A 57,671-nucleotide genomic window follows, 5' to 3' on the forward strand; every position below is an offset into this window, starting at 1 on the left:
CGCCCCGTCGATCACCCGCTACGCCGACGCCCCGATCCTGAGCCGCGACGACGTGCTCTACCTCAACGCGCTGGCCGACGCGGGGCAGGGCGTGCCCGACAGCCCCTACCGCATCCCGGCCTACGCGGCCGACCTGTCCGGCCTGCCCCCGGCGATCGTGGTGACGGGGGAGTGCGACCCGATCCGCGACTGGGGCGAGCGCTACGCCGCGCGCCTGCGCGAGGCGCGCGTGCAGACCACGCTCACCCGCTACCCCGGAGTCCCGCACGGCTTCGTGCTCCAGGCCGACCACCTGGCGCGCGGCCGGCTCGCCGTCGCCGAGACCGGCGCGCTGCTGCGGGCCAAGTTCGCCCACCCGCTCCCGTTCTGAGCGCAAAACTTGACCAAACTCATCCTTGGAGAAACCGTGTCCGACGTCGATCCCCTGGCCGACGCGCGCGAGGTCGTCCCGCGCGAGCTGTCGCGCGGCTACACCTGGGCGGAGTGCCCGCGCTGGCACGACGGTGCGCTGTGGTTCAGCGACATGTACGCCCACCGGCTCGTCCGCCTCGACGCCGCCGGAGCCCCGGAAACCGTCCTCGACCTGTCCGACCGCACCCCGGTCAACGGCGTCGAGGTGATCCCGGGCGGCTTCGGCTGGCTGCCCGACGGCCGGCTGATCGTCACCTCGATGCACGAGCGCCTGGTCCTGGCGTTCGACGGCGAGCGGGTCACCGTGCACGCCGACCTGCGGGCACTGGCCACCGGGCCGGTCAACGACATGGTCGTGGACGCCGACGGCCGCGCCTACGTCACCCAGCTGGGCTTCGAGCTGTTCGCGGGCGAGGAACCGCGCGACTCGGCGCTGCTCGTGGTCGAACCGGACGGCGCCGCCCGCGCCCTGACCGAACTGGGCGGTTTCGGCGGCGCGAACGGCATCGCCGTCAGCTCCGACGGCACGCGGGTGGTGACCGCCGAGGCGTTCGCGAACCGCATCACCGTGCTCGACCGCGACGCCGACGGCCGGTTGGGCGGTCGGCGCGTGTTCGCCGCCACCTCCTCGCTGCCCGACGGCATCTGCCTGGACGAGGAGGGCGGCGTGTGGACGGGCCTGCCCTCGGCGCCCGCCGTGGCCCGCATCGTCGAAGGCGGGGCCGTCACCGACGTCGTGCGCTTCGACCCGCAGGCGGCGCTGCCCCCCGCGTGCGTGCTCGGCGGCGAGGACCGCCGCACCCTCTACATCTGCGCCGGCTTGGACGTCCTGGACTGGGAGGAGTCCCGCAGCCGGCGCCGCGGCTCGGTCTGGGCCGCCGACGTCGCGGTCGGCGGCGGCGCCAACCGCCCCTGACCGACCCGCCTCACTTTACTTGACCAAACTCATGTATTCGGTAGCGTTGGTGGCCTGCCCGGGTGCGGCAGCGAGCGCGCCGAGCAGAAGGGGACACCCGTGGACACCCTGTCCTTCACCGACCGCGCCGTGGTCGTGACCGGGGCCGGGCGTGGCATCGGCCGCGCCCACGCCCTGCTGCTGGCCTCACGCGGCGCGTCCGTCGTCGTCGCCGACCTCGGCGCGAGGGTCGACGGCGGCGGCGTGGACGGCGACGACCCGGCGGGCGACGTCGTGGCCGAGATCCGCGCCGCCGGCGGCCGGGCCGTGGCCTGCCGCGCCGACATCTCCACCGAGGACGGCGCCGCCGAGGTCGTCGAGACCGCGGTCGGCGAGTTCGGCCGCCTGGACGCGGTGATCAACAACGCCGGCATCGTGCGCACCGCCCGCTTCGACGAGGTCGACACGCGCGAGTACCAGCGCCACCTCGACGTGCACTTCTTCGGTTCGCTCCACGTCTGCAAGGCGGCCTGGCCGCACCTGATCGCCTCCGGCAGCGGGCGCGTCGTCAACACCGTCTCCGCCGCGATGCTGGGCAACCCGCTGATGACCCACTACGGCAGCTCCAAGGGCGCGGTGTTCGGCCTGACCCGCAACCTCGCCCTCGAAGGCGCCGAGCACGGCATCCTGGTCAACGCCGTCGCGCCCGGCGCGGGCACCCGCATGGCCGAGAGCTCGGCGGCGTCGCTGACCCCCGAGGTCATGGAGTACCTGCGCACCCAGCTGCTGCCCGAGCACGTCGCCCCGCTGGCCGCCTACCTCGTGCACCCCTCCTGCACGGTGACCGGCGAGCTGTTCAACGCCGCCGGTGGCACGGTCAACCGCGCCGTCGTGGTCACCACCACCGGCATCCACGACCCCGCCCTGACCGTCGAGACCGTCGCCGAGCGGTTCGAGGAGGTCATGGCCCTCACCCCCGACGCACGACCCGAACTGGTCGCCGTGCCCCAGCTGCCCACCGCCTGAACACCGGAGACGCGACGATGACCACCACCCCGGGCACCGAGTACCCCTTCGGCCCCATGACCCCGGCCGAGGCCGTCGAGCACATCGGCCGCCTGGTCGCCGACCGGCCGATGACGAAGATGACCATGCCGCACGGCGGCGACGTGTGGCTGGTGCACCGCAACGCCGCCGCCCGCGAGATCCTGAGCGACCGCCGGTTCGTGCGCGAGCCGTTCCGCACCGGCGAGCGCGTCGTGCCGTTCTTCGTGCCGTTCCCGGACTTCCTGCGCGGCACGCTCCAGTTCGAGGACCCGCCGCAGCACACCAGGCTGCGCAAGCTCGTGCAGAAGGCCATCTCGCCCAAGCGGGTGCGGGAGATGCGCGACTCCGCCGTGGCCTTCGCCAACGAGCTGATCGACGGCATGATCGCCCGCGGCGGCGTGCGGAACCTGGTGTCGGAGTACTCGCTGTCGCTGCCGATCGAGATGCTCAGCTCCCTGCTGGGCGTGCCCTCCTCCGACCGGGGGAAGTTCGAGCGGTGGAGCTCCTCGACGCTGGCCGTGGCGGGCAGGACCGAGGCCGAGGTGGCCGCCGACATGGCGGAGCTGGCCGCCTACATGACGGACCTGATCGCGCGGCGCCGCGAGGAGCCCCGCGACGACCTGCTCAGCGCCCTGGCCCACGCCCGTGACCGGGACGAGACGCTGACCGACGCCGAGATCCTGCCGATCGCGTTCATCCTCATCGTCGGCGGCTTCGACAACACCGCGAACTTCCTGACCACCGGTGTGCTGTCCCTGCTGCGCTCGGACGAGCAGCGCGCGCTGTTCCTCGCCGACCCCGACGGCCTCGCCGCGACCACGGCCGAGGAGGTGCTGCGGCACGGCGGGTTCGTGGCCTCGCCGATGGTGGGCGGCGGTGGCGGCCTGGTGCCGTTCGTCGCCACCGAGGACGTCGTCGTGGACGGTCAGCTCATCGCCAAGGGCGAGGCGGTCAGCGTCGACCTGACCGCCGCCGGGCACGACCCCGCCGCCGTGACCGACCCGGGCCGGTTCGACATCACCCGGACCGGGAACGCCCACCTGACGCTCAGCCACGGCCTGCACCACTGCCTGGGCGCCCCGCTGGCCCGGATGGAGCTGCAGGTCGGCCTGGCCGAGCTGTTCAAGCGCATCCCGAACCTGCGACCGGCCGGCGAGCCGGTGGTCGACCGCACGGTCCTGACGCAGCCGATCACCGACCTGCCCGTCACCTGGTGATGAAGGGGGACACGACCGTGCCCAAGGTGTTCTACACGCAGCCCGACGGCACCGAACGGGTCGTGGAGGCCGAGGTCGGCGACTCGGTGATGCGGACCGCGGTCCGCAACGGCGTCCCCGGCATCCTCGGCCAGTGCGGCGGGTCGCTGTCCTGCGCGACCTGCCACGTCTTCCTCGACGAGCGCCACGCCGACGACTTCCCGCCGGTCGGCGAGGACGAGGACGACATGCTCGACGTCGCCGCCACCGACCGCGAGGACAACTCCCGGCTGTCCTGCCAACTCGTCCTCGCGGCGGGCCAGGAGGTCCGCGTCACCATCCCGGAGACCCAGCTGTGAGCACCGGCCACCTGCTCGTCGTGGGCGCGGGCCAGGCCGGCGCGCAGCTGGTGGGCAGCGCCCGCGACCTCGGCTGGGACGGCCCGGTCACCCTGGTCGGACAGGAACCCCACGCCCCCTACGGCAGGCCGCCGCTGTCCAAGGCGGTGCTGCGCGGCGAGGCGACCGCCGAGTCGCTGGCGCTGCGCAGCCCCGCCTTCTACCGCGAGCAACGCGTGGACCTGGTCCTGGGCGAGCGGGTCACGCGGCTGGAGCTGTCCGGGACGGGCGCGGGCACGGCCGTGGCCGCCTCCGGCCGGTCCTGGGAGTTCGACCGCCTGGTGCTGGCCACCGGTGCCGAACCGCGCCGCCTGGACCTGGAGGGCGCGGATCTGGACGGGGTGGTGGTGCTGCGCGACGTCGCCGACGCCGAGGCGCTGGCCCGTCGCCTCGACGTCACCGACCTCGTGGTGGTCGGCGGCGGGTTCATCGGGCTGGAGGTCGCCGCCACCGCGGCGGCGGCGGGCGTGCGGGTGACCGTGGTCGAGGCCGGCCCGGCGCTGATGGGCCGCGTGGTCGGCCCGGTGACGGCCGAACTGGTGCGAGCGGCGCACCAGGCCGCCGGGGTGCGGGTGCTGACCGGGGCGCGCCCGCTGCGCTTCCGCGGTGATCGGGGGACGGTGACCGCCGTCGAGCTGGAGGACGGCACGAGCCTGCCCGCCGGTCTCGTGCTGGTCGGCGTCGGCGCCCGTCCGCGTGACGACCTGGCGCGCGCCGCCGGGCTGCACTGTGACGGCGGCGTGGTCGTCGACGCCTTCTCCCGCGCCTCCGACGGTCACACCCTCGCCGTGGGCGACTGCGCCGACCTTCCCGACCCCACACCCGGCTCCGACCGGCGGCTGCGGCTGGAGAGCGTGGACAACGCCGTGGAACAGGCCAAGGCCGCCGCCACCACGCTGGTGGGCGACCCGCGCCCCTACACCGGCGTGCCGTGGTTCTGGTCGGACCAGGGCGATCTGAAGATCCAGATCGCCGGGCTGGCGCACCCCGACGACGAGGTGGTCCTCCGCCCGGGTGGCCGGCCCGGCCGGTTCACCGCGCTGCGCTACCGCGGCGACCGCCTCACCGCCGCCGAGTGCGTCAACGCCCCCGCCGACTTCCTGGTCGTGCGCAAGGCGCTCGCGCACGGGAGGGCGATCTCCCGCGACGCGGCGGCCGACGCCGGTGTGCCGCTGAAGGAGCTGGTCGCGTGAGCCGTTGCGGGCGTCGGGCGGGCCGTCACCGGCTCAGCCCGGCCACCAGCTCGACGACCAGCTCCGCCCACCGGTCCCGGTCGCCGCGGGGAGCGCCCCCCAGCAGGCCGCGCAGCCCGGCCAGCTGGAGGTCGCGGACCCGCCGCACCAGGGTCCGGCCGCGCCGTGACGCCCTGACCAGCGTGCTGCGCCGGTCGAAGCCGTCCGCGGCCCGCTCCACCAGCCCGTGCTCCTCCAGCAGGCGCACCTGCTTGCTGGCCTGCGACTGGTCCACCCCGGCCCGCTGCCCCACCTCGGTGATGGCCAGCGGGCCGTGGGCGTCGATCAGCCGCAGCGCGAAGTAGGCGGACTGCCGGATCGGCGCCCGCAGTTCCCGCAGCAGGTCGTCGAACCCGTGCGAGGCGCCCACCAGCTCGACCAAACCCACGACGACCTCGGCGTAGGAGCGCAGGTGCGGCGGCGCGGCCTCCGCCCCGGCGGTCCGCCGACCACCCGGCGCGCCCGCCCCCAACCCCCGGCGCAACGCCGCGTCCACCAGTCGCAGCCACCGGGTCAGGTCCGCGACGTCGGCTTCCGGCCACCGCGCCACCGGGCGCAGGTAGTCCCGCAGCCACGCCGACCGCCACCGCCGGTCCACCTCCGCGCCGCGCTCGGACAGCGCCACCAGGCTGCGCCGCCGGTCGGCCGGGTCGGGGGAGCGCCCGACCAGCCCCGCCCGTTCCAGCGCCGACACCTGCCTGCCGGCCTGCCCGAGGTCGATGGCCAGCGCCGCCGCCAGGTCGCCACCGCTGCGCGCGTCGCCCTGCGCCAGGACGAGCAGGGTGCGCAGCTCGGCGGCGGGCAGGTCCACGCCGGTGGCGTCGCGGAAACGGCGGGCGAAGGCGCGGCCGTGCGCGGCGAAGGCGATCAGGTTGACCAGGTCCAGCGTCGCCGACGCCAACCGGACCTCGTCGGCGTCGACCGGGACGACCCGGTCCGCCGTCTCACCCACCCGTCCTCCTCCCCGCGTCCGGCCAGCCTAGCCGGCGGGCGCGGGGAAGGGCCGATCACCGGTGGGCGCCGCCCTTCGACGCGCCCTCGGAGGGCAGGCGCAGGGCGGTGGTCCGGCCGGTGGCGAGCGCGGTGCGTCCGTCCTTCCGGGGAGGTCCGCGGCCGGTCACCGCGAGGGGAGAGAGGCGGCGTGCCGGGCGGCGAGGTGGCCGAACACCAGCCCTTGGCCGATGGTGGCCCCGGCGCCGGGGTAGGTCGGGCCGAACGCGTTGGCCGCGGCGTTGCCGATGGCGTACAACCCCTCGATCGGGGCGCCGTCCTGCCGCAGGGCGCGTGCCGATCCGTCCGCCGTGATGCCGCCGCACGTGCCCAGGTCGGACAGCACGACGCGCACGGCGTGCAGCGGTCCCCGGTCGAGCGGCCGCAGGTTCGGGTTGGGCGTCACCGTGGGGTCGCCGTAGTAGCGGTCGTAGGCGCTGCGCCCGCGCCCGAAGTCGTGGTCCACACCGGACCCGGCCAGCTCGGCGAACCGCCCGAACGCCCCCGCGAACCGCTCGGGCGGCAGCCCGGCGGCACGCGCCAGGTCGCCCGGCGTGGCGGCGCGGTGCGCGATGCCCGCGGCGTACCAGGCGCGGGGGAGCGGCATGCGGGGGAACACCGTGCCCGCGAACACGTAGCTGTTGCGGTAGCGCTGGTCGAACACCAGCCACATCGCGCCCACCGGGTCGCCGGCCTTCTCCCGGGCGAGCACCCGTTGCCCGAACGACATGTAGTCGGTGGCCTCGTTGACGAACCGGCGGCCCGTCGAGTCCACCATGAACGAACCGGGCAGCGACCGCTCGGCCAGCAGCACCTGCGGCGACCCACCGGGCAGCGGCGCGACCGCGGGGAACCACCACGCCTGGTCCATCAGCGCGGTCCCGGCCCCGACCTCCCGCGCGGCGCGGATGGCGTCACCGGTGTTGCCCTCGGCGCCCAGGCTCCACCCCTCCAGCGCCGGCGACTGGTGCCGACGCCGCCAGTCGCCGTGGTGGTCGAAACCGCCCGCCGCGAGCACGACACCACGCCGCGCGGTCACGGTGACCTCCCGGTCGCGCTGCCGCAGAACCGCGCCGGTCACCCGGTCGCCGTCGGTGGTCAGGCGCACCAGGGAGGTCTCCGTCCACACCGGCACGCCCGCGCGCAGCACGCCCGCGAACAGCCCGGCGGCCAACGCCTGACCACCCGCCAGGTACTCCCGGCCCAACAGCAGACCGCCCAGGCCCTGCACGACGCGGCGCGCGATACGCGGCACCGCCTTGCGGGGCACGCGGGCCATGAGGTTCATCCACCGGTAGTCCGCTCCGGTGACCGGCATCGGCACCGGAGCGGAGAGCACACCGGGCCGCAGCCGCCGGCGTTCCGCCTTGAGCACCGACGCGTCGAACGGGCGGCACTCGCAGCTGCGCCCCACCGCGCTCCCGCCGGGCCGCTCCGGGTGGTAGTCCGAGTAGCCCTCGGCCCAGGAGAACCGCATCGGCGTCGTGCGCAGCAACATCTCCACGGTGGCGGGCCCGTGCTCCAGGAACGCACGCCACCGCTCCTGCGGGGCGGAGTCGCCGACCAGGTCGAGCAGGTACTCGGCCGCTCCCTCCGCGGTGTCGCCCGAACCCGCCGCCCGCAGCGCGGGGTTGCCGGGGATCCAGAACGCGCCCCCCGACCGCGCCGTCGACCCGCCGACGTGGGGCGTCTTCTCGACCACGAGGACGTCGAGCCCGGCCTCCCGTCCGCCCAAGGCAGCGGCCAAACCCGTGCCGGACCCCACCACGAGCAGGTCCACGGTCGTGTCGTGCGCCGTCGGCGCGGGTGTCGTCATCGTTCCTCCGCAATAACCAACGCGCCCTGGTGGAACCTCCGCCGCCGCAGCGTTGTGTCGTGCACGCCCACCGGGCTCACCTCCGCTCCGGGACTCGGCCGAGGATGCGCCCGCGACTGGGGTGACGACGGCGGCGGTTCCGTTGAGTGGAACACCACGTGGAGCCGCTTCGGCGGCGTCGAGACGGATCGGTGGGGGGAGTTCTCCCCGGAGGGGACGCTGCGGCGTCACGATCGGGAGGTGAGGAGGGCCTTGATGGCCCGGCGCTCGTCCACGGCACGGTGGCTTCCGGCTGCCTGCTCCAGGGGCAGGGTGAGGTCGAAGACCTTGCCGGGCTCGATCCGACCCGACAGGACCCGGTGGCCCGCAGGCATCCGCCAAGCGCCCGGTGCTCAGCGCTCGGGCGATGACGCGATGCCGGCCTCGAAGGCCGCCCAGGAGGCGAGCAGGGACAGCGCCGGCGCGGCCGGCGAGGCGGGCTCGGCCGCGTTGATCGTCAGGACGAGGTCCGGCTCGGCGCGGAGTTCCATGCTCTCGTGCGCCAGGTCGAGATCACCGACGACGTGGAGGTGGAAGGTCTTCATCGTTCGTCCTGCACTCGATGAACGGGACGTCCCCGGTCGCGTACTCGGCCGACCTCGCCGCCAACGCGGCCGGCATGACGGCCGCCGCGCTGATCGCCGCCCGGCTCGCCGGACGCGTCGCGGCGCGCGAGGTCATCGCCGACGGAAAGGCCGTCGCGCTGTCGGCACGGCCCAGCGGTTCCGGATGGCGTCCGCGGGCGGATCGCTACCCGGAGGCGGCATGTCAGTCGGCGTGGAATTGTGCCGGGGAATCGTGGTCGAGCGCATCATGTCCGCATATTTGCGGTCACTGGAATAGGTTTGACGGGCGTTTCCGATAGCGGTGCCCCTGCCCTACGATGACCGGGTGGACCCGATGGTCGTAGGGCGCCCGCCCGGTCACGCCTTCATCTCCTACGTTCGGGAAGACGCTCTTCGCGCCGACCGCGTGCAGCGGGCGTTGGAGGCCGCCGGTGTGGAAGTGTGGCGGGATACCCGAGACCTGTGGCCGGGACAGGACTGGAAGATCGAGATCCGTCGCGCGATAACCCACGACAGCCTTGTTTTCATCGCCTGCTTCTCCGAGGTGAGCGAAAAGCGGGAGATTTCTTACCAGTACGAAGAGTTGAACCAAGCGGTCGAGCAGATGCGGGTGCGCCGACCCGGCCGGCCGTGGATCATCCCGATCCGGTTCGCCGAGTGCACCCTGCCCGACTTCGACCTCGGCGCGGGCAAGAGCCTGGATTCGTTGCAGCGCATCGACCTCTTCGACGGGCACTGGGACGAGGGAATCGCCAAGCTCGTGCGCGTGGTGGTCCACGCGCTGGAGTCGGACGACCAACCGCGGTTGTTGACCCGGCGTCGACTGCTGTCCGCCGCGGGCGGCGCGGCACTCGTCTACGTCACGTCCACGTCCGCCGACACGAGGGGGCGCCCGGACAACGGGCGGCTGGCTTCCGGCGCGTCGCACACGGTGGAGATCGGGAATCCCCAACAGTGGGAAACCGGCCATTGGGGCCTCCTGGGCGTTGCCGACATCGCCTTCACCCGGGATGGCGCGCTCATCGCCACCGGTGGCAACGAGACCCTCGAAGGCACGACGCGATTGTGGGACACGGTCAGTCACCAACGAGTGCAGATCCTGACCGGTGGCGCGGCGCCGGTCGCGTTCAGCGCCAGCGGGCGGCACCTGGCGACCGGCACGTCGGATTCCCAGGTCCGCGTCTGGGACATGTCCAGTTTCACCAGCAGTCCGCCCCTCGCCACGGACAACCTCCAGTTCCTCACCTTCGTCCCCGGCACCGATCTCGTGGTGGGTGGCAGTGGCAACGGGAGGTTGCAGACCTGGGACGTGACCTCGGCGACGCTCGTCGCGTCCACGACCACACCGCACATCGTGGACGCGGTGGCCTTCGACCAGGACCGGAACATGATCACCTGCGGTCTGCGCAGCGACGTGAGCGGCAAGGGCAGCGTGGTGGTGTGGGACGTGACGTCGGCCAGGAGGCTCCACGAATTCCCGGAGATGGGTCGGCCGACCATGGTGAACCCCGATGGCACGTTGCTCGTCGCCGCAGGGGCGATCGATGCGGACGGCAACGCGCACAACTTGGTGGCATGGGACCTGCCCGCCGACCGGCAGATCGCCGTCCTGCTCGAGGAGCCCGGATTCACCGTCGGCGACGCGGTCATCGCCTTCCGCCCCGATGGACGGATGTTCGCCGTGGGTTTCAACGGCCGGCTCCACCTGTGGAATTCGCGACAGGTCGGCGGGCGCATGGTGGTGGACGAAGCCGCCAAGAGCGTCCAGGTCGGCGACGGGTCCAGCATCACGAGTATCGCGTTCAGCGAGGACGGGAAGATGCTCGCCGCGGGCGACAACAACGCAATCCTGTACCTGTGGCAGTTCAGGTCACTGTCGGGAACCGACTGACGACCGTGCTCAGCGCTGCGCGTCGAGGATCATTCGCGTCGCTCTCACCAGGGTGGCGACACCGGAGTCCCAGTCATCGCCGATGAGATCCACCCCGTGCAGGTCACTCAGGGCTCGCCCTGCCCCGAGGCTGAAGTAGGGCAGCGTGACGGCAGCGAAGCGCACCGGGATGAGCCAGGGCTTTCCGGGGCGTCGGAGCCGCATCTGTTCGGACGCCTGGGCCAGTTCTTCGTTCTGGTACGACTTGTCACGCGCTGCACTGTGTTCGGAGAAACACGCGATGAACGCGCAGGCGTCGCGGTTGATCGCGTTGCCGATCTCCAGTTTCCAGTCCTGCCCCGGCGACAGGCTGTCCGTGTCCCGCCAGACGGGCAGACCTGCGCCCACGAGCGCGCGCTGCAATCGGTTCACCCGATCGGCGTCTTCGCGGACGTAGGACAGGAAGACGTGCCCCGACGGAATATCGTCCACCATGAAGACAGCGTAGGCCGGGTCAGTCGAGGTTCGGTCGCAGGCCGCAGCAATCCGCGGTCGACCACGTTGCGTGTCGCCAGTGAGTGGGTGGCGGAGTTCCCGGGTCAGCGTGCGGGGTGCAGGCCGGCGTCGGCCCGGTCCGGGTCGGGGAAGCGGCCCAGCCGGCGGTACAGGGATTGGGCTTCGGTCCAGGCCGCCCGGGCTCGGTCGGGCCTGTCCAGCGCGGCGTGGGTGTGGGCCAGGTGGCTCAGGGTTTGTGCGGTCTGCCAGGTGCTGCCGCGGAGGCGGAACGCGGTCAGCGCGTTGGTGTAGTGGGTGAGGGCTTCGAGGTGTCTGCCGGCGCGTCGCCCGATGTGGCCGAGGCTGTTCTCGGTGTCGGCCAGGCCGTCCGGGTCGTCGAGTTCCCGGTGCAGCGCCAGGGAGGTCCGGCAGTGGGCGCGGGCGGTGTCGTAGTCGCCGAGGCACGCGGTGTACCAGCCGATCTGGTTGAAGCTGCGGGCCAGGGACACCGGTTCGTCCGCGGCGCGGAAGATCTCCAGGGCACGGGTGGCGTGGTGTAGCGCTCGGCGGTCGTCGCCGCGTTGAGACCAGGTGCGGGCCAGCTCGCGGTGGGCGTGGGCGTGCTGCACGGGATCCGGGCTCAGCTTGAGAGCCTGGTTCAGGTGGTGGGCGGCGGTGTCGTAACGGCCCAGTTCGTTGCACGCGCGGCCGAGGAAGCGGTGGGCACGGGTGCGGGCGTGCGGGTCGGTGAGGTGGTCGGCGGCGGACAGTGCGGTCCGCCAGGTGGCCAGTTCGTCGTGGCGGAGGTCGCGTCGGCGGTGGAAGTCGTTGAGGCACCACGCCAGGTGCCACGCCGCGGGGTGGTCGGCGACGAGTTGGGCGGCCAGGAGGTTGGCGTGTTCGCGGTCGAACCACGCCTGCGCGGTGTCGAGGTCGGGCAACTCGACCGGTGGGTCACCGCGCCACACCGGTTCGGGCCTGCTCGGGTTGATCACGCGGTCGGCGGTGTGCGCCGCGGTGGTGTAGAAGTGCACCACCCGGGACAGCGCCTCGGTGCGGACGGACGCCGGCAGTCGAAGGCCGGTGGCGAAGGCGCGGACCAGGTCGTGCATCCCGTAGCGACTGCCGGGTCTGCGTTCGAGCAGGGACGCGTCCGTCAGGTCGTTGAGGAGCACGCGGGCTTCCCCGTGGGGCAGGTCGAACAGGCGTGCCGCGGCGGGCAGTCCGACGTCGGGTCCCGGCGCGTGGGCGAGCAGGGCGAAGGCGGTCCGCTGCTCGGCGGACATCCTGCGCAGCGACCACGTCAGCACGGTGTCGTGGAGTTCGGGCAGGTCGAGGTCGCGCAGTTCGGCGGCGAATTCGGTCAGCGGCAACCCGGGATGCGTGCGCGCGTTGGCGGCGACGATGCCGAGGGCGAGGGGGAAACCGGCGCACAGCCGCACCAGGTCGGCCACCGCCGCCGGGTCGGCGGCGACCCGGTCGGCGCCCAATCGCCGGACCAGCACGGCGTGGGCGTCGTCGGGCCCGAACACGTCCAGCAGCAGGTGTCGTGCGTCGTATCGGGTGATCAGGTCTCTGAGTCGTCGTCGGCTGGTGACCACGACCGTGCACGTGTCGCCGCCCGGCAACAGCGGCTCGACCTGTCGTGCGTCGGCGGCGTTGTCCAGCACCACGAGCACCTGCTTGTCCGCCAGCAGGCTCCGGTACATCGCCGCCTGTGCGTCCAGGTCGACGGGGATGGCGTCGTGCGGTACCCCGAGCGCGGCGAGGAACGCGCGCAAGGCCCGTTCCGAGGGGAGGGCCCGACCTTCGGGGCTGAACCCGCGCAGATCCACGAACAACTGTCCATCCGGGAACCGTTCGCGCCGGAGGTGCGCCCAGCGGACGGCGAGCCAGGTCTTGCCGATCCCACCCGTGCCGACGATCACGTTCACCGGCGCCCGGCGATCCAGCTCGGCGAGTTCGACGACCCGCCCGGCGAACGGGCCCGGAACCGCCGGCAGCTGGCATGGCGCCACCGGCGCCGGCGAGTGGAAATGCGCGACCCCGACCTGGACGATGTTCTCCACGGCCTCGGCGGCCACCCGGTTGCCGACGTCCACCGGGCGAGTCTCCACTGCGGGCCCTCCTCGTGCTCCGCAGATGTGCGGGACCGCCGCCGGAGATCGACGGGTTGGAGCGCGTGTTCGGTGGGATACCGTGGGTGCGTGGACAAGGCTGGTGATGATGCCGCCTTATGGCGCAACGAGGTCGGTGCCGAATCCGTCGGGGTCGCGGTGCAGGCGGGGGCGATCGCGGGTGGCGTCCACATCTCGATCCCCAGGCGCCCGTCGAACAGGCCGGCGCAGCTGCCGAGGGGGTCTTCGTCGTTCGTCGGGCGGTCCGAGGAGTTGCGGTGGCTGGACGAGGTGGTCGCCGACGGGCACGCGCCGTACGTGAGCGGGGTCGGGGGGATCGGCAAGACGGGGCTCCTCCTCCAGTGGGCGCACTCGCGCCGGGACCGCTACGGCGACGGCCAGTTGTACGTGGACCTGCGCGGCGCCGACCCGGCCGAGGTCCGACCGGTGGCCGCCGCCGTGCTCCGGCGTTTCCTGGAGGCGCTCGGCGAGCCCGACGAGGCGATCCCCCGGGACCCGGACGAACTCGTCAACCACTACCGGACAGTGCTCAGCGGGTTGAGGGTGCTGGTCCTCGCGGACAACGCGGGATCCCCGGAGCAGCTTCGGCCGCTGCTGCCGGGACCGTCGGACTCCACGCTGATCGCAGCCGGCCGCGTCCACCTGGACGGCCTGCGGGTCAACGGGTTCCGCCTGCGGCGGCTGGGGGCGTTGAGCGCCGAGGAGGCGGGTGCGCTGTTCGGGCGCGCGCTGCCGGAGGGCGACGACCGCCTCGTGGTCGAGCCCGGAGCTGTGGCCGAGATCGCGCGGCGCTGCGGGCAGTGGCCGCTGCCGCTGCTGATCGCCGCCGGGCGCGCGATCGACCGACCGGCCCTGCCCCTGTCGGCGCTCGCCCGGGAGCTGGCAGCCCGGGGTCTCGACGCGATGAGGACCAAGGACGGCTCGGAGAGCGTGCGCGACGTGCTCGCGAACTCGGCCGCGACACTCCGCGACGAGGCCCGCGAGGTCTTCTCGCTGCTGGCCGTGAACCCGGGACAGGACCTCCACCTGACCGGCCTGGCCGCCCTCGCCGACCGCCCGGTGGACGACGTCGTCCCGCTGCTGGACACCCTGGAGACGATGAACCTCGTCCAGTCGGTCGACGGGGGTCGCTACCGGATGCACGACCTGGTCCGCCTGTACGCCCGCGAGTCGGCCGGCGGCGGCGACGTCGCGCTCCGGCGCCTCGTCGACCACTACCTGGCTACCGCGCGCGCCGCCGACCTCCTTCTGACCCCGTACAAGACGGCGGACGACCTCGCCGGGCCGGTCGCCCGCATCGAGGCGTCCGACGTGCTGCCGTGGTTCAGCGCGGAGCATCGCAACCTGCTGGCCGTCCAGCGGGAGGCGCTGCGGCGGAAGTGGCACGACGTGGCCTGGAGCGTGGCCTGGCACCTCATGGATTTCCAGCGGTGGCGGGGGCACCTGCACGACTACTACGACACGTGGACGACCGCGCTGGAAGCGGCGCACGCCCTGGGCGACCGACGGCGGCTGGCGTGGGCGCACCGGCAGATGGGCCAGGCGTGCTCGCGGCTGAGCCGGTTCGACGAGGCCGAGGACCACCTCCGCGAAGCCGTCACCCTGGCACGCGACGTCGACCTGTCGTGCGAAGCGGCGGCACTGCGCACGCTCTCCCGCAACTGCTCCCGTCGCGGCCTGCACCACGAAGCGGTCGACCACGCAATGGAGGCCCTGGAACGGTACCGGAGGATCGGGAACGCGCTGAGAACGGCGCTCGGGCTCACGACCGCGGCGTGGGCGCAGGCGGGGGTGGGGAACTACGCCTTGGCTTGGCGCTTCGGCGAGGAGTCGATGCAGGCGCAGCGGTCGCACGGCAATCACTACGGTGTCGCCGAAGCGGCGGTTTGCCTGGGGCACATAGCTCGGATGAGCGGTCACCACGACCAGGCCGTGGCGCACTACCGGGAAGCCGTGCGGGAGTTCCGCTCCCTGGAGAACACCTACAAGGAAGCCGACGCCATGGCCAGCCTGGGAGACGCCTACGCCGCCGTGGACCCCGCTGCCGCCAGGGTCCAGTGGCAGCGAGCGCTCGACCTCTACAGGGCGCAGAACCGGACGGCTCAAGTCGACTCGACCATCACGAAGCTGGAGGGTTGAGCGAGGCGGCGTCCCGGGATTGGCGTCACACGACTCCCGCCCGAGGCGACTGGCCCGTCGATCGAGCGCCCGGTCGACGGACCCCGGTGTCGGCGGCAAAGTGGCCCGGGGCGGCCGGACGTCGTGGGCCCGGACGTCCTGTTCGCCATGCTCCGCACCAAGACCCCTACGACACCCCGACCCCGTCCCCACCCCGCCTGCGGCTTGACAACCACATGGGGATCCCCGCGAACGGCCGCGCGGCCCGCTGCGCACCAGGGCCGGCCGCCGGCACCTGCACCTGGTCGGCCACTCGTTCGGCTGCCGGTTTCCGGCCGAGGCAATCCATGGATCGCACGCCGACATCTTGCACGCGGAATCGGCGCACCTGTTGCCGTGGTTGGCGGAGCCCGGCGCGCTGATCGAGCGGTGGAAGGGCATCGCGCCGACGGTCACAGCCGTGTACCCGAGAAAAGGTTCCCCCAATCCGATTGCCTGGCCGGAATCGTTTCGGATTCCCTTCGGGGCGGCTCGAGGCCCGCGCCGCCCGGGCGGGTCGGTCGGAGCGGGGCCGGGTCAGACCGGTCGTGACGACTGTCGGGCCTGCGCCCGACCGGCCTACCGCTATGAGGAAAATGAAGCCGGCCGAACAGATCAAGGGGTGGGCCGCCGAACAGGCCAAGGCGGGACGGGGAGTGGCGGGTAATCGGCGACTCCGGGTCGGGCGGAACCCGTGAACCGGTGGGGCGGCGGGGATCGGAAGCGTGATCGTAGCGGCGAGATGTGCGGTCTTCGCAGGTCGATCGCGTGCTCGGTGGTCGTCGTGTCGGTCGGTCGACCGGGCCGGGACACTTTTTGTTCGGCGACGTGGAAAGTTCTCCTGTGGTAATCATGTGACATCGAAGTGTCTTTTGTGATTCTGTGCGCGCTCGGTCGCCGATGGCTCTAAAATTCGTCTGCCTGTTGGCGTCACAAATACGATCAGTGGAACCACGACGCGATCCCGGGTGGCTCTTAGAATGTGTTTCACTATTCCGTCCCAGAGTGGACTTGAGGGGGAGTTCCAGCATGGTGACCTCGCGTTCGCGGATCGGCTCGGGGAAACCGGTCGACGCGCTTCTCGGTGACCGGGACCGGCGGTACTTCGGGAACGGGTTCAGGCAGGGTGTGGTGCGGTTGCGGACGGTGGACCGCGCCCCCGGCGTCGACGGCGCCATGCGGTCCGTCGGGCTCGGGTCGGTCGAGTACCCCGCGCCATGGTCGGTCAAGGCAGCCGGCCCGCAGGACGTGCACGTGAGCACGATCGACGCGTACCTGCTCGCGGTCTCGGCCGCGTCGTCGCTGCTCGGTCGCGAGCGGGCCGGTGCGGGCCGGCCGCTCGGCGCCTCGTGGGTGCGTCGGTGCGCGATCAAAGCGGGCAGCGTGCCGATCGAGGACGGGCTCGATCGGATCCCGGTGTCGGCCACGCGGGTGCGCGGCTCGTCCGACCCGGCGGTTCCGACGCTCTCGGTCGCGGTCGGCGGCATGGCGGTGACGGTGGAGGTGGATCCCGGTGACGCCGTCCGGTTCCCGAGCGCGGTGGACGTGCCCCGCACCTACCGCACCACGGTGGCCGACCTGGTCGACGTCGAGGTGGCCCCGGGTTCGGCCGAGGTGTCGGCGACGGTCGTCTACCGCACCGGGCAGGCGGAGGGGGAGTCCTTCCCCGAGATCGAGTCCCGCTACCCCGAGAGCGTGACCTTCGCCGAGGCGTTCGCCGACATGCTGCAACTCGGCCAAGTGGGCCTGTACGCGCTGGACGGCGTCAGCCGCGCCGACAGCGGGACGCTGTGGATGCGCAGCACGCTGTTCGAGGCGACGTCGCCGCTGCGCCCGCGCGTGCCGGGCGACCGGATCACCGCCGAGATCCGGTCGCCGCGCGTCGTGACGATGCGCGGCCGGCGCTGGCGGGTCGCGACGTTGCGGTCGCGGCGGGCGTCGATGACGCTGAGCTGCTCGGTCGCGCACGCCCTCCCGGAGTCCGGCCGTGGCCGGTAACCCGCGCGCGGACTCACCGCCGGCGACGGTGCTCGGGATCGGCGGCTACGTCCCTGGCGTCCGGGTCACCAACGCGGACCTCCAGCGCCGCCTCGACACCACGGACCAGTGGATCACGCAGCGCACCGGCATCCGCGTCCGGTACCGCTGCGCTCCCGGCGAGGCGACCAGCGACCTCGCCGTCGAGGCCGGTCGCCGGGCGCTGCGGCACGCCGCCCGCACCGCGGTGGACGCCGTGGTGGTCGCGACGACGACACCCGACCACCCCAGCCCGGCCACCGCGCCCGCGGTGGCGAAGCGGCTCGGCCTCGGCACCGTCCCGGCGTTCGACGTGCAGGCCGTGTGCAGCGGGTTCCTGTACGCGGCTTCGATCGCGACCTCCTTCGTCCGGTCCGGGTGGGCGTCGACCGTCCTCGTGATCGGCGCCGACGCGTTCAGCTCGATCCTCGACCCGACCGACCGGGCGACGGCGGTGATCTTCGGCGATGGCGCCGGCGCGGCCGTCATCGGCCGGGGCGAGGTCGCCGGCGAACCGGGCTGGGGCACGTTCCACCTGGGCAGCGACGGCGATGCCGCGGACTGGATCACCGTGCCGGGAGGAGGGTCGCGGGCGCGGTCGTTGCCGGGGCAGGAGTTCGGCGAGTTCTTCCGGATGCAGGGAGGCAGGGTGTTCCAGGCCGCGGTGGACGCGATGGCGTCCTCCTGCCGGTCGGCGCTGCGGGATGAGGGCTGGCGCGCGTCGGACGTCGACCACGTGGTCGGGCACCAGGCCAACATCCGCATCCTGCGTTCGGTGGCGCACGTGCTCGACGTCCCCGAATCACGCCTGGTCGTGCACCTGGACCGGGTCGGCAACACCTCCGCCGCGTCGATCCCGCTCGCCATGACGGCGGCCAGCCCGCGCTTCCGCGCCGGCGACAAGATCCTGCTCACCGCGTTCGGCGGTGGCACCACCTGGGGTGCGGCGACGCTGGTCTGGCCTTCCCGGCTGTCCGTCACGACTGTGTTGGGAGACAACGATGGGTGAGACGACGGACCTGACCTACCTGGACATCGCGGACACGTTCAACGAGCACTTCCCGGAGTTCGCCGCGGACGTCGACGAGCGCACCTCCTTCGACGACCTCGACCTGGATTCGCTCGTCCTGGTCGAGCTGGGCGTCGTGCTGCTCAAGCGGTACGACGTGCGGCTCTCCGAGGATGACATCGTCGGCGCACGCGACTTCCGCACGCTCGCGGCACTGGTGAACGAGCGCAGGCGCGCCGACTCGACCCGCACCGCCGGATGAGGGCCGCGGTCCCGGCAGGGGTCGTGTTCGCCGACGTGGACGGCACCCTGATCCGCGGTTCCAGCCTTGTCGACCTCCTGCTGTTCGACGCCGGGACCCGCGACGCGATCGCCGCGGCCGAGGTGTTGGTCCGAACCGTGCGCCAGGCGGCGGCGTCGGGCGTTCCCCGGTCCCGCACGGCCCCCTTGCTGTACTCGTGGTGGGCGGACCGGCCGGTGGCGGAGGTGCTCGACGTGGCGGAGCGGTGGGTGCGGTCGGGACTCCGGTCGGACCGCGCCCGGTTCGCGCACCGCGCGGTGGTCGAAGAGATCAGTGCGCGCCGCAGCGCGGGCGCCGCGCTGGTGCTGGTGTCCGCGTCGTTCGACGCGCCGCTCGCGGCGCTGGCCGGCATCTTCGACGCCACCGATGTCCTGTGCACGCCGATGGTGGTCGTCAACGGTCGTTACACCGGCGCCACCGGGGTCCCGATGTTGGGCGAGCGCAAAGCCCGCGCGGTGCGGGACTACCTGGCGGGCGCGCCACCCGGGCACAGCACCGCCTACGGCGACCACATCACCGATCTGGAGATGCTCGCCGCGGTCGACGAGGCCGTGGTGGTGGCCGACCGGACGCGCGGGCCGCTCGTGGCCGAGGCCGCCGTGCGCGGGTGGCGAGTCATCGACGTGCCGGCTTGACCGGTTGAGCGACATAGTTCGAACTTGTACTATGCGAACTCGAACGATCCGGCGCCCCCGGGCGTCCGATCACCCCCTTTCTTCTCCGCGGAGGATCCCGGTGGCTCTCCCGACAACCGCTGCCCGAGTGTCCAAACCGGCGCTCGCCTTGACCGCCCTGGCGATCGCCCAGTTGACGATCGGCCTGGACTACAACATCGTCTTCGTGGCGCTGCCCGACATCTCCTCGATCGGGTTCGACGCGCATCAACTGCAGTGGACGATCAGCGCCTACACCATCGCCTTCGGCGGCTTCCTGCTGCTCGGCGGGCGTTGCGCCGACCTGCTCGGCCGCCGCAACGTCTTCTACGTCGGCCTGGCCCTCTACGCGGTCGGATCGCTGCTCGGCGGTGTCGCGCAGAGCCCGTCGGTCCTGCTGGTCGCCCGTGCCGTCCAGGGCCTCGGCGGCGCCGTCCTCGCACCCGCCACGCTGTCGTTGATCACCACCGCCTTCGCCGAAGGGCCCGAGCGCAACCGCGCACTGGGCATCTGGGGCGCGGCCGGGTCCAGCGGCATGGTGCTGGGTTCGCTGCTGGGCGGCGTCCTCACGCAGTGGCTGGGCTGGCGCGCGGTGTTCTTCGTGAACCTGCCGATCGTCGTACTGGTCGCGCTGCTCGCCGCCGCCTCCATCCCGCGGGACGCCGACGTCCCGCGGTCTCTGCGTTCCTTCGACATCCCCGGTGCGGTGGCCATCACCGCCGCGTCCACCCTGCTGGTGCTCGGCCTGGTGCAGGGACCCGCGGTCGGGTGGTCGGCCCCGGTGACGGTCGTCAGCCTGATCGCGGCGGTCGTGCTCCTGGCGGTGTTCTCGGTGATCGAGTCGCGTACCCGCGAGCCGTTGATCCCGCTGACGGCGTTGCGGCACCGCAACCTCGTGCTCGGGACCGGAATCGCGTTCGCCTTCATGGCGACCCTCGGCGCAATCCCGTACTTCTTGACCACCATCCTGCAGGATGTCTACGACTACAGCGCGTTCAGGACGGGCCTGGCGTTCATCCTCCCGTGCGTCGGCGTGCTGGTGGGCACCGTACTCGGCGGCAAGCTGGCTTCGACGATCGGCCTGCGAACGATGCTCACGGCGTCGATGGCCGTCGCGGGCGCCGGCATCGTGCTGTTCGCCGTGCTGCTGCGCGTCGACGGCTCCTTCCTCGGCCTCGTCCCGGGAATCGTGGTGTTCAGCGTGATGCAGGGCGTCATCTTCACCGGCATGTACGCGGCGGCGACCTCCGGCCTGCCCGACGAGCAGCAGGGCTTGGCCTCCGGGGTGGCGTCCAGCGGACAGCAGATCGGTGGCGCGGTCGGCCTCGCCGTGCTGGTGGCGGTTTCCGGGGCCGCCGCGACGGGCAGCAGCCCGGACGCGGATGTCGTGAACGGCGCGCAGGTCGCTTCCTACGTCGCGGCGGTCATCGTCGTGGTCGCCGCGCTGCTCGGGGCGGCGTTGCGCGTCAAGCGGATCCCCGCCGTCGGCGCCGCGGATCCGGTCGACGCCCAGCGCGGAGCGGGAGCGACTTCGCCGTGACCGCGTCGGTGTTCCACCCGCCGTCCGGGAACGGGTGATCCGGCCGACGCGGTGGGTCGTGGTGGACCGGAACGGGCCGGGGGAGCGGTCCGCGAAGGGATGAGAACTGCGCCGACAGTCCGCGAAGGTGGTTCCCGTTCGGTGGCCGAGCGGTGGATGACAGGCGTTCCCGGAGCGGGTCGGTGCGCAAGGCGGAAACAGGGGAGGAAGAGATGGGGATTCCTGCGACCACGAGCCCGTGGGCGGTCGGAGGCAACACGGCCTTGCGCGAACTGGGTGACTTCATGGCCCGCAAGCGGGCGACCATCCGGCCGGAGGAGGTGGGCATACCGTTGACCCCCGGCGCGAAGCGGCGCACTCCCGGCCTGCGTCGCGAGGAAGTCGCGCAGTTGGCCGGGGTCGGCTTCTCCTGGTACACCTGGATAGAGCAGGGCCGGGCGGAGAACGCGTCCGCGGCGGTGCTCGACCGCCTGGCCCAGGTGCTGCGGATGACGCTCAACGAGCGGCTCTACATCCGCCGGCTGGCGGGGCTGGATTCGAAGGTGGCCGAGCCGGACGGCGCCATCCCGGACACGCTGCTGCGCCCGTACGCGGAGTACTGGTCCGCAGGACCGGCCTACGTCATCGACCACACCTGGAACGTGCTGGTCGCCAATGATCCCGCGCGTGCGGTCCTGGGGTTGCGGCCCGGCGTCAACCTGGTACGGGCCATGTTCGAGGACGAGGCCGTGGCCGCCGCCTTCACCGACATCCGGCGGGTGCAGGAGGACCTGGTCGCCCGGTTTCGCACGCACACGTCGTATTACCCGTGTGACGAGCGGGTGTGCGCGCTCGTGCGCCAGTTGTCGGAGAACATCCCGCGGTTCCGCAGGCTCTGGCGGCAGCACGACATCGCCGAGGATTCCTGCGGCGAGGTGTTCGTCGAGACCGAGCACGGCCCGAGCCTGATGCACTGGACCACCCTGTGCTTCGCCGAACGATCAGGCATGAAGCTGGTCGCCTATTACCCGCTGCACCCGCGCACCGCCGCTCCGGACGCGGCGGGAGGGTGAACCGCCTCCGAGTCCGCCCCTCCGCGCCGGCCGTGAACCCCGATCGGTGGCGGCTGTCCGCGGGTTTCCGATGCCGCCGTCAGTCCTGATGGAAGGAAACATGCACACAGGATTCGGGATCTTCCTCTCGCCCCTGCACGACCCGAGGACCGATCCGCACGTCAACCTCCAACGTGACCTGGAACTGGTCGAACTCGCCGACCGGCTCAACTTCGACGAGTGCTGGTTCGGCGAGCACCACTCACTGGGCTGGCCCCTGGTCGGCGCGCCGGAGACGATGATCGCGGCGGCGGCGATGCGCACCGAGCGGATCGTGCTGGCCAACGGCGTGGTGACCGTGCCCTTCCACCACCCGTTCCACATCGCCACCCGGGCACTCCTGCTCGACCACCTCACCAAGGGCCGCTACGTCCTGGGCCTCGGCCCCGGCGCGACGCCGAACGACGCGCACATGCTGGGCATCGCCGCGGATCGGCTGAAGCCCCGCACGCTGGCCGCGATACCGACGATCATCGAGCTGGTCAACGGCACACGCCGGATCACCGAGCACACCGACTGGTACGACCTCGTCGACGCGCGGATGCAGTTGCCGCCGTACTCCCCGGAGGGAATCCGGTTCGCCGTGTCGAGCGTCGGATCCCCGTTCGGACCGCGGGTCGCGGCCGAGTTCGGGATGGACCTCCTGTCGTTCGGCGCGCCACCACCGGGGTGGCCGGCGGTCGACCTGGCCGCGCAGTGGCGCATCGCCGAGGAGACGGCGGCGGTCCACGGCACCGAGGTGGACCGGGCACGGTGGCGGGTCGCCGTCCCCATCCACGTCGCCGAGACCCGCGAGCAGGCATACGCCCAGGTGGAACGAGGCTTCGGGCGGTGGATGCACAACTACTGGGGCGACGCCGTCGGCGCCCCGGTCACCCCCGGGGCGTCCGCACGGGAGGACGTCCTCACCGCGGTCGCCGAGAAGCGCGCCATCATCGGCTCGGTCGAGGACGCCGTCGAGGCGATCGCCGACCTGCGCGAGCGGACCGGTGGCTTCGGCACCTTCCTCGCGTACGTGATGAGCTGGGCGCCCTGGTGGGCGACCAAGCGCTGCTACGAGTTGCTGGCCACCGAGGTCGCCCCGGTCTTCACCGGGTCCACCGTGCGCGGCCTGGACTCGATCGCCTGGAGCGGGAAGTGGCGCGCGGACAGGGAAGCGGCGGTGCGGGACGCCGCGATCGTGCCGGGTCCCGCGCGGTGACGGCCGTGCGCATCGCCCTGCTCGGCGCCTACGGCTCGGGCAAGACCACGCTGGCCGCCGCGATCGAGCGCGAATTGGGCATCCCCGCCGTCCACGCCGCAGGCCCGATGCGGGTCGACCCGGACGACGACGGGGAACGGGTCCACGACTGGACTCCTGCCCAGCTCATCGGGCTCACCGTCGCACGGTACGGCGATCGCCGCGCGGCCGAGCACCCGGCTGCCTTCGTGTCCGACGGCAGCGTGCTCCACGAGTTCGTCTACGGCGCGCTGCGCCTGCGCGACGGCTCCTACCCGGGTACCGGGCGACGGCCCGACAGGGCGCGGCTGGCCGCGACCGACCTGCCCGTGGTGCTGCCGCTGTTCTGGGCCCCGTACCCGGCCGTGCGGCAGTACGCGAGCCGGGCGTACACACTGCTGGTCCACCTGCCCGCCGAGGTCCCGCTCGCGGCCGATCCGCCGATCGACGACGACTTCCGTGCGCGCACCGACGCCATGCTCACCGACCTCTGCGCCGATCTCGGCCGGCCGGTGCACCGGGTCACCGGGACGGTCGAGCAGCGGCTCCACCACATCGCCCGACTCGTCGAGACCACGCGGAAAGGCCCCACGACATGACCAAGACCTCCGGCGTCCGCTCCCGGACCTCCGCAGCGAATCATCCCCTGCGCGACCGGGTCACGCCCACGATGCCGTTACCCGACTTCCGGAACCACCCCAACCTCAAGCTCGCCGTTTCCGGCACCTTCTCGTCGGGCAAGTCCACGACCAGCGAGGCGCTGTCCGTCGCGACCGGCATAACCCGCACCCACGCGAAGACCTCCCGGCAACTGCTGGTCGACCTGGTGCCGGGCAAGACGGTCATGGAACTCAGCGCGATGGAGCTGGTGAAGCTCGGCCTGCGCCGGTTCGAGGAGCGGGTGCACAACGAGTCCGGCGAGGGCCCGTTCATCTCCGACGGCGGGGTGTTCCACGAGTGGGTGTACTTCGAGGCCCGCATGCGCGTCGGCATCAACCCCGGTGCCACCTGGTGGTTCCAGAGCATCAAGAAGCTCATGGGCCTGCCGGTGAAGCACTTCTACCAGCGCTACACCGACACCCTCGGGGAGATCACCCGGGCGCGGGCCAAGCGGATCTACGACGCGTACGTGCACCTGCCGGTGGAGTTCGACATGGAGCCCGACGGGCACCGCCCGGTGTCGGAGCCGTTCCGCCGTCTCTCCGACGACCTGCTCATCGCCGCGCTGGAGGAGCTGGAGATCCCCTACCGCGTGGTCGGCGGCAGCATCGAGGAGCGGGTTTCCACGATCATCGACTTGTTCGGCCTGCCGCTGGTCGTGCCGTTGGCCGAGGCCATCGGGATCGCCGAAGAGCGGGTCACCGCCGACCTGGACGACCTCAAGGCGGACGCCCGCTACCACGAGGCCCAGCGCAAGAAGAGCCTGCTGCGCCAAATCCAGTACGCGATGCGCTACTGATCGGCGACGAGGTGCCGACCGCCGTCACCCCTGTCGCGCTCACCACGTCCGAGGCGACCGTCTGGTTCGTACCGGACGGGACCGTGGAGCTGACCGCGGCCCGGTGGTTCCGCGACCTCGACGCCCACCCCGACCACCTGCGGGCACTGGAGCGTGAGGGGCCCTACCTGCCCGCCAACGTCGGGGTGGTCCTCGTCTGCCCGCACGGTGCCGGTCCGACCGTGCTGATCGACGCCGGGCTCGGCCCCGTCCGGGTGGCCCGACCGCCGGACGGTGACCGGATCATCGGCGCCGCGTCCGGCGGCGCGCTGCTCGACAACCTCGCCGCCATCGGGGTGCGGCCCGCCGACATCGACCTCATCTGCTTCACGCACCTGGACGACGACCACGTGGGGTGGGTGCGGCACACCGATGCCCTCGCCTCGATCCCGCTCGTGGTGTCGATCGAGGAGTGGGCGTGGGCCTCCCGGCGGAAGCGCGCGGAACTGGCCGCGCGCAACCCGGTCCGGCTGGTGCCCGCGGGTGGTTTCGCCGAGCCGCCGGTGTTCGCCAGGGCCGCGGTCGGACACACGCCCGGCCATTGCATCTACCTGATCGGGAATCCCCCGTCGGCGGTCGTCACCGGCGACGCGCTGCACTGGCACACCCAGGTCGCCTTTCACCGCACCCACGTGACGGTGGACGAAGATCCGGGCGCCGCCGTGCTGGTCCGCGGCGCACTGATCACCGAACTCGCGCGTCTCGGCGTCCCCGCCTTGACGGCGCACCTGCGGCATCCCGTGGGCCGCGTCGCCGTCGTCGGGAACGCGTATCGATGGGAGCCGGTCGATGAGGGCCGGTGACGGACGGGCGACCGGGACGATCAGGACCGCCGACCGCTCACCTGGTGCTCCGCGCCGACCGCCTTCATCAGCAGCCGGGCCAACTGCTCCTGCTCATCGCCGTCGAGCACGTCCAGCGGTGACCGCTCCTGGAGCGCGGCGAGCACGTTGGCCCGGCACCGCTCACCCGCTTCGGTCAGCACGACCTGCTTGGACCGGCGGTCACTCGGGTGCGGCTCCCGACGGATCAAGGACTGGGCCTCCATCCGGTCGGCGATGTAGGTGGCGTTCGACGGCTCGCACGCCATCCGCGCCGCCAACTCCCGCAGCGTCATCGGCGCGTCCAGCTCGCGCAACGCCACGACCTGCGCGGCCGTGATGCCCAACCGCTCGGCCACGGCTCGTGAATGCGCGTCCAGCAGTTGCGCCAGCTGAGCGGCCAGCCCAGCCACGTCGTCCTGCGAAGCGCATTCTTTTCGCATACCCTCACCCTACCGTCTCGACGGGCGCTCAGGGGCCGCGGACCATCCGCCGTCCCGGCGTTACCGCAGGCCCGTGACCTGCGATGGTGGTGCGTGGAGCGGGTGCACGACCACTCGTCGCGCCTGCTGCCGCGACCGCCGAGGCGCCGCGGGGCGTCACGCTGAGACGTGTCGGACGAACCGGGGAATCGCAAACCGTGTGCCGGGAACGGTCCGCCGTCGGCAGTTGGTCGCAATTGCGCCGAGGAGTGGCTCCGACCAGGATGATCGGCCAATGGGCTGTGTGATCAGCGTGCACCATCTCGACCGCAAGCGGTCACTCGGGGCGCTGTCCCGGGCACGGCCGGAGTTCCACCGGTGTCTGACCCGTCGGGCGGACGGGCTGTTCGAGCCGGCCGACGCCGTGCTGTGCGCCGACGGACCGGTACGGGTCGTGGACGGGTCTGCTGGACGCGGTTCGGTCGCCGCCCGGCGCGGACGTCGCCGCGGTGACCGTCGCCCAGCTGCGCGGGGTGCTCGAACGGCTGATCGCCGCCGGCCACTGGACGCAGGGCGATCCGGAGATCCTGGTGGTGCTCGACGCTGCCCTCCGGCGGGGTGAACAAACCGGTCTGGCTGTGGTGCTCCGATCCCGATTCCGGACCCGCCGAGCCCTCCACGGTCCGATCGAACTCGCCGGGGTTCACCGGGTTTGGTACACCTCGGGCTTGAGAATGGTCCGCGTCGCGGTCAGGCGACCGTCGAGCATCCTCTGCAGCACCTCGGCGGCACTTTCGGTGAGGCGGTGGGCGTCCTGGACCACCGTGGCTCGCAGCGGGCTTGCGGCGGTCGCGATGAGGTGTCGGGCTTCGGGGATGCCGTCGACGCCGATGACGGTGGTCTCATTGGTGAGCGGTGATCCCGTCGCCCGCAGCGCGTCGACCGCTCCCAGCGCCATCTCGTCGTTGGTGCAGAACACGGCGTCGAGACGGGACGTCCGAGCGGCTTGTGACCGGATGTGGGCCTGGACCGCGTCGTAGGCACGCGAGCGGCTGAAAGCGCAGGTGTCGTCGATGTCGATCGACACGTTGCCCAGACCTCGTCGCAGGACGTCCGCGCACGAGTCCTGGCGCTCGGCGTGCTCGCGGCTGGCGACGATCAGCACGTGTGGCCGCCGCACACCACGTCGCCGGAGGTGGTCCACCAACCAATGGCCTGCTTCCACCCCGAGGTCGGCGCTGACGTAGCCGACGAACGCGGTGTTCGCGGGGTACTCGCTCTCGTCGTCGAACGGCTCGACGTCGGTGAACACCACGGGCAGCGCCAGTTCGGCGCAGAACTCCACCAGCAGTGGGCGCATCCGGTGCAGCTCGGTCGGAACGACGAACCCACCCAGGTAGCTGGTTTTGGTGTTGAGCACCCTTCGCAAGTCGTGACCCTGCGAAGCGGCGTCGTAGTCCCGGTCCGGCACCTTCAACACCAGGTCGATGCCCTTGCGGTCCAGTGCGCGGTGCAGGCGTTGCACGAACTCCGCGACCCAGTACTTCTGGCTGAAAGCCGAGATGACGACGAATGCCTGGCGCGTGTGAACCTTCCGCGCCCTCCGGCGCAGCAGAAGCGGGGCGGCTACGAGCGACGCCACCACGGGGATCGTCCACGCGGGCACCTGCTCGAGCAGCACACCGCTGCGGACGAAGACGACACCGCCGACGACGACCACGCCGCACACGGCGGCCAACACGGCGATCCTCACCGGTGCCGATCGGATCACCGATGCCCCATGGTGGACGTGCTGCTCGAACGTGACCACCGCGTCACGCCCCGCCTGGACGACGGCACCGGAAGACGAGGCCCGACCCCGCTGCCGGACAGTGGGTTCACGACGATCCGACATCCCGGGAGAATTCCGATTCGTGGCAGTACCCGATCCGTCGTCATCGTCAGCCTGGGAACCCCTGCCCATGACGGTCCCCCTTGGCGCCTCGACGCCATCACGTGAGAACCAAGTGATAGCCGATCCTGGCCATGCTGATCACGCACTTCTGCGGACAACGCGTTTGGGCGTTCGGCCGCATTGGCGATCGACGGCTCGTGACCGCGTGGTATGGCAAGCCGAGCTGCGACAGCCGGACTGGGCGGCGGGGCCGGACCGAGCGGCAGTGCGGCCCAATCGGGGTGTCCAACCGCCCGGGGTCCGCATCCGGCCGTAGGTGTACCTGATCCCGTGGGCGGAGTTCGACCACCCGATGCGGTGGCACTGTCTGTCGGGCCGGCTCGCGGACGTGGTCCGGGTCTGCCCGCGATGCCGTTTGCGCGGCCCGGATGATGGGCCGCGGCGGTGAAACGGAGGAGCGGGCCTAGCCGGTTCCGGCGTGGTGAAGAACCGACCACGCGAAGCTCTGCCATGACCGCACAATCGCGGTTTCTCCGCCCCGGAGGTGTGATCTCCTGAGCCGTTCGAAGTCGGATAGCTGCGCTCGCGGGCGGACGGTGAACGGAGGTCGGCAGCGTCACGCTACCACCGCCGCCCATGTCCGGCGGTCGAGGAGAAAGTGCACCGAGAGTGAACGGCCAACCGTCCCGCTCGCCGGAACCGATGCATCACAACGAGGTCTTGGGCACGGTCAACGCGCCTGTGGTGCAGGCACGTGACGTCCACGGCGACGTCGTTGTGACGCACACGTCCGTGTCGACCGCCGCGGATCCGCTGCACCAGGCACTGCTCGACGCGACCGTGGTGCTGAGCGGGGTGCAAGGCGACGTCAGAGGGGTCCGCGTCGCGCCCGGACAGGTGCTCACCCTCGCCGCCGCCCTCGGCCTCGGCGACGGCTTGGCACTGGTAACGGTCCCGAGGTCCGACCGTGTGTGGGCGGCTGTCCGCTCCGGCGCTCCACCTGCCGCGCTGCGGGTCGTGGCGGGCGCCGAGCCGGGATCTCCGGTGCTGGACCGCCGCACCGGTGGGGTGTGCGGGCTGGTCGGTCCGTCCGGTGACCTGCTGGTGGTACCCGAGCTGCCGGACCTGCCCCGTCGCAACGATGCCTGGCTGGACCTGCTCGACCCGCCCCAGTTGACCGCGGGCGGTTGGCGACACGCGGGGCCGGTGTTGCGCGAGTACCTGGAGGCCGTGCGTGCCGTTGACGAGGAGCACGAGTACGACTGGGCACGGCTGGCCGCGCCACCCCTCTCGAAGGTCTACCTGCGTCGGCACGTCACCCCACGCCAGGGCGACGAGTGGGACCAGCACACCGCTCCCGAGCGCATCGTCGCCGAAGAGCTGGTGACCAGGTTCGAGGGTGTCCAGGTGGTCGCCGAGCCCGGTGCCGGCAAGTCCAGCCTGGTCCGACGCATCACCGCGGTCGCGGCGCGGCGATGGCTGGAGGATGGTGTTGGGGACTTCGTCCCTGTTCCCGTGACCGCAGAGTCGTTGGTTCACCACCGCTCCCTGCCCGAAGCACTGGCGGACGGCATCCTGCGTGGCCCGAGCTTCACCCTGGACCGCAATCGGCTGGTTGAGCTGTTCGGCGGCGACCCCGTGCCGGGGGTGCGGTGGCTCGTGTTGGTGGACGGCTTGGACGAGGTGCTCGACCCCCATGCCAGAGCCGCCGTCGTGCGGCGGGTCGAGGACCACCGGCGCCGTTCCACCCACCGGTTCCTGGTGACCAGCCGCCCGCTGCACGAGCGCGAGATGCGTCCCCTGCTCGCCCTCGGGGCCACTCCCACCTACGTGCTGCGGCGGTTCTCCGAAACCGAGCTGCTGGATTTCGCACGCAGGTGGCTGGAAGGGGAAGGGCATCCCGCACCGGAACGCGGCGCAGTCCGTTTCCTGGCCGAGGTGCGGCGTGCGAAGCTGCGCGACCTGGCGCATGTGCCGCTGGTCGCGACCATGCTGTGCGTCCTGCTGACCGAGGACACCGGGCACCGCCTCCCGGACAGCCAGGCTGAGCTGTACCGGCGGTTCGTGATGTGGCAGCTGACGAAGGTCCACGACGTCGACGCCCGCGCGCGACTGCTCGACCGGCTCGCCCCGCACGGGCCCGCCGCCCGGCGCGCCGCCGACTTCCTGCTGGAGAACCTGGAGGTGCTGCTCCAGGACATCGCGCGCCGCCGCTTGTTCGAACAGGACGCATCGAGGGTGCTCGACCTGGCGATACGGTGGAACCCCGGCGTCGCGGTGTGGCCGGAGGTCGTGCCGGACGTGCTGCGGCTCAGCGGCCTGGTCGTCCAACGCGGCCACGCATTCGCGTTCCGGCACCAGACGATCGAGGAGTTCCTGGCCGCCGCCGCGCTTGCCCGCGCGTATCCCGCCCCCGACACCCGGAAAGCCCGTCACCTCCTGCGTCCCCGCAGGGCGTGGCCGTGGCCGGATCTAGCGGTGATGGTGTTCCTCGCGGCGCGGTGGGTCGAGGACGGCAGTGCCCTGCACCGACCGCTGCGCCGGCTCATGCGGCCGTGGCACCGCAGGCGCAACCTGGGGTTCGTGGCCGCTCTCGTCGACCACGGCGTGGCACTGCGCGCCGCGGTCGTGGACCGGGCGACGGGACACCTGCGGCGGCTCGTGCAGGGAAACCTCGCCACTGCGGACTGGCTGCGTTGCGCGCAGTGGCTGCACCAGGTCAACCCCGACCGGGCGGTCACCGTGCTCCAGGACGTCGTGCGGGACGCGACCAGGAACCCAGACCGCCGTTTCCAGGCCCTGCGGTTCCTCATCGACGTCTCCCCGCAGGACGGCGTGCCCGTCGCCGATGTGTTCGTCGCCGATCCGGAGGTGAGGCGCACGGCGCGTGTCGCGGTGAGCAAGATGCTCTTCGACAGCGATCCCGCGGTCGCTGCGGCGATGTTCGGCCGGTTGGCGAGGGCGTCTCCGCACGAGCACCTGCGTTTGCAGGGTGCCGTGGTCGTCGCGGAGCACGACCCGGATCGTGGGGTCGACCTGCTCGCCATCCTGGCCGGGAACAGCGCGGTGCCGGACACTGTCCGGTTGGCCGCGGCGCGCGCCGCGCTGTCCTGCGACCCGTACCGGGGCATCGACCTGATGTGCGTGCTGATCGAGACGGCTGCGGAAGTGGTCACCCGCGAGGAGGCGATGAACGTCGTCCGCCACGAGAACAGGCAGCGCCTGGAGACCCTTCTCGACCGCCTCCGCGCAGAGGCCGTCCCCGTGGTGAGGTTGCAGGCGGCGCAGTTCCTCGTCACGCACCTGAACCGGGACCACGCGGTGCTGGAGCAGCTCGCCTCGGACGAAACCGTCCCTGCCGGTCTGCGCCTCGAGGCGCTGCTCACCGACCCTCGCGCGATGCGCGCGGACCTCTTGGAGCGGGTCGTTGCGGCTTTCAACCACGAGGACACCGACAAGCTGGCGGCCTTGGAGCACCTGGCCCGGATCGATCGCGCCGCTGCGGTGCCGTACTACCAGTCGTTCGTGGCCGATCACACCCATTCACCTGTTGTCCGGCTGGACGTCGCGAGGCTGGCGGGCAAGCACATCGGCCATGGGCAACTGACAGAGCTCTACGAGGTGATTGCGGTCGACGGCACCGTACCCGCTCGCCACCGCCTCACCGCGGCGTTCCGGGCTCTCGAGGCGGCCCTCCTGACGGTGATGGACTCGGTGGTTCGCCTGTCGCGGAGCCGGGCGTGCACCATCGGGCACCGCACGCCCGCCGCGGTGAAGGCGGGTACCACCGCCAAGCGTGTGTAGCCCAGCGATCGCCCACGGTTCCCGACGAGGTGCGCCTGCCGGCCGCGAAGAAGCGGGCAGGACGGGATGGCCGCGGCTCATCACAGGGAGCCGAACTACGTCGCGCAGTACTGCCCGACTCGTGAAGGTGAGCGACATCAGGTACGCGACAACGGGTTGGACGCGCCGGCCGGTGCGGAGCAACAGCGTTCGGCAGCACCTGATCGGTTCGTGGCGCCTGCGGTTTCGGCGGGCCGGTTCGGGCGACGGTCCTCCCGCTCGGCTTCCCCGGCGGGATGTTCGACGGAGTGTCGCGGCCGGCTGCCCGGTGTTCGGTCTCGTGATGACGCTGACGGGTCCGTGATGACAAGGGCGTTAACATCGCTCCAGGCCCCATAAGGTCGATAGCTCGGCCGGTACTGCCGAGTGAACAGCGCTTTATCCGGTCATACTGATGCGGCGGTCGCTGACAGCTCCTATGGCGACATTGTGCGCACTGCAGTGCGCACTTGCTGTTAACGGCAGCCCACTCGTACGGTCGTACCCGTTGGCGAAGTACGGCAGGGGGGTGGGCACATGGTCGGGCGGCAGGCTGCTGATGGGCAACTGGTGTCGCGGGCGGAGGTGGCTCGGCTCGCGGGTGTGCGGCGGCCGGCGGTGACGAACTGGGAGCGGCGGCACGCGGACTTCCCCCGGGCGGTCCGGTCCGGGGAGAACGAGTACTTCCGGCTCGCGGAGGTCGTCGAGTGGTTGGCGGGGCGGGCGGTGCCGTCCGGTGCGCTGGCTCCGGGGGAGGCGCCTGGGGTGACGTATGGGGATCGGGTTCGGCGCGCGCTCGGCGCAGTACCGGCCGGGACGGGATCGGCGCCTGCGGTGGCCGGGGAGGAGTTGAGCCGGAAAGAGGTCGACAGGCTCGTCGGACCGCTGGCGGCCAGGGTTCGGGGTGCCGCGCCGATGACGGACTACCTCGACCTGATCTTCGCGTTGCTGTTGGTCCGGCCCGACGTCGGGACCATGCCTCCGGCAGGCGTCCACGCGGTGGATGCCGTCCGGCGGTGGCTTCGGTTCGTCGGTGACGCCGCCGACAAGGAGTTGCGCCGGCGTGGCCTGCAACCCGGGGTGCTCCGGTCGGTAATGCAGTTGCAGCCGCGTCGGGATGACCTCGTGGAGGTCGTTCGGTTGTCCGGCCGGCTCGGGCCTGCCGCCTTCCGGCGGCTGCTGGACCTGCACGGGGTGGAACGCCGTCTCGCGGCGACGGCGTCGTTCACCCCGACGGGTGTCACCCGGCTGATGGCCGAGCTGGTGTTGCTCGACGCGGACGGTCCGGTCGAGGTCTACGACCCGTACGTGCGCGGTGGTGAACTGCTCGCCGCGGTCGTCGAGGTGAGCCGCGGCCGGGGCGGTGAGGTGCGGCCGGTCCTGTTCGGGCAGGGCCTGGATGAGGCGTCGCTCCGAGTCGCCGGGGTGAACCTGGCCGTCCACGGCACCTCGGCGCAGCTCACGACCGGCACGAAGGCTCCGTGGTGCGACCGGCGTGGCCGCGAGCGGAAGGCGCGCCTGATCCTGACCAATCCGCCGTTCAACGACGATGCGGCCCCGGCGAAGTGCGAGGTCGGCTGGACTTACGGCGATCCGCCGGCCGGCAACGCCAACTTCGCCTGGTTGCAGCACATCCTTGCCTGCCTCGACGAAGGCGGTCGGGCCGTGGTGCTGATGCCCAACAACGCCGCCGTGTCCGAACGGGAGCGAAACATCCGCGAGCAGATGGTGAAGAGCGGCGTGATCGAGTGCGTCATCGCGCTGCCGCCGCAGTTGTTCACGGGCACGCCCATCGCCGCCACCCTCTGGCTGCTGAGGACTCCGGCGGACGAGCCGCGCGACGCGTTGTTCCTCGACGCCGGGCGGCGCGGTGTGAAGAAGGCCGGGCGACGCACCCTCACCGAGGAGGACGTGGCGGACCTGGTGCGCGCGGTGCGGGCATGGCGGTCCGACTCGGTGGTCGAGAACGGCGTAGGGGGGTCGGCCGACCCGGCCCGGATCGAGCTGAACGGCTACTCGGTGAACCCGTCGGACTACGTGAGCACCGGGACGGCACGGGCTCGCGCCGGCGTCTCCGACGTGCACGGGGAGCTGTCCCGGCTGCACGACCTCGCGCGCGATGCCCACTCCTGGTCGGGCAGGCTGGACGTCGACCAGCTCGTCGCCGGCCCGTCGGACCGTGACCCGAAGACCTGGGAACGGGTCCCGCTCGGGTCGTTGTGCCGGATCCAGGCGGGACCGTCCTACTCCCGGCTGGGTGCGCAGACGCGCACGACGCGCGGCACGGTCCCGTTGGTGCTGCCCAAGCACATTCGCGATCGGCGCATCGTGGCCGCCGGTGACGCACTGGTCGACGAGGAGACCGCGGAGCGCCTGCCGCAGTTCCGCCTGGAGGCCGGGGACGTCGTCTGCGTGCGGACCGGTTCGACCGGCGCTTCCGCGCTCGTGGCCGAGGACCAGGCCGGCTGGCTGTGCACGACCAACCTCCTGCGGTTGCACGATCTGGAGAAAAAGATCGACTCCCGCTACCTGCTCGCGTACCTGTCCATGGCCGAAGTCGTCGAGTGGATCAGGAACCGCTCGAAGGCCGCCTCCGCGGTCGCCTCCATCAACGCCGCCACGCTGGGGCAGTTGCCCGTCGTCGTGCCCCCGGAAGCCGAGCAACGCCGAATCGGCGACGCATTGACCGTTCTCGACGAGCAGATCGCCGCGTACCGGGAACTCGCGGACACGACGCGTCGACTGCACGCCACCTTGTCGGACTACCTCCTGCCAACGTCGTACTAGGAAGGGCTGTCGTGTCGAACCCCCACTCGCGCGAGGTGCGCAATCTCTGGGTGCTGGTGTCGGTGCTGTTCTCCCTCCTCGTGGGTCTGGCGACCGGCGTGGTGAAGAACGCGACCGGTGTCGGTGTCGCCGACGCGGTGCTGGCCGGCGGGTCCGCCGTCGCCGGGTCGATGGTGCTGTGCCTGGGCGTCCTCGCGTTCCTGCACAAGTTCGAGCACTGACCGTTCGGGCTCGGGGAAGCACCGCCCTCGGCTCCGGTCCCGAGGTCGCCCCGATGCCGCCGCGCCGCGGTCCCGCTCAGGACCCGGTTGACCCCGAGCGGTCCGGTCCGGCCGGTGGCGGAACGGTCGGGGGCGGTGGTCTCGCCGACGCGGGTGCGCGCGTGCCCGGTCTCGGACCGCCGGGCCTGCTCGGTGTCGCCGCCACCGCCTGTTCGCACCGGTGGAGAGCCGGCGTCGCGCTGGTGACGTGCGGGTTCGGCTGTCGGGGGGCATGCGCGCGACCACGTCGGACGACGGCGCACGTGCCGGTGACCGGGTCGCCCGGACGAGGTGGGGTGGTTGCCGATACGGTGCTGTCGGCGTCACCCGAGGGTGGTCGTCGGGGGTGTTCCGTCGGACGAGGGGTTGTCGTGGCCGATCCGCAGCGGCGCATACAGGAGATGATGCGGTCGTTCCAGGAGCAGGCGGAGAAGGCCGGCCGGCTCCAGGAGGCGATGAAGGACCTGCGCGGGGTGGGGCGCAGCAGGGACGGGGCGGTCGTGGTGACCGCGGCGCCGTCCGGGGCGGTCCTGGGGTTGCGGTTGTCGCCGGCCGCGATGGGGCGGTCGCACGTGGCGTTGCAGCAGGAGATCCTGGACGCCATCCGGGCCGCGACGCAGGACGCCGCCCGGCAGCTCGACGCGGCCGTCGCCCCGATCCTCGGCGACCGGTTGGAGCAGTTCAAGCAGGGTTTGGCGGCGTCCGGCGTGGAGCCGATCATGCCGTCCGCGCCGCCGCCGGCCGGAGCGCCGCCGGGCCCGCCGCCGGGGGCGCAGGCCCCGCCGCCCGCCGCCCCGCCCGCCGGCCGGCCCCCGTTCGCGCCGCCGCCCGGCCAACCTCAGCGGAACCGTCCGGCCCCGCCGCCGGTCGAAGACGAGGAACCACCGAGCACGTACCTGCGTTGAGGGGGAGCAGCGGATGACGTTCAGCATCGTGCCGGAGGCGTTGACCGCCTTCGCGGCGGGCAGCGAGAGCCTCGCCGGGAAGTTCGGGCAGCTCGCCGACCTGCTGGAACAGGCGCGCGTCGACGACCAGTGCTTCGGGCCCATCGGCGACGCCGTCGGCCTGAGCAGCGGCTACTTCTCGAGCCTCGACGAGTGCCGGCAGTTGGCCAACGACGCGAAGGGCTTCCTGGAGCAGACCGGCGAGCAGCTGCGCGGGAGCTTCGAGGTCTACCGCGGCGTGGACGACGGCATCTCGCAGGCGTTGCAGCAGATCGCCGACGGCCTGGTCGGTGGCCGATGACCGGCGGACCGGGCACGTTCGCCGACCTCAACGGCGGCGATCAGAAGAACTGGTTCGAGCAGGCCGCCGGGCGCGGCAGCTCGGGCATCGGCGCGTTGCAGGACCTCGCCGACGCCACCAGCCCGCCGCAGATGGCCGCGGCGACGATCTCCGGGCGCATGGAGCTGTTGCAGACCATGGCCAGCCCGGGACAGGCGCTGCTGGACAACGGCCTGGGCTTCCTGGTGTCCATCGTGCTCAGCCCGTTGATCGAGATCGCCGAGTGGGCGGTCGGCGACCCGGAGCAGATGCGCGCCACCGGCAACGGCTGGGAGCAGGTCGCCGGCTGGCTCGACGAGGTCGCCGAGGCCGAGAAGAAGCGCGCCGAGGCGACCACCGGCGTCTGGCAGGGCGCGGCGGGCGACGCGTTCCGCAGGCAGGTCACCGAGTTCGGCGACGGCGTGTCGGCCCTGGCCGAGGACGTGCGGGGGCTCAAGCAGACCCTGGACATGATCGCCGACCTGTTCGACATGTTCGTGGAGTTCGTGATCCAGATCCTCACCGAGCTGATCATCGGCCTGATCGTGCAGTGGCTGGCGGCGCTGGCCGCGTCCTGGATCACCGCCGGCGGCTCGGTCGCGGCCGCCGGGGCCACGACGACCGTGCAGGTCGGCAGCACGGGCATGCGCATCACGATGCGCGTGTCGAAGCTCCAGATGGAGCTGTTCAAGATCGTCAAGCGGTTGGAGGACCTGCTCACCCGGTTGCGCGGACCGCTGCGCCAGGTCATCCAGCGGATGAACGGCCTGCGCGGCGGCAACATGGCCCAGCAGTTCGCGGGCCGCCACCTCGGGGCGAACCCGCTGGTCAACATCGTGACGCGGGCCGACGACGTGTCCCTGGCCTCCACCACCGGCAACCGGTTCATGCAGGGCGTGACCGGCGAGGGCGCGCTGGCGGGCAACATCGCCCAGACCGTGCTCACCGGCATGCTCGGCGGTCAGACCAGGGTCGGTGGCGCGGCGTTCAGCGCGGGCGTGGACGCCGCCGTGGACGGCGGCATCAAGTTCGGCACGCAGGAGGCGTACGACCAGGCGCGGAACGCGCCGTCCGAAGAGGAGCGGCGCGCGACGCAGGACCGCGGGTTCGCCTGGTGAAGCTCGACGGGGTCCTGGCGATCAGGGAGCACTGGGCCGCGCCGGACGAGCCCGTGCTGGTCTGCGCGCCGGCGGGCACGACCAACTCCGGCTTCGACGTGGGCGGGCTGGACTGGTGGGGCGCGCCGGAGCGCGGGCTCGGCGGCAAGGCGCTGCGGGTCCTGGGCACCGCGACGGCCGCCGTGACCGCCGGCGGACCCCGTGACCAGGCCCAGTCGCCGCCGAAGGTCGTGGTGTTCGGCCCGGGGCCGGACGCGGTGGCGGCCGGAGCGGGACTGGCCGTGCGCGAGCAGTCCTCCGCGTGGTGGGTGCTCACGCCGCGGCGGATGGCCTGGCTGCGCACCGAGCCCGAAGCCCCGGCCGAGGGGGCGGAACCGGACAAGTCGCTGCTCGACCAGGTGTGGGGCTTCGCCAAGAGCGCCCGTGACGCGTTCGCGGGCCGGAGTGCGTTCCCGCCGCACGTGCCCGTCGAGACCGCGGGGGTGGTCCCGGTGGCCGAGGTGCCGCGCGAGCGGATCACCGGGGTCGCCGTCGCCGAGCGCAGGCTGCCCTACGACTACACGCCCGGCACGGTCCACGTGCTGCGCGTCTCGCTCGCGGACGGGTCGGGCGTCGACGTGGTCGGCGGGGCCGAACCGGGGCTCGCGCAGCGGCTGCTCGCCCTGGTCAACGGTCGGTAGAGGACGGACCGCGGTGCCCAAGAACAGGCTGAAGATCGGCGAGGTGGCCCAGCGGCGCTGGGTCGGGCCCGGCGAGCAGGTCGTGTGGGTGGTGGACCCGGAAGGCCACGTCGGCAGCACGGTCGGCCCGACCCGCGCCGCGCCGCACCGGTCCGCGACGGCGGCGTTGGAGGTGCCCGAGCCCGAGTGGCCGTTGCCGACGCGCGCGGTCGCCGAAGGGCGGTTCCACCACGACGAGTGGGTGCACGACCCCGCGGTGTGGGCGTGGGCCCACGCCAGGGGCCCCGAGCAGGCCGCGGCCCGGTGGGCGGACCTGTTCACCGCGGGCCGCGACGAGTGCCGCCTGCTGCTGACGAACCGGCGCCTCGCGCTGGTCGTGGACGGTGAGGCGACCAGGCCCGCCGCGCCCGCGTCCGGCGGACTGCTCGGCCGGGTCCGCGGCCTCGGCCAGTCGTCACCCGACGTCCCGCCGCTGGTCACGTGGTGGGAGTCCCCGGTGGCCGCCGCGCGGTTGCAGGCCGTGCCGTTGGGGCGGCTGGCGCGGCCGGAGTGGTTCGTGCGCATCGCGTTCCCCGACGGCTCGACCTTCGAGTTCCGCGACGCCCAGGCCGAGCAGTCGATCCGCACGGCCCACGCCAACCTCTGAACGCGCGGGCCCGGGCGGACGCGGCCGCCACTGTCGGACCCCGCTGCTACGTTCGGCGGGCAGGCGGGCAGGCGGGCAGGCGGGCAGGCGGGTGACGGGCGGCTCCGGGGGGCACCGATGACGGATGTGGCGTTGCGGCCGATCGAGGACGCCGACCTCGATGCGCTGTTCGAGCAGATGCGCGACCCCGAGGCGGTGCGGATGGCCGCCTTCACCGCGCAGGACCCGGACGACCGGGAGGCGTTCGACCGCCACATGGCGAGGTTGCGGGACTCGCCGGACGTCACCTCGCGCGCGGTGACGCGTGGGGGACGCCTGGTCGGCAGCATCGGCTGCTTCGTCGTGGCAGGCGACACCGAGATCACCTACTGGATCGACCGCGCGGTCTGGGGGCAGGGGGTCGCCGGTGCGGCCCTCGGGCTCTTCCTCGACCTGGTGCCGGTCCGTCCCTTGTACGCCCGCGCGGCGAGCGACAACATCGGATCGCTCAGGGTCCTGCGCAAGGCCGGGTTCACGGTCGTCGGCACGGAGACGTCGTACGCCACCGCGCGGGACGCCGAGATCGAGGAAACGGTGCTGCGGCTCGACCGGTAGCGGTGCGGAGGCGGGCGGGGCGTGGCGCCGCCGCCCGGAGGGGAGCGTGGGGGTCGTGAACACTCGCAAGGTCGACCGAGGGGCGCCGCCGGCCGGGTGCCCCGTGCACCGGGACCGCGACGGGACGTGGCAGGTCGACGGGTACGCGGCCGCCCGCCTGTTCCTGCGCGACCACAACACGGTGCAGGCCGGTCTGGGCGTGGAGACGACCGAGAACTTCCCGAGCCGGATCCGCCGTCCCGTGCTCTACCGCGACGGGCCCGAGCACCGCGAGCACCGCCGGCAGACGGCGCGGTTCTTCACGCCCCGGCGGGTGGACGAGTCCTACCGCCCGGTGATGGAACGCGTCGCCGAGGAGCAGGTGGCGTCGATGCGCGGCGCGGGGGCGGTGGACCTCGCGGACGTGGGCTTCCGGCTCGTCATCGAGGTCACGTCGGCGGTGATCGGGCTGACCGGGAGCAGGCCGGGGATCAGGCGGCGACTGGACTACTTCTTCCCCGAGAAGTTCGGCCGACCGGGGTTCACCAGCCCGCACGGCCTCTACTGGATCTGGCGGCAGCTGCGGGGCTGGTCGGCGATCTACCTCAACGACGTCCGGCCCGCGGTGCGGGCGCGGCGGGCGCGGCGGCGGGACGACCTGATCTCGCACCTGCTCGACGAGGGCTGCACGGCGGCGGAGATCCTGGGCGAGTGCCTGACCTTCGCGGCCGCCGGGATGGTCACCACGCGGGAGTTCATCGTGATGGCCGCGTGGCACCTGTTCACCGACGACGGGTTGCGGGCCCGTTACCTCGCCGCCGCCGAACCCGAGCGGCTGCTGATCCTGCACGAGGTGCTGCGCCTCGAACCGGTCATCGGCCACCTGAAGCGGCGCACCACCGCCGACGTCGCGGTCGGCGGGGTGACCGTGCCCGCGGGCTCGTTGGTCCGGGTGCAGCTCGACCACGCCAACACCGACCCGGAGGTCGTCGGCGACCGACCGCTGGCGCTGTGCCCCGGCCGTCCGGTGCGCGACGGGGGCGGCTCGACCGGGCTGTCCTTCGGCGACGGCCCGCACAAGTGCCCCGGCTCGCACATCGCGATGCTGGAGTCCGACGTCTTCCTGCACAGGCTGCTGTCGGCGGACGGCGTGCGGATGGTCCGGCCGCCGCGCATCGCGTTCAAGGACGAGATCGCCGGGTACGAGCTGCGCGGCATGCAGGTGGCGATCGGCTGACCAGGGGCCCGCGCCGCCGGACCGCGCCCAGGGGGTCAGCCGACGAGGTCGTCGACGGTGCGGGCGATGGTGGCGAAGAGGTCACCGATGGTGGTGAGGGCCGCCGCCTGGAGCGTCGCGGCGGGGATCACCGCGCCGTCGGGCGAGGCCAGGGGCCGGGTGGCGGTGGCGTCGGCGACCACGGTGGGGCGGAAGCCGAGGTTGAACGCGCCCTGGGCGGTGGAGGTGACGCACATGTGGGTCATGAACCCGGCCAGCACCAGGTCCTCGCCCCGGCCGAGCGCGCGCAGCGTCCGTTCCAGGTCGGTGTCGTGGAAGGCGTCGGGGAACCGCTTGACCACGACGGGTTCGCCGTCGACCGGGGCGACCTCGGCGCTGATGGCCCCGGTCTCGGCGCGGATGTCGTACGGGGAGCCCTCGCCGCCGTCGTTGACGACGTGGACCACCGGCGTGCCGGCGGCGCGTGCGGCGGCCAGCAGGCGCGAGCCGGCCGCGAGGGCCGCGTCGACGCCGTCGAGGGCCATGACGCCCGTGCGGTAGGTGTTCTGGAAGTCGATCAGGACGAGGGTGGCGTCGGCCAGCCGGGGCAGCCGGTCGCCGAGGCCGATCACGTCGCGCAGGCTCGGGGAAGCGGGCATGGCGGAACTCCGTTCGGTGGGGGTGGTGGGCACGGTGCGGTGAGTGGTCAGCCGGCGGTGCGGAACCGGCGGCGGTAGGCGGCCGGCGTGGCGCCGATCTGCCGGCGCAGCGCCCGGTGGAGCGTTTCCACCGAGCCGAGGCCGCAGGCGGCGGCGACCCGGTCCAGGGGTTGGTCGGTGCCCTCCAGCAGACGGCGGGCGGCCTCGACCCGGGCGGCCTCCACGTAGGCGGCCGGGGTGGTGCCCGTCTCCTGGCGGAAGACGCGGGCGAAGTGGCGCTCGCTCAGGCACATCCGCGCCGCGAGGGCGGCCGTCGACAGGTCGCCGTCCACGTGGTCGGTGATGAACGCGCGCAGCTCGTCGATGTCCCGGCGGGCGGCGGGCGGGCGGCTCAACGGGACCGAGAACTGGCTCTGCCCGCCCTGCCGCTTGAGGTACATGACCAGCTGCCGGGCGACGGTCAGGGCGACCGCCTCGCCCAGGTCCTCGGCCACCAGCGCGAGCGCGAGGTCCATGCAGGCGCTGATCCCCGCGCCGGTCCACACGTTCCCGCACCGCACGAAGATCGGGTCCGGGTCCACGACCACCGCCGGGTGGTCGGCCGCCAACTGCTCGGCGGTCGACCAGTGGGTGGTGGCCGTGAGGCCGTCCAGCAGCCCGGCGGCGGCCAGCAGGTGCGCGCCCACGCACACCGACGCCACCCGCCGGGCCAGCGGCGCGGTCGTCCGCAGCCACGCCACCACGTCGCGGTCGATCCGGGCGACCGGACCGCCGGGGCGCAGGTCGACCGCGCCGGGCACCACCAGCGTGTCGATCGCGCCGTCCACCTCGGCGAACGAGAGGTCCGTCACCAGCCGGACCCCGGCGGACGTCGTGACCACGCCGGGTGACCGGCCGGCGAGCTGCACCACGTACCCCGCCCGCCCGGCGGTCTGCCGGTTGGCCAGCGCGAACACCTCGGCGGGGCCGGTGACGTCGAGGAGGTCGACGTCCGGGAAGACCGCGATGACGACGCGGCGGGCGGGTGGCATGCACCCATCGTCACCACCGGCGGGCGTGGCCGCAATGACGGTGTTCTGTCACATCCGGACAGGCCGGTGGTCAGCAGTAGCCGTTGACGGGACCGTTGACCCCGGTCCACAGGAAGGCGTCGCTCACCCAGGCGCCGTCCGAGAGCCTGTTCCACAGGGCGGTGGCGCCCCAACGCCCGGTGTGCGAGGTGCCGTTGGCGGAGCACGAGATGGTGACGGTCGCGCCGTCGCCCACGCTGCCCGCCACGGCATAGCCGGCGCCGGGACCGGTGCGCTTGTTCACCGTGCCGCCGCCGTTGGCGTCGACCACGCCTTGCGTGAAGCCGAGCGCGCCGTAGTTGTGGACTGTTCCACCGGCGTACACGCGGGTGCTGCCGTGCAGCGCCGAGCCCTGGTACGCCGACGCGCCGTTCTGCGGCACCCACTTGCCGACGTTGTGGTCGCCGATGCCGACGTAGGCGTTGTTCTGCCGCAACGCGAAGTGCACGTGCCTGCCCGAGGCCGAGCCGCCGCAGGTGACGTCCGTGCCGGTGTTGCCCAGGAACGCGCCCTGGCCGACGGCGGCGCCGTTGACGTTGATGTTGTTCCACAGGTGGTAGTAGTCGGTGGCGTAGCCGCGGTCGTGGATGACGCGGACCCAGCCGGTGCACATGGTGTAGGCGGTGCCGGCGCGGGCGGCGAGCACGCGCTGGTCACCGCCCGCCAGGTCGAGCGAGCTCCACGGCGCGGCGGCGCCGGACCAGCCGTGCGGCCCGCCGGACATCGTCCACGCCTGGCCCACCGCGAACGGCAGCGCCATGCCGGTGCGCAGGTCTCCACCGGCGGTTGTGCCGACTTGGCCGTCATGCCGGCCGTCGTGCTGGACGAGCAGGGCGCGTTCCGCGTCGCCGACGATCGGGGCCTGACCGGCGAGTTCGGCGAACCGCGGCTCGCCCTCCAGCGCGACGGTCCACGTGCCGTCGGTCCGGCGGGCGAGGAACAGCCGGCCGTCGGGGAAGTCCGGCGAGCCGGGGCGGGTGGTGAGGACCGCGGTGCCGATCGCCCAGTCGCCGTGCTGCCGCGCGGGTGTGACCACGGTGGCCCGGTCGGCCGTGGTCGGGTCGCTGACGCGGTCGTGGAGGCGGTCGGCCACGGCGGCGGTGAGGTCGGCCCGCGCGGGCGCGGCGGTCGCGGGTGACGCGGCGATCGTGGTGGACAGCAGCGCGGCGATCGTCGCCGCGGCTCGGGTTCGAACGGTCATGACGCCTCCGCAGGGAAGAGGTGCAGGACCGCCAGTATCCCGGTTTTGGTGAAGAATTAACCGTCTGATTGGGTTGTATGCCGTAGTTTCACCGGCGAGGGTCGGCGTTGACGGTGGCCTCGGTATTGCGTGGTGGTGCCCCGGTCGGGCACTTGCGGCGTGGTGCGTCGACGTCGGCCTGACGCCGGGCCGGACCGTTCGGGCGGACGACCATTCTCACCCGGACGTGTGGTGGGCTACGGCGTGATCACGCTGGTCGGCAGGGTGATCGTGCGCACGGCGACCAGGCTCGGCGACGGAGAGTGGTGGCTATATTACCGACGTGACTGAGGGCGAGGGGAGACTGGTCGCGGCGCGCTATCGGCTGCGGCGGTCGCTCGGTCGGGGCGGGATGGGTGTCGTCTGGCACGCGCACGACGAGTTCCTGGACCGCGAGGTGGCGATCAAGGAGATCGTGCCGCCGAGGGGGCGGGTGGTGCGCGAGGACGACCCGGAGGTGCGGCGCGCGTTGCGGGAGGCGCGGGCCGCGGCGAAGTTGAGCGAGCACCCCAACGTCATCACCGTGCACGACGTGGTGACGGACGCGGCCGGGTTGCCGTTGATCGTGATGGAGCTGCTGCACGGGCGCTCGCTCGCCGACGCCCTGGCGGCCGACGGCCCGATGGCCGTGGACCGGGCCGCGCGCATCGGCGTCCAGGTGCTGGAGGCCCTCGACTTCGCCCACGGCAACGGCGTGCTGCACCGGGACGTCAAGCCGGGCAACGTGATGCTCGTGGACGACCGGGTCGTGCTCACCGACTTCGGGATCGCGTTGATCGACGGCGACTCCGTGCTCACCGCGACCGGGCAGCTGCCCGGCGTGCCGGAGTACATCTCGCCGGAGCGGATCCGCGGTGACGAGGCGGGACCGGCGGCCGACCTGTGGTCGGTCGGCATCATGCTCTACGGCATGGTCGTCGGCCGGACGCCGTTCGCGCGCGGGGACGTCCAGGCCACGTTGGGGGCGGTGCTGTCGTGGGAGCCCGCGCCCGACCCCCGGGTCGGCCGGCTGGCCCCGGTGATCGACGGGCTGCTGCGCAAGAAGCCCGCCGAGCGGATGACGGCCAGGGCCGCGATCGAGCGGCTGACCGCGATCGCGGCCCTGCCGGCGTCCGCGCCGCCCGGCACGCGGGTGCGGCTGGAGTACCCGACGCGGGAGGTCAACCCGGCCGGCGAGCAGACGGTCGCCCACGGGACCGTGCCCAACACCCGCACCGCGGTGCCGCCCTTCCTGCCCCGCCCCGCCGCCGGACCGGTGTCGCCGGACGCGCCCACGCCGCCCTCGGCCCGGACCGGGAAGTCGCGGTCGGGCCGCGTGACCCTGCTCGCCCTCGGCGCGGTGGCCGCGGCCGCGGTGGTGGCGGTGGTGCTGACGAACCTGCCACCGGGCGGCCGGGGCGGCGCGTCGCCGACGTCGACCGGTCCCACGACGACCACCGCCCGGGACTTCACGCTGGAGGACCACCGGGAACGCCTCGGCTTCGGGATCGGCATCCCGCCCGGGTGGCCGCGCACCTCCTCGATCGACGGCACGATCAGCTCCGTCACCTGGGAGGGCGAGCGGACCGACCCGAAGGTCGGGGCGCTGAAGGTCGAGGTGCAGCGGATCACCGACAAGCCCGGCGTGTCGGCGCGCGACGCGCTGACCGCCGACCACCGGGCGCAGAGCACCAAGCAGCAGATCACGGACTACCGCCCGATCGAGCTGTCCGGCAACGCGGCGTCGGCGGACTTCGAGTGCTCCTACCGCGCCGGCGGGGTCCACTACCGCACGCGGACGAGGGCCGTGGCCGCCGGCGCGCTCTACAAGCTGACGTTCTCCCTGTACGCGACGGACGAGGAGACCCTGGCGGAGCGCTGGGCGGCGGCCGAACCGCTGATCGCCGGGATCCGGGACAGCTTCCACCTGATCGAGCGCTGACACCGCAGGTCACGGCGTCGGGGACCGGTCCCCGGGCACCGCCGGTAGCTTCCCGCACCGTGACCAGCAAGCGCTCGGCCGCCCGCGCGAGCCAGCCGTTCGTCCTGCTCGCCGTCGTCTGCGTGGCGGTCGCGGGCGCGGTCCTGGCCGGGGTCACGCCGCCGCTGTCGGCCGCGAGGTTCGCGAACACCGGCCACTGGGTCTACAACTCCGTCCTCGGGGTGGTGTTCCACCTCGACGGCGCGACGGCCCACCTCGACGCCGAGTTCCCGATCGACGCCGAGGTGGGCAGCCAGGTGCTGCAGGGCGACACCGGCGGCTGGGTCGTCGGGCCCAACCGGATCACCGGGTTCGACAAGGAGTCGCTGACGCCGCGGCGCTCGACCAGGTCGCCCGCGACCGGGAACCCCGTCGGTTTCGAGGTCGTCGGCGGCCCGTACGCGGTCTACCCCGACAGCGGCCGCATCGTCCGGCTCGGCGACCCGGCCGCGTCGATCGCCACCGACGGCGCGATCGGCGTCCCGGTGGTCACCCAGGACGGCACGATGTGGTTCCACCGCACCGGGAAGGGCCGGATCTGCACGTTGGCCAAGGACGCCGTGGAGATCTCCGGCTGCCCGGTGGCCGTGCCGCCGGACCACCCCGGCGCGCTGACCGTCGTGGACGGCCGGCCCGCGTTCCTCGACCTGTTCACGAGCACCCTGCACGCGATCGAGGGCGACGCGCTCGGCGACGGCGTCGAGCTGGGCGTCCCGCTGTCGCCCACGGCGCGACCGGCCGCGCAGGACGTGGGCGGGCGGCTGGCCGTCCTCGACGAGGGCACGGCGCAGAGCAGCCTGGTCCTGGTGGACACCACGACCACGCCGGCCCGGTCGGTCACGGTGGCGCTCGGCGCCGGGGACTACGACGGCCCGGTGTCGACCGGCGAGGTCGTCGCGCTGGTGGACCGGCGCGACGGCACCGTGCTGACCTACGACGCGAACGGCCGCAAGAAGGACGAGGAGCCGGTCGGGGACAAGGCCGGCGAGCCGCGGCTCACCCTGGGCGAGGACAAGCGGGTCTACGTCGAGGACACCCGGGGCACGCAGGTGTTGGTGGTCGCCGAGGACGGCAGCGTGACGAACGTCGAGGTGGCCCGGAAGCCCTCCCCGTCGACCGGCACGCCGACCGCGAAGCCGGCCGACCAACCGGCCCCGCCCGACCGGCCGACGCCGCCCGACTCCCGCCCCTCGCCCGACGAACGCCGGCAGCCGGACCGGCCGACCGCGGTTCCCCCGCCCGCACCGCCGGCGACCCCGGAGCCGCCACCGCCGCCGCCACCACCGCCACCGCCACCGCCGCCCGTGCCACCGAGCCGTCCCGGCGCACCGACCGCGGTCACCGCGCGGCCCGGCAACGGCTGGGCCGACGTCGGCTGGGGCCCGGCCCCGGACAACCGCGCCCCGATCACCGCGTACCTGGTGACCTGGCAGGGGAGCAACGGCCACGCCGGCTCCGCGCAGGTCGGCGGCGGCGAGCGCGGGTACCGGGCCGGCGGCCTGGCCAACGGGGTGGGCTACACCTTCACCGTCGCCGCGACGAACCAGGCGGGCACCGGCCCCGGCGCGACGTCCGGCCCGGTCACGCCGATCGCGCCGGTCTCCCCGGCCGGGGCGCCGGTCGGCCTGCGGGCGGACTACGACGTGGACGACCGGCCGACCCGGGACGTCACGCTGACCTGGGGGCAGCCGCCGCTCAACGGCGGCGTGCTGGTGCACTACGAGGTCACCGCCACCGGCCTGGGCGCGCAGCGGGTGACCGGGACGCAGGTGGTGTACCCGCAGGTGGAGGCGGCCCGCGCCGTCACCTTCACGGTGTTCGCGGTGACCCGGACCCCGGACGGGCAGACCCTCACCGGCGCGCCCGCGTCGGTCACGCACGAAGCCGACGCCGGGGCGCGGATCAACGCGAGCGGCGGCGCGCCCTGCGGTGACCGACCGGACTGCGCGGCGCGCCCCTACGACAACCCCGGGCGCGGGGCGGGGACCGACGCCGACGGGACGGGGGCGTTCGAAGCGTTCGCCCACCGCGACGGGACCGCGGCGGTCCGCCCGAACCCGGCGGTCCGGCGATCCGGGAGGAGAAGATCGTGACGCTGACCCCGGGTCAGGTGTACGAGCTGATCGCGGCGAACGTCCAGGAGGTCGTGCGGGGCAAGCCGCAGGTCGTCCGGTTGGCCGTGGCGGCGCTGTTCGCCGAGGGGCACCTGCTCATCGAGGACGTCCCCGGGCTGGGCAAGACCACGCTCGCCCGGTGCCTGGCGCGCAGCGTCGGCGGCACCTGGAACCGCATCCAGTTCACGCCCGACCTGCTGCCCGGCGACATCACCGGCGTGCAGGTCTACCACCAGGGCGACGGGAAGTTCGCGTTCCACCCCGGCGGCGTGTTCGCGAACGTGGTGCTGGCCGACGAGATCAACCGCGGCACGCCCAAGACGCAGTCGGCGTTGCTGGAGGTGATGTCGGAGCAGCGGGTCACGGTCGACGCGGTGGCCCACGAGGTGCCGCGGCCGTTCCTGGTGATCGCCACCCAGAACCCGATCGAGATGGCGGGCACGTACCGGTTGCCGGAGGCGCAGCTCGACCGGTTCCTGATGCGGCTGCGGATGGGGTACCCGGACCGGGTCGCCGAGGCGCTGGTGGTCATGAGCAACCGGGCCGGGGTCGATCCCGACGAGCTGGGGGCCGTGGTGGACCTCCCGACCCTGCGGGACGTGATCGCGCAGGTGCGCGCCGTCCGGCTCGACCGCGCGGTGATCGACTACGCGACGAGCGTGACGTCCGCGACCCGGCAGCACTCGGAGGTCCGGTACGGCGCGAGCCCGCGCGGCACCATCGCGCTCGTCAGCGCGGCGCAGGCGCTCGCGGCGACGTACGGGCGCGCGTTCGTGACGATCGACGACGTCAAGGAGGTCGCGCACCCGGTGCTCGACCACCGGCTGATCCTCAAGCCGGAGGCCGAACTGCGGCAGCGCGAGGCCGCGGGCGTCGTCGCCGACCTGCTGGCCGAGGTCCCCGTCCCCGTCGTGAGCGCGTCGGGGGCCTGACCGTGCGGCTGACCCGACGTGGCACGTGCACCCTCGCGGTCGCGGTCGTGCTCCTCGCGCTCGGTGTGGTCGCGGGGTACCCGCTGGCCGTCGCGCTCGGCGCGATCGCGCTGGGCGCGGTGGCCGCCGCGCTCGGGGTCGCGGGGCGCGGGCCGCGGGTGGAGGTGATCCGCGAGCTGTTCCCCGACCGGGTCGAGCGGGACGGCCGGGCCGGGATCACGCTGCGCGTCCACAACCCGGGCCCGCGGCGGCAGGGCGGCTTCACCGCGGTCGACCGGATCGGCGAGGACCGGGTGACCGTCGCGGTCCGGCCGCTCGCGCCCGGCGCGGAACAGGTCTACCTCGACGAGCTGCCGACCGGGCGGCGGGGCAGGCACCGGGTCGGCCCGCTGACCCTGGTCCGCACCGACGCGCTGGGGCTCGGCCGGGCCGAGGTGACCCTCGGCGCGACGGCGACGCTGTGGGTGTACCCGAGGACGCACCCGGTCGGCGCCGTCACCGGCGGGCTCCCGCTGCACCACCACGACGGGGAGGCCGCGGAGACCTCGCCGCGCGGGTCGCTCGACGTCCGCGAGGTGCGGCCCTACGTGCCCGGGGACGAGGTGCGCCACCTGCACTGGAAGGCGACGGCGCGGACCGGGCAGCTGATGGTCCGCGACTACGCGGACCCGCTCCGGCCGCAGTTCACCGTGCTGCTGGACGACCGGCGCGAGGTGGCGGCGCCGGAGTTCGAGGAGGCGGTCGAACTCGCGGCGTCCCTGGTCGTCGCCGCCGCCACTGCCGATCACCGGTGTCGGCTGGTCACGCCGGGCGGTGTCGACGTCGGCACGGACTCGGGGTGGGACGCGGTCCACCGGTACCTGGAGGAGCTGTGCGTCGTGACGCGCGCCGAGGACGCGGGCCTGCCGCTCGTGCCCGCCGCGTTGGCGCGTGCGGGCGGCGGCACGCTCGTCGTGATCTCGTCCTCGACGACGGTCTCGGCGGGTGACCGCGCGGCGCTCGTCGGCGTGCGGCCGCGGTACGCCGACGTGATCCTGCTGGTCGGGCAGGCCGGCGCCGCGCCCGAGGCGCCCGGGGTGCGGGTGCTGCGGGCGGCGAACGCCGTGGACGCGATCCGCCGGTGGCAGGAGGTGATCGCGTGACGAGGGGTCACGCGGTCGGGCTGCTGCTGGCCACCGCGGTGCCGGGCCTGCTGTTCGCGCCGGTGTTCGGGTTGCGTGCGCTGGCGCCGCCGGTGCTCGCCGTCGTCGTGGCGTGCTACGCGGTCTTCGAGCTGTGCCTCCGGGTCGCGGCGCTGCGGCCGTGGCGGCCCCTGCTCGCGGTGCTCGTGGGCGCGGTCGCGCTGGTCGAGGTGGCGCTCTTCGACACCACGCGGGGCGGGCTGCCGACCTCGGGCAGCGTGGCGCGGCTGGTCGCCGGCGTGACCGACTCCTGGCAGCTCACCCTCCAGTCGACGTGGCCGGTGCGGCCGGAGGCGGACCTGCTGCTGTTCGTGCCGCTGCTCGTGCTCCTCGCGGCGTCGGCGGGGGTCGAGCTGCTGCGGTGGCCGGCCGCGGCCGTGCTGCCGAGCCTGGCCCTGCTGCTGCTCAGCCAGACCTTCGTCGCGGTGTCGGGCGTGGTGGCGGTGCTGGTGGCGCTCGGCTACGGGGTGGCGGTCGCCGGGCTGTTCCTCACCCCGGCGCGCTCCGCGGTCGCGTTGACGGCCGGGTTGGGCGTCGTGGCCGGGGTGGTCGCCCTGGTGGTGCCGGTGGGACCCGCGTACTCGGTGCGGCAGAACCAGGTCGCGCAGGTCCCGCTGCCGCGCGAGGTGAGTCCGCTGACCGAGGTCGCGGCGCGGTTGGCCGACCCCGGAGCGGAGGTCTTCCGGTACACGAGCGACGCCCCGGTGGACCGCTGGCGGCTGGTGGTGCTGGACCGCTTCGACGGCGTCGCGTGGACGGCCGACGACCGGTACCGCAGGCTGGGCGCGGAGATCGCGCCGCCGGCCGGGGTGACCGTGCCGACGACGTCCCGCTCGGCGCGGGTGACCGTCCCGAGTGGACCGCGGTGGCTGCCGAGCCAGGCCGTGCCCACGTCGGTGACGGGCGCGGTGCGGCCCCTCGTCGACGAGGACGCCGGCACGCTGCTGCTGCCGGAGCGGGGCGGCCGGGTGGAGTACGAGCTGAGGTGGCGGGAACCGTCGGGCGACCTCTCCGGGTTGGCCGACGCCGGGGTGTCGACCGACGTCCCGCCCGGCGACGTCGGCACCGTCGTGGACGGGATCGCCGACCTGGCGGAGGAGGCCACCGGGGCCGCGCGGCCGACGTTCCGGACGGCGCTGGTGCTGGAGCGGTACCTCGCCGACCACTTCAAGGTCGCGACCGGCGGGGAGCTGCCGACCGGGAGCGGCTGGCCGCAGCTGCGCGAGTTCCTGCTGGAGACCCGGCGCGGCACGAGCGAGCAGTTCGCCGCGTCCTACGTGGTGCTCGCCCGGATCGTCGGCATCCCGGCCCGGTTGGCGGTCGGGTACCGCGCGCCCCGCGGGCCGGTGGCCGGCGAGGCGGTGGTGCGCAACGGGGACGTGCTCGCCTGGCCCGAGGTCGCGGTGGAGGGCGTCGGCTGGGTGCCGCTCGACCCGACCGGCACGGCGGCCGACGCCGGTCCGACGCGGACCGGGCTGGCCGAGGTCGTGGCCAAGGCGCGGGCCGAGCTGCCGCCGCCGGACCAGCGGCTGCCCGACCCGCCCGTGGCCGCGGTCGAACCGGGGGACGGGGGCATCCCCTGGACGGGGGTCCGCGACGTGGTGCTGCGGGGCTTGGCGGGCGTGCTCGCCCTGCCCGTGGTGGTGCTGCTGGCCGTCCCGGGCGCGAAGGCCCTCCGGACCGCGCGCCGCAAGCGCCTGACCGGCGTCCGCGGCGTGGTCGGCGCGTGGTGGGAGGCCCGCGACCTGTTGCGCGCGCACGGCGTGCGGATCACGCCCGGCATGACGGTCCGCGACGTGGCGGCCGCGTCCGCCGGCCCGGTGGTGGCCGGCCTGCACCGCCTGGCGGGCCACCTGGACGTGGCGCTGTGGTCGGGCGCCGGGGCGGACGACGACGCGGTGGCGGGCGCGTGGGACGCCGTCGCGGAGATCCGCGGGGCGCTCGCCGGGCGGTCGTTCGGCGCGCGGGTCCGAGCGGCGTTCGCCCTCCGATGACCCGGCTGGTGGGCACCGGTCCGGTCGCCGAGGTCTACGCCGTCGACGGCGTGGCGTTGAAGGTGTTCCCCGGCCGGTTCGACCGGCACGCGCTCGCGACGATCGAGCGGGACCGGGCCAGGCTCGCCGGGCTGTCCGCGCCGGTGCTGCCGCTGGACGGGGTCGAGCTGGTCGACGGCGTGAAGCACGCGTTCCGGATGGAGCTGTGCGCCGACTCGCTGGAGAACCGGGTGCGGCGGGAGGGACCGCTGTCGTCGGAGGAGGTGGACGCGCTGTGCGGAACCTTGTCACGCGGCCTGGCCGCCGCGCACGCGGCCGGCGTGCTGCACGGCGGGATCACCCCGGCCAACGTGCTGTTCCGCGCGAACGGCGAGGTCGTGCTGGCCGACTTCGGCGTGGCGCAGCGGCAGCAGTTCCGGCGCGACCCGTTGGCGGGCATCGAGTGGGTGTCGCCGGAGACGCTGCGCACCGGCGTGGTCGAGGCGGCGACCGACGTGTACGGCCTCGGCGCGGTGCTGCACTTCGCGCTGACCGGGCGGTCGCCGCACCCGGGCCGGATCGGGGAGCTGCCCGGCGAGCGGATCCTGCGGGTGCTCGGCGACCCGGTGCCCGCGGTCAGCCGGCCCGACGTGCCGGTCGCGCTGGCCACCGCCATCGGGCGGATGCTGGCCCCCGACCCGGCGCGGCGGTCGGCGCCGGTGGCCGCCCCGGTCGAGGCCCCGCCGTCCCGGCCCGCGCGCCGGCGCCGGCCCGCGGCGGTCGCGTTGGCGGCGCTGCCGGCCGTCCTGGTGGCGGTCGTGCTGTGGCCGCGCGCCGCGCCGCCGGACGCCCTGCCGCCGGTCGTGGGCGCGGCGGAGCCGACGATCGAGCTGGACGAGCCGATCGACCTGGGCGACCGGGTCTCGCTCACGTGGACCGCGTCGGACGACCGGCTGTACTTCGCCGTCCGGTACTGGGCCGAGGGGGAGCCGGGGCGGACGGAGGCCGTGGGGTTCGGCCGGTCGGCGACGGTGACCGTCGATCCCGATCGCGGGTACTGCTTCCTGGTGCGGGCCACCGAGGGCGGGGACCGGGTCTTCGAGAGCCGGACCGTGCGGCTGCGCGACGCGGTCTGCCACAGGTGAGGCGGCCGGCGCTGGCCGGGACACCGGGGCGGCTCCGGTGCATCGGCCCGGCGGGTCGGTTCCGCGGGGTCGGCTCGGCGGGTCGGTTCCGCGGGGTCGGCTCGGCAGGGGGCTGAGCGGTCGGCCCGGCGGGTCGGTCGAGCGCGTCGGCCCGGCGGGTCGGCCGGGCTCAGCCGGCGGGGATCGTCTCCCCGGCCTCCCGGCGGGCGGCGTGCAGGTCGGGGAAGGGCAGCCGCACGCGGGTCGCCAGGTAGCGTGCGCCGCTGGTGCCGCCGGTGCCCGGCAGGTCGGCCAGCATCCGCCGCACCACGGCCAGGTGCCCGGCCTGCCAGTCCCGGTAGCCGAGGGCCACGGCCGACAGGCCGTCCACCACGCGGCGCAGCGGGCCGGTGGAGCGGCACGCCTCGGGCAGCGTCACGCCCGCGGTGGCGAGGGCTTCGGCCAGGGCGGTGGCCAGGGGACCCGCGGCGGGGCCGAGGCCCAGCACCCGCTCCAGCTCGGCGAACTGGCGCGACTGCGCGCCGCTGGCCGTGCCCAGGAACGGGCGGAAGCGGGCGAAGCAGGACGGCGGCAGGTGGTCGAGCACGTCCAGCTGGGCGCGCAGCACTCCGAGCAGGGCGGCGGCCCGGGTCAGGCGCTCCGCGGAGGCGTCCGGGTCGCCGCGCCGCAGGGCCTGCGCGGCGTGGTCCAGGTCGAGCAGCAGTTGCGCCAGCCACAGCTCGCTGGCCTGGTGCACCACGATGAACAGGTGCTCGGCGGAGCGGACCGCGTCCGACTCCGCGGCGGGCGACTTCGGCCGCTGGAGCGACAGCAGCGCGTCCAGGCGCAGGTAGCCCGAGTAGTCCAGGGTCATGACGTGCTCTCCACTCGGCGCCGGATCAGCCGCCGCCGGGGGCGAGCAGGCCGTGCGCGGCGAACGCCTCGTCCGCGCCCGGCACGTCGAAGACGCCCGCGGAGCGGAACACCCGCACGGTGGCGCGGCAGATGCGCGCGGCGCGCTCGTCCCCCGCGCCGGGGCCGTAGGAGTCGGCGACGACGGCACGGGCGGTGTCCTCGTCCAGGCCCGCCAGCCGCAACGCGCCGAACACCGGCTTGACGTCCAGGTCCAGGCACGCCTTGACCAGCGCCGGCAGCGCGTGCGCCACCGGTTCGCGCAGGCCGGTGTCGAGCTGGGTCCACAGGCGGTGGAAGAAGTCGGCGAAGAACCGGTGGTGGTGGCCCTCGTCCTTGGCGTGGTCCCGGGTCAGGTCGCGCACCACGGTCAGCACGGTGGGGTCGTTGGGGATCTCGTTGAGCACCGCCGTCACCAGCGTCTCGAACACCACGACCTGGAGCAGCGGCACCACGGCGGGCGCGTCGGGCAGCAGCCGCGCGCCGACGTCCTCCAGCGCGTCCACGAAACCGCCGTAGTCCCACGGCGGCAGGGCGACGCCGGTCTCCCGCGCGATCTGGTCGGCCAGGTCCAGGCTGTACAGCGAGTGGTAGCCCTCGTCGCAGTACACCTTGAAGGCGTCGAGCCGCGACTGCACCGGCAGGTCCACACCGGACCGGTTGTTCGCGATCAGCTCGGCGGCCCGGTTGACGATCCGGGTCTCCAGGTGCGCCGTGGACAGCAGGAACTGGTACAGGTGGCGGATCGTGAGGTCGCGGCGGGCGCGCTCGGGCAGCGCGGCCACGGCCTCGTGCGCCAGGTGCGGGATGTGCCGGGCCGGGTAGAACACCTTGCCCTGGTCGGTCTCGTCGTGGAAGAGGCGGCGGGGGCCGCCGCGCACGCCGGCGGTCTCGTACCAGGACGCGAACGGGCTGTTCATGGGGTGCTCCTCGAGGGTGCGGTGGCCCGGGCCAGGCGTTCGATGCCGGTGGTGACGAGGTCGGCGGGCACGGCGTGACACACCCGGAACCAGCCCGGCGCGGGCGCGCCGAACGCCGAGCCGGGCAGCACGTTGACCCGGGCGTCCCGGGTCCGCCGCCACAGCCGGTCCTCGGCGGCGAACGTCGGCTCGTCCAGCCGGTCCCGCAGGTCCGCCCACAGGCTCAGCCCCGCCGTCGCGGGCACGTGCCGGATGCCGTGCGCGGCCAGCAGGGACGCCGCGTGCGCGTGGGACGCGGCCAGCCGGCGCCGGTTCTCGGCCAGCAGCGCGGCCACCCGCGCGTCGTCGGACAGCAGGGCGCACGCGAGCGCCTGCGTGTCGGTGGAGACCGTGGCGAAGTAGGCCAGCGCGCGGGCGGCGTCGCGGGTCGGCCGGGCCGGGCGCAGCACGCCCACCTTCAGGCCCGACAGGCCGAAGTCCTTGGCCAGGCCCCAGATCACGTGCACGCGGTCCGCGTGCGGGCCGAGCACCTCGGGGTCCATCACGCTCACGAACGGGTCCGGGCCGAACGCGCAGTGCGCGTGGATCTCGTCGCTGATGACGTCCAGGTCGTGCTCGGCGGCGACCCGCAGCAGGTCGCGCAGCACCGCCGCCGGGTACACCGCCCCGTGCGGGTTGGCGGGGGAGCTGAGCGCCACCGCGCGCACGGTCGCGCCCTCGCGGCGCAGTCCGCGCACGGTGCGGTCGACGACGCCGGGGTCCAGCGCGAAACCGGTGTCCGGGCTCATCGGCGCGGGGACGAGCCGGGCTCCCGAGCGGTCGGTCAGGTCGCCCGCGAACGCGGAGTAGTAGGGCGCGGGGACGACGATGACGTCACCGGGGTCGCACGTGACCGTGGCCGCGATGTCCAGCGCCGCCGTGGCGCCCGCGGTGATCACCAGGTCGTCGGCGTCCACCGGGGCGCGCCACGTCCGGCCGAGCAGCCGGGCGACGGCGGCGCGCAGCGCGGCGGCGCCGTGGGGCAGGCCGTACCGGGTGTCGGCCGGCGGTCGCGGCGCGGTCAGGAAGGGCCGGAGCACGTCCTCCAGCAACCGGTTCTCGGCGGTGCCGAGGTTGACGTGCCCCGACGGGTTGTCGACCGGGTGGAACGGGTCGGCCTCGGCCTCGAAGTGCGCGGTGGCGATGACGGGGGCGCCCGCGGCGAGCCGGGCGGCGGCACGGGAGGTCATCGGACCGCGCTCCGCTCGACCGGCGTCCCGGTCAGCAGGCCGGGGTGCGCGCCGAGGCCCATCGAGGCGTCGATGACGGCCCCGTGCAGCAGCGCGGCGGCGGGCAGGGTCAGCCAGTGGATCAGCTCGGCCACCTCCTCGGGTCGGATCAGCCGGCCGCCGGGCAGCCGGGCCAGCAGGGCGGCGCGGCCCTCCGGGGAGAGCCCGTCGAGCGTGCTGGCGCGCAGCATCCCGGTGTCGACCGCGCCGGGGCACACCGCGAAGACGCGCACCGGCTCGTGCGCCAGCTCGGCGGCCAGGTGGCGCGTCAGGTAGGTCAGGGCGGCCTTGCTCATGCCGTCGGCGACGTGGAAGCCGGGGAACGTGGCGATGCCGCCGCCGACGCTGGCGACGTTGACCACGACGCCGTCGCCCCGGCGGAGCATGTCGGGGAGCACCTGCTGCGCCAGCCACAGCGGGCCGAGGCTGTTGACCCGGAAGAACGCGGCGGCCTGCTCGGCCTCGCCGTCCACCTGGGCCTCGACGGTCTTGGAGCCGACGGCGGCGTTGTTGACCAGCACGTCGACCGGTCCCGGCAACTCGGCCGCCAGCCGCTGGTGCGACACCCAGTCGCCCTGCTCGAAGCCGAACGCCGCGACCTCGGCCCCGGCCGCGGTGTGCTCGGCGACGATCCGCTCGGCCCGGTCGCGGCCGCTGCGGTAGGTGAACCACACGCGGTCGCCCGCGGCGGCGAACCGGGCGACCGCGGCCCGGCCGATCCCGCTGGAGCCGCCGGTCACCAGCACGGTCCGCATCATCGTTCTCCTGTCGGTGTGGTGGGCTCGGTCGCCGCGGTCCTCAGGCCCCGCCCGCGAAGGCCAGCGCGTGCACGGCGGAGCCGACCGGGTCGTCCGGGTCGCCGAGGCCGAGCGGCAGGTCGAAGTGGTTGCGGCCGGGCACCACCAGGTCGGTCACGGGCACGCCGAGCGCGGTGGCGCGGTCGACGGCCAGGCGTTGCTGCGCGTCGAAGCCGGCCGGCTCGTCCGCGCCCCTGGCCAGCACCAGGGGCGGCAGCCCGGCGTGCAGGCGCCGCGCCGGCCCGCACTCGGCCACCTCGGCCGCGGTCAGCCCGACCTCCGCGCCGACGCTGGTGTCCAGCAGCGGTTCCAGCTCGTAGAGCCCGCTCAGCAGCACCGCGCCCGCGACGGGCACGGGCGCCGGCGGCACCAGGCACATGGCCGCCAGCTGCGCGCCGACGGAGTGGCCGACGAGCACGACGCGCCGCGGATCGACGCCCAGCGCCGGGGCGTCGTCGACCAGCTTCCGCGCCGCCGCGCGCACCGCCGCGGTGATCCGGGCGACCCGCGCGTGCGGCGAGAGGGGGTAGCCCACCGCCGCGAAGGCCGCGCCCGCGGCGACCAGGCCCGGCGCGCCGTAGGCCGACGACCACTCGTCCAGCAGTTGCCAGTAGCCGCCGTGCACGAACACCACCAGCGGCGCGTCGGGCGCCGGCGCGGGGAAGAAGTGCACCCGTTCGGCGGGGTCCGCGCCGTAGGGCAGCTCCCGCCAGGTCAACGCGGCCCGCGCGGCGGCGGACCGCTCCGCGTACCGGTCGAGGTACGGCTGCACCGAGGGCACGCCCAGCCCGGGCAGGTAGTCGCGGTCGAGCCGGCCCGCACGGGCCCCGGCTAACTCCGGTCCGCTCACCGGGGCCGCCCGCCCGCCGCCCCGCCGCGCCGGTCCTGCGCGCTGGTGTCGATCACGGCGGCGATCCTAGCGACGGGGACGGCCGGGGACGCCCGAACGGCCGCCGCCCGCCACCCCCCGCGCCGCCGCCCGCGACGCTTCCCGCGCCGACTCGGACCAACGGGACGACCAGGGCGAATGCCGCCACCCGACGGCCGCGGCGGCGGTCCCGCACGCCCGTCGCCGACCTGCTACGACGGGCGGTCCCGAAGCTGCGGGGTGCCGAACGTCGGCGGGCGCGCGTGCCGCCGGCCGGTCGTCGCGGGAGCCGTTCGTCGTGCCGGCGCGCTCGGACCGCCGTTCCGCCGGCGAGCGGGCGACCGCCGTGCCGCGACGGGCGCACCAGGGCCTCCGACCGGCGCGTTCGACGACCCAGGCCGGGGACGACGGCGACGCCACCGGTCCGGCGCGGGAGGCCGCGAGGCGACCGCGCCGAAGGGTCGTTCGTCCGGAGGAGGCGGCACGGGCGTTGCGCGGGCCGGCTGACGGCGACGTGGTCGCCGAGGCCCGCCGCTGCCCGGGACGCGGCCCGGCGGCGCAGGCCCTCCGGAAT

50 protein-coding genes and 1 pseudogene (1 of these 51 only partly in view) are annotated in these 57,671 nt (G+C 73.5%); 35 read left to right on the forward strand and 16 right to left on the reverse strand.

The window, feature by feature from the left end; translation table 11 throughout:
* The 6 genes from ACWEFJ_RS24475 to ACWEFJ_RS24500 all read left to right on the forward strand — a co-directional run.
* A protein-coding gene (locus ACWEFJ_RS24475) for an alpha/beta hydrolase (RefSeq protein ID WP_449715178.1) crosses the window boundary here: on the forward strand, nt 1-370 show its final stretch. It extends 575 nt beyond the left edge of the window; the window shows 370 of its 945 coding nt (coding positions 576-945); its start codon lies off the left edge, out of view; it ends in the stop codon at nt 368-370.
* 36 nt (nt 371-406) lie between these two features.
* The gene (locus ACWEFJ_RS24480; RefSeq protein ID WP_449715179.1) at nt 407-1,327 is read left to right on the forward strand and encodes an SMP-30/gluconolactonase/LRE family protein; all 921 of its coding nucleotides are present in this window, start codon (nt 407-409) and stop codon (nt 1,325-1,327) included.
* A 99-nt stretch (nt 1,328-1,426) separates the two neighbouring features.
* On the forward strand, nt 1,427-2,332 hold the full coding sequence (locus tag ACWEFJ_RS24485; protein WP_449715180.1) for an SDR family NAD(P)-dependent oxidoreductase: 906 nt from the start codon (nt 1,427-1,429) through the stop codon (nt 2,330-2,332).
* Between the two features lie 17 nt (nt 2,333-2,349).
* A complete protein-coding gene (locus ACWEFJ_RS24490; protein WP_449715181.1) occupies nt 2,350-3,570 on the forward strand; it encodes a cytochrome P450 in 1,221 nt (406 codons plus the stop codon).
* On the forward strand, nt 3,570-3,908 hold the full coding sequence (locus ACWEFJ_RS24495; protein WP_449715182.1) for a 2Fe-2S iron-sulfur cluster-binding protein: 339 nt from the start codon (nt 3,570-3,572) through the stop codon (nt 3,906-3,908). Before ACWEFJ_RS24490 ends, ACWEFJ_RS24495 begins: the two co-directional genes overlap by 1 nt.
* On the forward strand, nt 3,905-5,140 hold the full coding sequence (locus ACWEFJ_RS24500; RefSeq protein ID WP_449715183.1) for an NAD(P)/FAD-dependent oxidoreductase: 1,236 nt from the start codon (nt 3,905-3,907) through the stop codon (nt 5,138-5,140). Before ACWEFJ_RS24495 ends, ACWEFJ_RS24500 begins: the two co-directional genes overlap by 4 nt.
* A gap of 25 nt (nt 5,141-5,165) precedes the next feature.
* Here the strand turns inward: ACWEFJ_RS24500 and ACWEFJ_RS24505 are convergent, their stop codons facing one another.
* The 4 genes and pseudogenes from ACWEFJ_RS24505 to ACWEFJ_RS24520 all read right to left on the reverse strand — a co-directional run.
* Nucleotides 5,166-6,131 carry a MarR family transcriptional regulator gene (locus ACWEFJ_RS24505; RefSeq protein WP_449715184.1) on the reverse strand — a complete coding sequence of 322 codons (966 nt, stop codon included), beginning with the start codon at nt 6,129-6,131 and terminating at the stop codon, nt 5,166-5,168.
* A 165-nt stretch (nt 6,132-6,296) separates the two neighbouring features.
* The gene (locus ACWEFJ_RS24510) at nt 6,297-7,985 is read right to left on the reverse strand and encodes a 3-ketosteroid-delta-1-dehydrogenase (protein ID WP_449715185.1); all 1,689 of its coding nucleotides are present in this window, start codon (nt 7,983-7,985) and stop codon (nt 6,297-6,299) included.
* A 227-nt stretch (nt 7,986-8,212) separates the two neighbouring features.
* Nucleotides 8,213-8,359, reverse strand: a complete 147-nt coding sequence (locus tag ACWEFJ_RS24515; RefSeq protein ID WP_449715186.1) for a hypothetical protein — start codon at nt 8,357-8,359, stop codon at nt 8,213-8,215.
* A gap of 18 nt (nt 8,360-8,377) precedes the next feature.
* A pseudogene (locus ACWEFJ_RS24520) lies at nt 8,378-8,632 on the reverse strand (MmyB family transcriptional regulator); the annotation flags it as partial.
* Between ACWEFJ_RS24520 and ACWEFJ_RS24525 the strand changes: the two are divergent.
* Nucleotides 8,587-8,889, forward strand: a complete 303-nt coding sequence (locus ACWEFJ_RS24525) for a hypothetical protein (RefSeq protein WP_449715187.1) — start codon at nt 8,587-8,589, stop codon at nt 8,887-8,889. The pseudogene ACWEFJ_RS24520 and the gene ACWEFJ_RS24525 overlap by 46 nt on opposite strands.
* A gap of 35 nt (nt 8,890-8,924) precedes the next feature.
* Nucleotides 8,925-10,481 carry a toll/interleukin-1 receptor domain-containing protein gene (locus tag ACWEFJ_RS24530; RefSeq protein WP_449715224.1) on the forward strand — a complete coding sequence of 519 codons (1,557 nt, stop codon included), beginning with the start codon at nt 8,925-8,927 and terminating at the stop codon, nt 10,479-10,481.
* Nucleotides 10,482-10,490: 9 nt separating this feature from the next.
* On the opposite strand, the gene ACWEFJ_RS24535 is transcribed toward ACWEFJ_RS24530, so the two are convergent.
* Both ACWEFJ_RS24535 and ACWEFJ_RS24540 read right to left on the reverse strand, forming a co-directional pair.
* Entirely contained in the window at nt 10,491-10,955 is a 465-nt protein-coding gene (locus ACWEFJ_RS24535) for a toll/interleukin-1 receptor domain-containing protein (RefSeq protein ID WP_378089990.1), read from the reverse strand.
* A 104-nt stretch (nt 10,956-11,059) separates the two neighbouring features.
* On the reverse strand, nt 11,060-13,072 hold the full coding sequence (locus ACWEFJ_RS24540) for an ATP-binding protein (RefSeq protein ID WP_449715188.1): 2,013 nt from the start codon (nt 13,070-13,072) through the stop codon (nt 11,060-11,062).
* A 273-nt stretch (nt 13,073-13,345) separates the two neighbouring features.
* On the opposite strand from ACWEFJ_RS24540, the gene ACWEFJ_RS24545 reads away from it, so the two are divergent.
* From ACWEFJ_RS24545 to ACWEFJ_RS24595, 11 genes are all read left to right on the forward strand, one after another.
* Nucleotides 13,346-15,232: a hypothetical protein gene (locus ACWEFJ_RS24545; RefSeq protein WP_449715189.1), complete on the forward strand. Its 1,887-nt coding sequence runs from the start codon at nt 13,346-13,348 to the stop codon at nt 15,230-15,232.
* Nucleotides 15,233-16,279: 1,047 nt separating this feature from the next.
* The gene (locus ACWEFJ_RS24550; RefSeq protein ID WP_449715190.1) at nt 16,280-17,248 is read left to right on the forward strand and encodes an AvrD family protein; all 969 of its coding nucleotides are present in this window, start codon (nt 16,280-16,282) and stop codon (nt 17,246-17,248) included.
* Nucleotides 17,238-18,275, forward strand: coding sequence for a beta-ketoacyl-ACP synthase III (locus ACWEFJ_RS24555; protein ID WP_449715191.1), 1,038 nt, complete (start codon nt 17,238-17,240; stop codon nt 18,273-18,275). The genes ACWEFJ_RS24550 and ACWEFJ_RS24555 overlap by 11 nt, the downstream gene beginning before the upstream one ends.
* The gene (locus ACWEFJ_RS24560; protein ID WP_449715192.1) at nt 18,268-18,537 is read left to right on the forward strand and encodes a phosphopantetheine-binding protein; all 270 of its coding nucleotides are present in this window, start codon (nt 18,268-18,270) and stop codon (nt 18,535-18,537) included. The genes ACWEFJ_RS24555 and ACWEFJ_RS24560 overlap by 8 nt, the downstream gene beginning before the upstream one ends.
* Complete coding sequence (locus ACWEFJ_RS24565) at nt 18,534-19,211, forward strand: HAD family hydrolase (RefSeq protein WP_449715193.1); 678 nt, start codon at nt 18,534-18,536, stop codon at nt 19,209-19,211. The genes ACWEFJ_RS24560 and ACWEFJ_RS24565 overlap by 4 nt, the downstream gene beginning before the upstream one ends.
* A 127-nt stretch (nt 19,212-19,338) precedes the next feature.
* The gene (locus tag ACWEFJ_RS24570) at nt 19,339-20,769 is read left to right on the forward strand and encodes an MFS transporter (RefSeq protein WP_449715194.1); all 1,431 of its coding nucleotides are present in this window, start codon (nt 19,339-19,341) and stop codon (nt 20,767-20,769) included.
* A 212-nt stretch (nt 20,770-20,981) separates the two neighbouring features.
* Nucleotides 20,982-21,821: a helix-turn-helix domain-containing protein gene (locus tag ACWEFJ_RS24575; RefSeq protein WP_449715195.1), complete on the forward strand. Its 840-nt coding sequence runs from the start codon at nt 20,982-20,984 to the stop codon at nt 21,819-21,821.
* Between the two features lie 100 nt (nt 21,822-21,921).
* Complete coding sequence (locus tag ACWEFJ_RS24580; protein ID WP_449715196.1) at nt 21,922-23,061, forward strand: LLM class flavin-dependent oxidoreductase; 1,140 nt, start codon at nt 21,922-21,924, stop codon at nt 23,059-23,061.
* A gap of 5 nt (nt 23,062-23,066) precedes the next feature.
* Nucleotides 23,067-23,678 carry an AAA family ATPase gene (locus ACWEFJ_RS24585; protein WP_449715197.1) on the forward strand — a complete coding sequence of 204 codons (612 nt, stop codon included), beginning with the start codon at nt 23,067-23,069 and terminating at the stop codon, nt 23,676-23,678.
* Nucleotides 23,675-24,538, forward strand: a complete 864-nt coding sequence (locus ACWEFJ_RS24590) for an ATP/GTP-binding protein (protein ID WP_449715198.1) — start codon at nt 23,675-23,677, stop codon at nt 24,536-24,538. Before ACWEFJ_RS24585 ends, ACWEFJ_RS24590 begins: the two co-directional genes overlap by 4 nt.
* A gap of 11 nt (nt 24,539-24,549) precedes the next feature.
* Nucleotides 24,550-25,380 (forward strand): MBL fold metallo-hydrolase, encoded by an 831-nt coding sequence (locus ACWEFJ_RS24595; RefSeq protein WP_449715199.1) that lies wholly within the window; start codon nt 24,550-24,552, stop codon nt 25,378-25,380.
* 20 nt (nt 25,381-25,400) lie between these two features.
* Here the strand turns inward: ACWEFJ_RS24595 and ACWEFJ_RS24600 are convergent, their stop codons facing one another.
* Both ACWEFJ_RS24600 and ACWEFJ_RS24605 read right to left on the reverse strand, forming a co-directional pair.
* Nucleotides 25,401-25,841, reverse strand: a complete 441-nt coding sequence (locus ACWEFJ_RS24600) for a MarR family winged helix-turn-helix transcriptional regulator (protein ID WP_449715200.1) — start codon at nt 25,839-25,841, stop codon at nt 25,401-25,403.
* Nucleotides 25,842-26,523: 682 nt separating this feature from the next.
* Complete coding sequence (locus tag ACWEFJ_RS24605) at nt 26,524-27,630, reverse strand: sugar ABC transporter substrate-binding protein (RefSeq protein WP_449715201.1); 1,107 nt, start codon at nt 27,628-27,630, stop codon at nt 26,524-26,526.
* A 753-nt stretch (nt 27,631-28,383) separates the two neighbouring features.
* On the opposite strand from ACWEFJ_RS24605, the gene ACWEFJ_RS24610 reads away from it, so the two are divergent.
* From ACWEFJ_RS24610 to ACWEFJ_RS24655, 10 genes are all read left to right on the forward strand, one after another.
* Nucleotides 28,384-31,518: an NACHT domain-containing protein gene (locus ACWEFJ_RS24610; RefSeq protein ID WP_449715202.1), complete on the forward strand. Its 3,135-nt coding sequence runs from the start codon at nt 28,384-28,386 to the stop codon at nt 31,516-31,518.
* 933 nt (nt 31,519-32,451) lie between these two features.
* Entirely contained in the window at nt 32,452-34,323 is a 1,872-nt protein-coding gene (locus ACWEFJ_RS24615; RefSeq protein WP_449715203.1) for an N-6 DNA methylase, read from the forward strand.
* A gap of 11 nt (nt 34,324-34,334) precedes the next feature.
* The gene (locus ACWEFJ_RS24620) at nt 34,335-34,544 is read left to right on the forward strand and encodes a hypothetical protein (protein ID WP_449715204.1); all 210 of its coding nucleotides are present in this window, start codon (nt 34,335-34,337) and stop codon (nt 34,542-34,544) included.
* A 410-nt stretch (nt 34,545-34,954) separates the two neighbouring features.
* Nucleotides 34,955-35,488 (forward strand): YbaB/EbfC family nucleoid-associated protein, encoded by a 534-nt coding sequence (locus ACWEFJ_RS24625; RefSeq protein WP_449715205.1) that lies wholly within the window; start codon nt 34,955-34,957, stop codon nt 35,486-35,488.
* Between the two features lie 13 nt (nt 35,489-35,501).
* On the forward strand, nt 35,502-35,828 hold the full coding sequence (locus ACWEFJ_RS24630; protein ID WP_378089966.1) for a hypothetical protein: 327 nt from the start codon (nt 35,502-35,504) through the stop codon (nt 35,826-35,828).
* Nucleotides 35,825-36,964 carry a WXG100 family type VII secretion target gene (locus tag ACWEFJ_RS24635; protein WP_449715206.1) on the forward strand — a complete coding sequence of 380 codons (1,140 nt, stop codon included), beginning with the start codon at nt 35,825-35,827 and terminating at the stop codon, nt 36,962-36,964. Before ACWEFJ_RS24630 ends, ACWEFJ_RS24635 begins: the two co-directional genes overlap by 4 nt.
* On the forward strand, nt 36,961-37,644 hold the full coding sequence (locus tag ACWEFJ_RS24640) for a hypothetical protein (protein WP_378089962.1): 684 nt from the start codon (nt 36,961-36,963) through the stop codon (nt 37,642-37,644). Before ACWEFJ_RS24635 ends, ACWEFJ_RS24640 begins: the two co-directional genes overlap by 4 nt.
* Nucleotides 37,645-37,657: 13 nt before the next feature.
* Nucleotides 37,658-38,290, forward strand: coding sequence for a hypothetical protein (locus ACWEFJ_RS24645; RefSeq protein WP_449715207.1), 633 nt, complete (start codon nt 37,658-37,660; stop codon nt 38,288-38,290).
* 117 nt (nt 38,291-38,407) lie between these two features.
* Nucleotides 38,408-38,884 carry a GNAT family N-acetyltransferase gene (locus ACWEFJ_RS24650; RefSeq protein ID WP_449715208.1) on the forward strand — a complete coding sequence of 159 codons (477 nt, stop codon included), beginning with the start codon at nt 38,408-38,410 and terminating at the stop codon, nt 38,882-38,884.
* A gap of 55 nt (nt 38,885-38,939) precedes the next feature.
* Complete coding sequence (locus ACWEFJ_RS24655) at nt 38,940-40,100, forward strand: cytochrome P450 (RefSeq protein WP_378089954.1); 1,161 nt, start codon at nt 38,940-38,942, stop codon at nt 40,098-40,100.
* Nucleotides 40,101-40,135: 35 nt separating this feature from the next.
* On the opposite strand, the gene ACWEFJ_RS24660 is transcribed toward ACWEFJ_RS24655, so the two are convergent.
* From ACWEFJ_RS24660 to ACWEFJ_RS24670, 3 genes are all read right to left on the reverse strand, one after another.
* On the reverse strand, nt 40,136-40,738 hold the full coding sequence (locus ACWEFJ_RS24660) for an isochorismatase family protein (RefSeq protein ID WP_449715209.1): 603 nt from the start codon (nt 40,736-40,738) through the stop codon (nt 40,136-40,138).
* Between the two features lie 47 nt (nt 40,739-40,785).
* Complete coding sequence (locus ACWEFJ_RS24665) at nt 40,786-41,769, reverse strand: GlxA family transcriptional regulator (protein WP_449715210.1); 984 nt, start codon at nt 41,767-41,769, stop codon at nt 40,786-40,788.
* Between the two features lie 70 nt (nt 41,770-41,839).
* Nucleotides 41,840-43,009, reverse strand: a complete 1,170-nt coding sequence (locus ACWEFJ_RS24670; RefSeq protein WP_449715211.1) for a peptidoglycan DD-metalloendopeptidase family protein — start codon at nt 43,007-43,009, stop codon at nt 41,840-41,842.
* Nucleotides 43,010-43,331: 322 nt separating this feature from the next.
* Here ACWEFJ_RS24670 and ACWEFJ_RS24675 point away from each other — a divergent pair, with 322 nt between their 5' ends.
* The 6 genes from ACWEFJ_RS24675 to ACWEFJ_RS24700 are packed head-to-tail and all read left to right on the forward strand — an operon-like array spanning nt 43,332 to nt 52,353.
* Nucleotides 43,332-44,969, forward strand: coding sequence for a serine/threonine-protein kinase (locus ACWEFJ_RS24675; RefSeq protein WP_449715212.1), 1,638 nt, complete (start codon nt 43,332-43,334; stop codon nt 44,967-44,969).
* Nucleotides 44,970-45,028: 59 nt separating this feature from the next.
* A complete protein-coding gene (locus ACWEFJ_RS24680; protein WP_449715213.1) occupies nt 45,029-47,101 on the forward strand; it encodes a fibronectin type III domain-containing protein in 2,073 nt (690 codons plus the stop codon).
* Nucleotides 47,098-48,054 carry an AAA family ATPase gene (locus ACWEFJ_RS24685; RefSeq protein ID WP_378089941.1) on the forward strand — a complete coding sequence of 319 codons (957 nt, stop codon included), beginning with the start codon at nt 47,098-47,100 and terminating at the stop codon, nt 48,052-48,054. Before ACWEFJ_RS24680 ends, ACWEFJ_RS24685 begins: the two co-directional genes overlap by 4 nt.
* Before the next feature lie 2 nt (nt 48,055-48,056).
* Entirely contained in the window at nt 48,057-49,196 is a 1,140-nt protein-coding gene (locus tag ACWEFJ_RS24690) for a DUF58 domain-containing protein (RefSeq protein ID WP_449715214.1), read from the forward strand.
* Nucleotides 49,193-51,229: a transglutaminase family protein gene (locus ACWEFJ_RS24695; protein WP_449715215.1), complete on the forward strand. Its 2,037-nt coding sequence runs from the start codon at nt 49,193-49,195 to the stop codon at nt 51,227-51,229. The genes ACWEFJ_RS24690 and ACWEFJ_RS24695 overlap by 4 nt, the downstream gene beginning before the upstream one ends.
* The gene (locus ACWEFJ_RS24700; RefSeq protein ID WP_449715216.1) at nt 51,226-52,353 is read left to right on the forward strand and encodes a serine/threonine-protein kinase; all 1,128 of its coding nucleotides are present in this window, start codon (nt 51,226-51,228) and stop codon (nt 52,351-52,353) included. The genes ACWEFJ_RS24695 and ACWEFJ_RS24700 overlap by 4 nt, the downstream gene beginning before the upstream one ends.
* A 169-nt stretch (nt 52,354-52,522) precedes the next feature.
* Here the strand turns inward: ACWEFJ_RS24700 and ACWEFJ_RS24705 are convergent, their stop codons facing one another.
* The 5 genes from ACWEFJ_RS24705 to ACWEFJ_RS24725 are packed head-to-tail and all read right to left on the reverse strand — an operon-like array spanning nt 52,523 to nt 57,079.
* Nucleotides 52,523-53,206: a tryptophan 2,3-dioxygenase family protein gene (locus tag ACWEFJ_RS24705; RefSeq protein WP_449715217.1), complete on the reverse strand. Its 684-nt coding sequence runs from the start codon at nt 53,204-53,206 to the stop codon at nt 52,523-52,525.
* A gap of 25 nt (nt 53,207-53,231) precedes the next feature.
* Entirely contained in the window at nt 53,232-54,164 is a 933-nt protein-coding gene (locus tag ACWEFJ_RS24710; RefSeq protein WP_449715218.1) for a diiron oxygenase, read from the reverse strand.
* Nucleotides 54,161-55,393 (reverse strand): aminotransferase class I/II-fold pyridoxal phosphate-dependent enzyme, encoded by a 1,233-nt coding sequence (locus ACWEFJ_RS24715; protein ID WP_449715219.1) that lies wholly within the window; start codon nt 55,391-55,393, stop codon nt 54,161-54,163. The genes ACWEFJ_RS24710 and ACWEFJ_RS24715 overlap by 4 nt, the downstream gene beginning before the upstream one ends.
* A complete protein-coding gene (locus tag ACWEFJ_RS24720; RefSeq protein ID WP_449715220.1) occupies nt 55,390-56,187 on the reverse strand; it encodes an SDR family NAD(P)-dependent oxidoreductase in 798 nt (265 codons plus the stop codon). The genes ACWEFJ_RS24715 and ACWEFJ_RS24720 overlap by 4 nt, the downstream gene beginning before the upstream one ends.
* 43 nt (nt 56,188-56,230) lie before the next feature.
* Nucleotides 56,231-57,079 carry an alpha/beta hydrolase gene (locus tag ACWEFJ_RS24725; RefSeq protein WP_449715221.1) on the reverse strand — a complete coding sequence of 283 codons (849 nt, stop codon included), beginning with the start codon at nt 57,077-57,079 and terminating at the stop codon, nt 56,231-56,233.
* Nucleotides 57,080-57,671: the final 592 nt, after the last annotated feature.

The sequence above is a fragment of the Actinosynnema sp. NPDC004786 genome (genome assembly GCF_053601135.1).

Coding starts and splice junctions, on each gene's coding strand:
- ACWEFJ_RS24660 (WP_449715209.1), bottom strand. CDS start 40,738: ATGCCCGCTTCCCCGAGCCTGCGCGACGTGATCGGCCTCGGCGACCGG.
- ACWEFJ_RS24670 (WP_449715211.1), bottom strand. CDS start 43,009: ATGACCGTTCGAACCCGAGCCGCGGCGACGATCGCCGCGCTGCTGTCC.
- ACWEFJ_RS24635 (WP_449715206.1), top strand. CDS start 35,825: ATGACCGGCGGACCGGGCACGTTCGCCGACCTCAACGGCGGCGATCAG.
- ACWEFJ_RS24565 (WP_449715193.1), top strand. CDS start 18,534: ATGAGGGCCGCGGTCCCGGCAGGGGTCGTGTTCGCCGACGTGGACGGC.
- ACWEFJ_RS24495 (WP_449715182.1), top strand. CDS start 3,570: ATGAAGGGGGACACGACCGTGCCCAAGGTGTTCTACACGCAGCCCGAC.
- ACWEFJ_RS24580 (WP_449715196.1), top strand. CDS start 21,922: ATGCACACAGGATTCGGGATCTTCCTCTCGCCCCTGCACGACCCGAGG.
- ACWEFJ_RS24535 (WP_378089990.1), bottom strand. CDS start 10,955: ATGGTGGACGATATTCCGTCGGGGCACGTCTTCCTGTCCTACGTCCGC.
- ACWEFJ_RS24515 (WP_449715186.1), bottom strand. CDS start 8,359: ATGCCTGCGGGCCACCGGGTCCTGTCGGGTCGGATCGAGCCCGGCAAG.
- ACWEFJ_RS24710 (WP_449715218.1), bottom strand. CDS start 54,164: ATGAACAGCCCGTTCGCGTCCTGGTACGAGACCGCCGGCGTGCGCGGC.
- ACWEFJ_RS24705 (WP_449715217.1), bottom strand. CDS start 53,206: ATGACCCTGGACTACTCGGGCTACCTGCGCCTGGACGCGCTGCTGTCG.
- ACWEFJ_RS24715 (WP_449715219.1), bottom strand. CDS start 55,393: ATGACCTCCCGTGCCGCCGCCCGGCTCGCCGCGGGCGCCCCCGTCATC.
- ACWEFJ_RS24510 (WP_449715185.1), bottom strand. CDS start 7,985: ATGACGACACCCGCGCCGACGGCGCACGACACGACCGTGGACCTGCTC.
- ACWEFJ_RS24630 (WP_378089966.1), top strand. CDS start 35,502: ATGACGTTCAGCATCGTGCCGGAGGCGTTGACCGCCTTCGCGGCGGGC.
- ACWEFJ_RS24615 (WP_449715203.1), top strand. CDS start 32,452: ATGACGGACTACCTCGACCTGATCTTCGCGTTGCTGTTGGTCCGGCCC.
- ACWEFJ_RS24650 (WP_449715208.1), top strand. CDS start 38,408: ATGACGGATGTGGCGTTGCGGCCGATCGAGGACGCCGACCTCGATGCG.
- ACWEFJ_RS24665 (WP_449715210.1), bottom strand. CDS start 41,769: ATGCCACCCGCCCGCCGCGTCGTCATCGCGGTCTTCCCGGACGTCGAC.
- ACWEFJ_RS24525 (WP_449715187.1), top strand. CDS start 8,587: ATGAACGGGACGTCCCCGGTCGCGTACTCGGCCGACCTCGCCGCCAAC.
- ACWEFJ_RS24590 (WP_449715198.1), top strand. CDS start 23,675: ATGACCAAGACCTCCGGCGTCCGCTCCCGGACCTCCGCAGCGAATCAT.
- ACWEFJ_RS24550 (WP_449715190.1), top strand. CDS start 16,280: ATGGTGACCTCGCGTTCGCGGATCGGCTCGGGGAAACCGGTCGACGCG.
- ACWEFJ_RS24560 (WP_449715192.1), top strand. CDS start 18,268: ATGGGTGAGACGACGGACCTGACCTACCTGGACATCGCGGACACGTTC.
- ACWEFJ_RS24600 (WP_449715200.1), bottom strand. CDS start 25,841: ATGCGAAAAGAATGCGCTTCGCAGGACGACGTGGCTGGGCTGGCCGCT.
- ACWEFJ_RS24490 (WP_449715181.1), top strand. CDS start 2,350: ATGACCACCACCCCGGGCACCGAGTACCCCTTCGGCCCCATGACCCCG.
- ACWEFJ_RS24720 (WP_449715220.1), bottom strand. CDS start 56,187: ATGCGGACCGTGCTGGTGACCGGCGGCTCCAGCGGGATCGGCCGGGCC.
- ACWEFJ_RS24575 (WP_449715195.1), top strand. CDS start 20,982: ATGGGGATTCCTGCGACCACGAGCCCGTGGGCGGTCGGAGGCAACACG.
- ACWEFJ_RS24700 (WP_449715216.1), top strand. CDS start 51,226: ATGACCCGGCTGGTGGGCACCGGTCCGGTCGCCGAGGTCTACGCCGTC.
- ACWEFJ_RS24530 (WP_449715224.1), top strand. CDS start 8,925: ATGGTCGTAGGGCGCCCGCCCGGTCACGCCTTCATCTCCTACGTTCGG.